Below are 54494 nucleotides of genomic sequence, written 5' to 3'. Positions count from 1 at the left end.
ACCGCGATGGAGAGCGCCGAAGCAGCCTTGCAGCGGCTGTGCGATCCGCAGGCCGAGGTTTCGGCGCATTACCTGATTTGCGAAACCGGGCAAGTGGTCGCATTGGTACCCGAAGCGCAGCGTGCGTGGCACGCCGGGGCAGGGGCATGGGGGGACGTCAGCGATGTGAATTCGCGCTCTATCGGGATCGAATTGGCCAATACTAGCTGCCATCCGTTTCCCGAGCCGCAAATTGTGGCTTTGGCGGATTTGATGCGCGGTATCGTGCAACGTTGGACCATCCGGCCAGAGCGGGTCATTGGCCATTCGGACATGGCCCCCTTGCGCAAAACCGATCCCGGTCGCAGGTTTGACTGGCGGCGCTTGGCCTTGGAGGGGCTGAGTATTTGGCCCGAGGCGGGCCGCGCGCCGGGCGTTTTTCTGCATGATGCGCAGGCTTTCGGGTATGTGTCTTCGAATGATGTCGATGAGGCCGCGATACTGGAGGCTTTTCGACAGCGGTTTCGCCCATGGGCCAAGGGGCCCCTTTCGGAAGAAGACTGCGCCCTCATGGCCGACTTGGCCGCGCGCTTCCCCGTTGACCGCCACCTTCAGACTGCCTAAGTGCAACTTGCGCGGAGGGCCGGATGACCGCGGGGCCTTCGGGCCGCGAGGAAAGTCCGGACTCCACAAGGCAACGGTGCCGGGTAACGCCCGGCGGGGGAAACCCCAGGGAAAGCGCCACAGAGAATAGTCTGCTCCGGCCTGCCGGAGTGAGGGTGAAACGGTGGGGTAAGAGCTCACCGCGGGACTGGCAACAGGACCGGCACGGCAAGCCCCACCGGGAGCAATGCCGAATAGGGATCGCGCGCGGGGGCCGGTCCGGGAGGGAACTCCGGGATACCGCCCGCAGGCCGCCTTGGCCCTGCGATCCGGGTTGGCAGCTAGACGCGTGTTGGCGACAACACGCCTAGAGGAATGGTCATCCAGCCCCGCAAGGGGTGGACAGAATCCGGCTTACAGGCCCTCCGCGCGTATTTGATCGTCCTTGATCCGCCAGCGTCGCATTCACGCAGCGCTTTATGGAATAAGGCCCTTTTCAGCCCTCAAGAGCGCGCTAAACTAACCGTATGCCCTATGAATGGAGCCAAGACAGCCGCGGACAGCGGACCCGCCTGAAATTGTGGCCTCACAGGTCATTGCCGCGCCGTGGTTTCGCGGCGTTCATAATGGGTACATTCACCCTTATTACCTTCCCGCTTTACCCTTTGCTCGGGACCTTCGTGCTTTGGGGGCTCTTGCCGTTCCTGCTTTTGTCTGTCGGGGGCATCTGGTGGGCCTTGGAACGCTCTTACCGCGATGCCGATATGACCGAGGAATTGGTGATCGGCCCTGAAGAAGTGCATCTTACGCGCATCAACCCAGGCGGCAAAACGCAGGAGTGGGACTGCAACAGCTATTGGGCCAAGGTCGATATGCACCCCACGGGCGGGCCGGTGGCGCATTACCTGACCATGCACGGCAAAGGACGCATGGTCGAGATTGGTTCTTTCTTGTCCGAGGATGAGCGCAAGGTACTCTATGGTGAACTGGTCGACGCCTTGCGTGCCGCGATCACGCCGGAACCGGCAGAGTGAGCAGCGCCTTTACCCCAGCTTTGCCTTGACCCGCGGACCGACTTTTCCGAAATCCATTTGACCGGTGTATTTCTGTTTGAGTTCACCCATGATCTTGCCCATGTCACGGATGGAAGACGCGCCAACATCCGCGATTGCCTTGTCGATGGCCGCTTCGACCTCCTCGTCGGACAATTGCTGCGGCAGGAACTCTTCGATGACCGCAACCTCATGCCGTTCACGCTCGGCAAGGTCGAGCCGACCACCTTCCTCGTAGGCGCGCACGCTTTCCTGACGCTGCTTGGTCATTTTGCCGAGGATGGCAAGAATATCGGCATCGCTGACGCCTGAATCATCTTCGGTGCCTCGGTTGGCGATATCCTGATCCTTTATCGCCGCGCTGATCAACCGCAACGTTCCCAAGCGCGCGCTGTCCTTTTCTTTCATGGCCGTTTTAAGGGCCGTATTGATCCGCTCTCGCAAACCCATGACTATGCATCCCCTACTATGCGTGCAAGTTTGCGACCCTAGCCAAATCAGGCCACTGAGGCAAGCTCTTGAAAGTATGTGGAACCCCAGGTTTTTCAGGCGCTCGGGCATAAAGCTGAAGACGCATCTTGTGGCTTGACCCTGATAGTCCTGCCACATAGGTATACGCCAATTTGCCCAGACCGGAGACTCACGTCATGGCCCCAGCGACCCAGGACCACCCAACCGCATGTCTTGCCCTTGCCGATGGGACGGTATTCTACGGAAACGGTTTTGGCGCGACCGGCGACACGGTGGCCGAGCTTTGTTTCAATACGGCGATGACCGGCTATCAGGAAATCATGACCGACCCCAGTTATGCGGGACAGGTCGTGACATTCACCTTCCCTCATATCGGCAACGTCGGGGTCAATCCCGAAGATGACGAAACCGCCGATCCGGTGGCCGAAGGGATGGTCGTCAAATGGGACCCGACCGAGCCCAGCAACTGGCGTGCGACGGAAACCCTTTCCGACTGGCTGGCCAAACGCGGGCGCATCGCAATCGGTGGGGTGGATACGCGGCGTCTTACACGCGCGATCCGCCATCAAGGTGCACCGCATGTGGCGCTTGCGCATGATCCTGAAGGCAAGTTCGACACGGGCGCCCTTGTCGAAAAAGCGCGCGGTTTTGCCGGACTGGAAGGGATGGACTTGGCCAGACAGGTAACCTGTGCCCAATCCTACCGCTGGAACGAAATGCGTTGGGCTTGGCCCGATGGTTATGCCGCGCAAACTGAAGCCAAGCACCGGGTCGTGGCGGTGGATTATGGAGCAAAACGCAATATCCTGCGTTGCCTCGCCAGTGCCGGATGCGAGGTAACCGTATTGCCGGCAACAGCCACGGCCGAGGAGGTTCTGGCACATGAGCCAGACGGCGTGTTTTTGTCCAACGGTCCGGGTGATCCGGCCGCCACTGGCGAATACGCGGTTCCCATGATCAAGGGCGTTCTGGACAAGGGCTTGCCGATGTTCGGAATTTGCCTTGGGCACCAGATGCTCGCCCTGGCCCTCGGAGCGAAAACCGTCAAGATGAACCATGGCCACCATGGCGCGAACCACCCGGTCAAGGATATGGAAACGGGTAAGGTCGAGATTACCTCCATGAATCACGGGTTCGCGGTGGATAGCCAGACCTTGCCCAAGGGTGTGATGGAAACGCATGTATCGCTCTTTGATGGATCGAACTGCGGTATCCGCATGACCGATGCGCCGGTCTTCTCGGTACAGCACCACCCCGAGGCCAGTCCCGGGCCGCAGGACAGTTTTTATCTGTTCGAGCGGTTCGCGGCATCCATGGTTGACTAGCCTTGGGGCGTTAATCCTTTATTAACTTGTTGTTTACGATGGATTAACCTTGCTTGCCCAAACTGATCCCGGGGTCAGCAAGGGTCAAGTCATGGGAATCTCGGAACTGCGTCAAGCCGCCATAGGGACTGATCAAAGCGACAACGCTTTTGATGCGCTTGGCGGGGAGTTGGTACGCCAAGGTGTCATTGGCCCACAAGACGCCGCCTTGGCCGGAGTTGTGCGAAAGCACTGCGATGCGACGCTCGACCGGGTGCTTATGGCCGAGGGACTGGTCAACCAAGATGATTTGCTCGAAGCGCATGCCCGCCGGTTGAACAGCCGGCGCCTGTCCCGGAAAGAGCTTGAAACCCTCGCCTCGCACGCGCCAACCCAGACCGATCCTCGCGACCTTATCAAGGATGGCGTTCTGCCGGTCGTCGACCGTGATGGGACGGAAGCCGTGGCGACAGGGCATCCTTACGTGGTAGAAGCCAAAGGTGGCATTACCCCGGACCAGCGAATCCTGCTCGCTGACCCCCTCGAGGTGCAGGATGAGATCGCTGCACGTCACCGGGGGCATTTGACCGAACTGGCACAGGCGCGCGTTCCGATCATCGAAAGCTGCCGTTCTTGGGGAAGCCAGCGGCAACAGCGCTTGGCCGTCAGCCTTGTTTTGCTCTTGCTGATCGGCGCTCTGACTTGGGGATTCCCACAAGTTGTGCTGGGTTTTTTCGTCGCTTGGGCGGCCTTTACCCTGATTGTATCGGCAGTCTTGAAAACGGCCGCTTTCACTGCGCGGATGGCAGCAGGCGATGCGGCGTTGCCAGATGCTCCACCCACGTCGAAAGCACCTTTGCCAAAGGTTTCGATCCTCGTACCACTGTTTCGGGAGACAGAGATCGCGCACCACCTGATTGCCCGTCTATCGCGACTGACATATCCAAAATGCTTGCTGGATGTGGTTCTTGTTCTTGAAGAAGAGGATGAAACAACCCGCGAAACGCTGGCGACGATTGATCTTCCCCCTTGGATGCGTGCGGTGATTGTTCCCGATGGACAGCCTCGTACGAAACCGCGGGCGATGAATTATGCACTCGATTTTTGCGAAGGCGACATCGTCGGTATTTTCGATGCCGAGGATGCGCCGGACCCGGATCAAATCACGGCTGTTGCCCGACGGTTTCAGGAATTGCCGGATGACGTGGTCTGTCTGCAGGGGGTCTTGGATTACTATAATGCGAGACAAAACTGGCTGGCGCGCTGTTTCACCATCGAATACGCCACATGGTTCCGAGTGATCCTTCCCGGAATGGAAAAGCTGGGATTTGCAATTCCGCTAGGCGGCACGACACTTTATTTTCGCCGCAGGGTGCTTGAAAAATTGGGCGGGTGGGATGCGCATAATGTGACCGAAGATGCCGACTTGGGGTTTCGGCTCGCGCGTCACGGCTACCGAACCGAGATGATCGGTACCGTGACGGGCGAAGAGGCCAATTGTCGTGTTTGGCCTTGGGTCAAACAGCGCTCCAGGTGGCTGAAAGGATATATGACCACCTATCTGGTGCACATGCGTCGGCCTTTCTTGCTTTACCGGCAACTCGGGGCTTGGAAATTCTGGGGCTTTCAAGCGCATTTCATCACGGCATTATCGCAGTTTCTTCTGGCGCCGGTCTTGTGGACGTTCTGGCTTGTCCTGTTCGGGTTGCCACATCCTCTTGATCCTGTTCTGCCGCGTTATGTTCTGGTGGCTTTCGGGACGCTTTTCTTAACAATAGAAGCGATCAACATCGCCATTCATATCGTCGCCGTTTCAGGCTCTCGGCACAGACATCTCATCCCATGGGTGCCGACGATGCACTTCTATGTCCCCTTGGGCTCTATTGCGGCCTACAAGGCACTTTACGAGTTGATCGCCAAGCCGTTCTTCTGGGAAAAGACAACCCATGGCCTTTCGTTGAACGCAGCCAGCCTGCGATCGTCAGACCATGCTGTCGACCTCGCCGGAATCAAGTTTAAGACGGGTCACGAAGGCTTTTGAAATATGTGCCTTGAGAGCGGCCCCGGCTGTCTCGGAATCGCGTGCCTCGATGGCGCTGACGATACTGTCGTGCTCTTTGAGGGCATCCTCGGGCCGACCGGCAGCCGCCAATGATGTCGTGGCCATCAGAGCCATGGACCGGTGTACAAGATCAAGCTGTTGCACCAAAAAGCGATTGTGCGATGCGAGGTGGATTTGCTTGTGAAAGCGCCGATTGGCGCGGGCCATCGCTTGCGGGTCATCCATCAGCTTGCGGTCATCCTCGACCATGTCGCGCAAAACGCGGACTTCCTCATCGGTGGCATGCCGGGCCGCGAGGTTTGCCGCGAGTGCTTCCAACTGCGCGCGCACGACATATAGCTCGGCCAGTTGGTTGTGATCCAGCGACGCCACGATCAGGCTTCGACCGTCGCGCGTCAGCAAGGATTGCGTCTCAAGCCGCTGTAGTGCTTCGCGGATCGGCGTGCGCGACATGCCAAATTGCTCGGCCAGATCACTTTCGACAAGGCGGTCACCCGGCTTGTAAATGCCCATGTCGATCGCTTCTAGGATCAGTGTGTAGGCATCTTTCTGAGGTGTTTTCATTATAAGGTCCGTCCCTGCGGTTTTATTTTCGGCAAACCGTAAGGCCGGGGCCTTCTGCGATCAAGCCTTCGCGCGTTGCGCCCATTGTCGCGGCATACTACCGTGCAGACATGCCAAAACAGCATTTCGCACATATTGAGACCTGGGTCTTCGATCTCGACAACACGCTCTATTGTCCAAGCGTGCGGCTTTTCGATCAGATCGAGGTGAAGATGACCGAATACGTCATGCAGACCCTCAAGGTGGGTCGCGACGAGGCCGACCGCTTGCGGGATCATTACTGGCGTGATCACGGAACCACGCTGGCGGGGCTGATGCGTGAACATGACATGGAACCGCATGACTATCTTGTTGCGGTGCATGACATTTCTTTCGATGCCTTGACGCCCGATCCGGATTTGCGGGCCCGCATCTTGGCGCTTCCGGGGCGGCGGATCGTCTACACGAACGGAAGTGCGCCCTACGCCGAGAGGGTGATCGAGAAACGTGGCCTATCCGGTGTTTTCGATGCCGTCTACGGCGTCGAGCATGCGCAATTCCGGCCAAAGCCCGAACGCGCGGCGTTCGACGCGGTGTTCGCCTGTGACGGGGTGACGCCGTCGCGCGCCGCGATGTTCGAAGATGATGCCCGCAATCTGGCCGCACCACATGCCATGGGCATGCGCACAGTTCATGTTGCCCCTAACCCGGTTGACGCGGGTCACATTCATCATCACACCGATGACCTGAGCGGGTTTCTTGCCAAGATAATCTGAAACGTCACCTGCGTCGAAACGCGCCTTTCGCCCACGGGTGGGGTGCCTATGTAGAGGGTCAATCCAACCTGAACAGAGGCAAGCATGACCGCGACCGATACCCAAACAATGAGCACACCGACAGTCCATTCGGAATCCGACGCGAACGAAGGGCGACTTGCCGCCAAGATCTTGGTCACGGTGCTTTTTGCCGTGATCGGCTGGGGTCTGAGCATCGCAACATGGGGGATCCCCGGGCTTTACATTCCCGCCTTGGCTATGGTGCCTGTCATGATGGTGATCTTGTTGCTCATATCACGCGGATGAGGCATTTCTTCTAAATAGCGGAGGGGCAGCATATGACCACAAAAGATGTCGACATCGTCGTATCCGGAGGGGGTGTTGCTGGCCTGTCAGCGGCGGCGATTTTCGGGGCGGCGGGGTTTTCCGTTGTCTGTGTTGATCCCGCACCACCGGTTATGGAGCGCGATGCGCAAGGCTCTGACCTGCGCACGACGGCCTTTCTGCAACCTTCGCAGAGCCTGCTGGATCAGGCCGGTGTCTGGGCGCGTTTGGCGCCCCATGCGGCGGATTTGCAGATCATGCGGATCGTCGATGCAGGTGGTGACGCGGCAGAGCCGCGCATCGTCAAGGAGTTCGACGCCTCTGACATCTCGGAAAACCCCTTCGGCTGGAACCTGCCCAATTGGCTTTTGCGGCGCGAATTGGTGGCTCATCTGGAAAGCCTTGAAACGGTCGAGTTCCGCCCGGGTGCCGGGTTCAAATCGCTCTTCACCCGTGAAAGCGAGGCGCGTGTCGAACTGACGGATGGAACACGCCTGCGCACCAAGCTCCTCATCGCTGCGGATGGACGCAATTCGCCGGTGCGGCAGGCTGCGGGTATTGACGTCAAGACCACGCGATATGGGCAAAAAGCGCTTGCTTTCGCGGTGACGCATCCGATCCCCCATGCCAATGTCTCAACGGAAATTCACCGGTGGGGCGGGCCGTTCACACTTGTCCCCTTGCCGGATCACGAAGGGCGACCGTCCTCTGCGATCGTTTGGATGGAAGAGGGACCCGAAGTCAAACGGCTTGCCAGCCTTCCAAAGCAAGACTTCGAACAGGAAATGAACGAGCGGTCTTGCCTGCTTTTCGGCCCTCTGGAGTTGGCCTCGAACCGCACTGTCTGGCCGATCATCAGCCAGTTGGCTGATAGCATGTATTCCGAGCGCGTGGCGCTTGTGGCCGAGGCGGCACATGTGGTGCCCCCCATCGGCGCACAGGGGCTGAACATGAGCCTTGCGGATATGCGCGTTCTCCTTGAGTTGGCGCAAGCCGCGCCCGAGCGTTTGGGCGATGCCAAGATGCTGGCCGACTATCACCGCCGCCGCCACCTTGAGGTCAAAGCGCGGGTGACTGGTATCGATGTATTGAACCGCGCTTCGATGATGCGCGCCAAGCCTTTGCGCGATGCGCGTGCCATGGGACTGAACGCAATTTATTCAATGGCACCGGTGCGCAAGACCCTGATGCAACTGGGCCTTGGCGCACGCGGCTAAGGGCCTAGAGAACCTTGTCGAGCACAGCTTTCAAGCGGTTCAAACTGCCGTCGACATCATAGAGTTTATCCAGCCCGAAAAGACCAAGCCGAAAGGTGCGGAAACCCTCGGGTTCGTTGCATTGCAGGGGGACGCCCGCAGCGATCTGCACCCCTTCCGCGGCAAACTTGCTGCCGTTCTGGATATCGGGGTCATCGGTATAGCTGACCACCACGCCCGGTGCGCCAAACCCTTCGGCTGCGACCGAGGTGATACCCTTTTCGGACAACATCGCGCGCACGCCGTTGCCCAAGGCCCATTGCGCCTCGGACAGCTTTTCAAAGCCGTAGTCCTTGGTTTCCAGCATGGTGTCGCGGAAGGCGCGCAAGGCATCGGTGGGCATGGTGGCGTGATAGGCATGACCGCCGTTTTCATAGGCTTGCATGATCTGGTGCCATTTCTTGAGGTCGATGGCAAAACTGTTCGAGGTGGTGTTTTCCAACCGCTGAAGCGCGCGGTCCGACATCATCACAAGCCCCGCCGAAGGCGAGGCCGACCAGCCCTTTTGCGGGGCGGAAATCAGGACATCCACGCCGGTTGCTTGCATGTCGATCCAAGCGCAGCCCGAGGCGATACAATCCAGCACCATGAGCGCACCGACCTCATGTGCCGCCTTGGCCAGTTCGGTGATATAGTCATCCGGCAGGATCAGACCGGCCGAGGTTTCGACATGCGGAGCGAAGACAACATCGGGCTTGGCTTCGCGGATTTGCATACAGACCTCGTCAATCGGGGCGGGGGCAAAGGGGGCCTTGGGGCCATTGCCGGTTTGACGTGCCATGCAAACGGTTGTGTCCGATGTGAATTGGCCCGCGTCGAAAATCTGGGTCCAGCGGTAGGAGAACCAGCCGTTGCGTACGATAAGGGCATGGGCCTCGTTGCCAAACTGCCGCGCGACCGCCTCCATCGCATATGTCCCACCGCCGGGGACCACCGCCACGGCATCGGCCTTGTAAACCTCCTTCAGCATGCCGGAGATATCCGTCATGACCCTTTGGAAGGTTTTGCTCATGTGATTAAGTGAGCGATCAGTAAAGACAACGGAAAACTCCAGAAGCCCGTCAGGGTCGATGTGGTCAAGTAGGGCGGTCATTCTTGTCTCCTGTGGGTCTGCATCTACCAGACAGATGATCCTAACACGCGGCGTGAGTCCATGCGTAGATGCGACACGTCGCGTGCGGATGTCGTCAGACTCGTTAGCCGATAGGCCCCGGGAGGCGCTCCTCGCTGAGCAGGACATTGGCCTCGATGTCGCCGACACCGGGCAGCATCATCAACCTGCGCCGGAGCACCCGTTCAAAATCCGAGATGTCGCGCGCCACGACGCGCAGTCGATAATCGTAAAGACCAAGTATATGTTCCACGGTCTGGACCTCGGGGATGGCCGAAACCGCGCGCTCGAAATCCTCAAGGCTGACGCGCCCCTTGGTCGCCAGCTTGACGCCTAGAAAAACCGTAACGCCGAAGCCGAGTTTTTCCGCATCCAGATCAAGGCGTTGCCCCCGGATCACACCGCTGTCGCGAAGCCGCTTGATGCGTCGCCAGGTTGCGGGTTGCGACAGACCCAGTTTGCGGCCAAGGGCACTGGCGCTCTGCGTGGCATCATGTATGAGTTCGCGTAGCAATTGGCGGTCGATCGTATCCAATTCTATCATAAGGGCAGCACCTCGTCTGACTTCAGGCGCGCCACATGCATGAGGGCTTCGATATCCGCGATATGCGGTAGGGTCAGGATCGCGGTGCGGTAGATGTGCTGGTAATGCTGCATATCTCGCGCGATGATCGAAAGGCGCAGATCGACCCGGCCCAGAAAAGACTGAATTTCAACGACTTCTGGAATTTGTCTGGCCTGTTCTGTGAAGTCTTCGAAGGCGCGGGGCTGTGTTTTGTCCAAAGTGACGCGTAGGGACACCTCGACTTCATAGCCAAGCGCGTGCCAATCAATGACCGCATGGTTGCCGCGGATGACGCCGTCGGCCTGCAACTTGTCCAAGCGACGCGCGCAGGTGGCAGTTGTCACATTGGCACGTTCGGCCAATTCCGCAGGGGAAAGGGCCGGATCGTGTTGGTAATGGCGCAGGATGCGCCGATCTGTGTCGTCAAGCATGAAATTTTCAAAAAAACAGGTTATGACGAATGATTATCACATGAAAAGGTCTAATCAAGCTGATTTTGTCCGGCTTGCTTTGGTAAAATGGCTAGGATGGCGACATCCAAGCAGAAAAGGAGAGCGCCATGCGCGTTTATTATGATCGCGATTGCGATATCAACCTGATCAAAGACAAGAAAGTCGCCATTCTGGGTTACGGCAGTCAAGGCCACGCCCACGCCCTGAACCTGCGCGACAGCGGTGCCAAGAACCTTTGCGTGGCCCTGCGCGAGGGCTCGCCCTCGGCCAAGAAGGCCGAAGCTGAGGGCCTTGAAGTCAAAGAGATTTCCGAAGCGGCAGCCTGGTGTGACGTGATGATGTTCACCATGCCCGACGAGCTTCAGGCAGAGACTTACAAAAAATACGTGCATGACCACATCAAACCCGGCGCGGCAATTGCCTTTGCCCACGGTCTGAACGTGCACTTCGGCCTGATCGAGCCGAAAGAAGGCGTTGACGTGATCATGATGGCTCCGAAAGGCCCCGGTCACACCGTGCGTGGTGAATACGTCAAAGGCGGCGGTGTGCCTTGCCTTGTGGCCGTGGACACCGATGCCTCGGGCAAAGCCTTGGAAATCGGCCTCAGCTACTGCTCGGCCATCGGTGGCGGCCGGTCGGGCATCATCGAGACCAACTTCAAGGAAGAGTGCGAAACCGACCTCTTTGGTGAGCAGGCGGTGCTGTGCGGCGGTGTTGTCGAACTGATCCGCATGGGCTTTGAAACCCTTGTTGAAGCGGGCTATGCCCCTGAAATGGCTTACTTTGAGTGCTTGCACGAAGTGAAGCTGATCGTTGACCTGATCTATGAAGGCGGCATCGCCAACATGAACTACTCGATTTCGAACACGGCCGAGTATGGTGAATATGTCAGCGGTCCGCGCGTTCTGCCATACGAGCGCACCAAGAAAGAGATGAAGGCGATCCTGCACGACATCCAGTCGGGCAAGTTCGTGCGTGACTTCATGCAGGAAAACGCCGTGGGTCAGCCCTTCTTCAAAGGAACCCGTCGCATGAACGACGCCCACCAGATCGAAGAAGTCGGTGAAAAGCTGCGCGCGATGATGCCGTGGATTTCGGCCGGCAAGATGGTCGACAAAGAAAAGAACTAAGATTCAATATCTTGGAAGATAAACTTGATCCGGCCCGTCATGGGCCGGATCAGCAAGAAAATCCTTCAGATACACCTATTTGAAGCTGTGCTTGGCTTCGTTGCGATCCTCGTCCTCGGGGTGGTCACGCATGACGCGCAGACCTACGAGGGCCATGATGGTCAGGGTCACGATGGGTATCACAAAGGTATTCATGGTATGCTCCTTTCGTTGCTTACCTACCCATTCACCTGGGGCAGGCAGACGTCAGGAAAACCGAGACGTCCTGTCACGGGGGTGCAAGGCATTGACTAAAAACGAAAATCCGCCGGAGATCACCGCGCAAAGCTGGGTGATGGTCGGGGCCTTGGGCCTGATCTGGGGCGCGACCTTTATGGTGATCGAGCTGGCCTTGGAGGGGATCACCCCCTTCTGGTTGGCGGCCGCGAGGATCGGATTTGCGACCCTGTTGATGATCGCTTTCTGGGGCTTTCGCGGGTTTAAACTGTTCGCGGAACCTATTGGAAAACAAGTTTTTTCCAGGCTCATCATCATTGGAGCCTTATCATCGGCCATTCCGTTCATGCTGCTGAGTTGGGGACAGCAATTCGTGACCTCGGGCTTTGCGGGCGTTTCGATGGCCGGGGTCGCCTTGATGGTTTTGCCCTTGGCGCATTTCTTGGTGCCGGGGGAGCGGCTAACGCTGCGAAAGACCTTTGGATTCGTCATAGGCTTTGTTGGGGTCGTGGTCTTGATTGGTGGTCAAGCCTTTGAAACAACAGGAGAGTTCTGGGAGCCCTTTGGCCGTTTGGCCTGTCTGTCGGCCGCGGCTTGCTATGCGCTGAGCTCGGTTCAGATGCGGCTTTTGCCGGAAGTGGACTCTATCGGTTTGAACGCGGTGACCCTTTTGATCGGGGCGGTCATCGTAATTGCGGCGGCTTGGGCTGTTGAAGGGCCGCCACCAAGTGTGAGCCGTAACACATTGTTCGTATTGCTTTTTCTTGGTCTCGTGCCAACCGCCGGGGCCAGCCTGTTGCGGGTTTTGGTGATCCGCACGGCGGGGCCGGTGTTTATGAGCCTCGTCAATTATCAAGTGCCGGTCTGGTCGGTGGTCTTGGGCGCATTGATCCTGTCGGAACCCTTGCCGCCCAGTCTTTTGACGGCTTTGGCGCTTATCCTGTGCGGCGTCGGATTGAGCCAATACGGGGCGTTGAGCCGATTGTTCAGACGGCTTTGACTATCGTACGAGGCGTACGCTTACCCCCGGAGTTTCGTACGAAAATCACCGGCCCTTCGCAGGGTGTCGTACGAGTCGTACGAAACAAACCGATCATCCCTTGACCTGATACCGCTGGGTCAGCTTGCCTGACCCAATGTTGCCGCCTGCCAGAGGCGCAGCGCCTCGGCGGTTTCGCGTACATCGTGGATGCGCAGAAGCTGCACCCCTTGGGCGACCCCGGCCAGTGCCACGGCGATAGAGCCGGGGGCGCGATGCCGGGCCTCTTCGGTGCCGCCGAGGGTGCCGATGAACCGTTTGCGCGAGGCCCCCAGAAGGATGGGACAGCCCAGCGAATGGAAGAGCGCGAGGTTTTGCAGAAGCGTCAGGTTATGGTCCAGCGTCTTGCCGAAACCGATGCCGGGGTCGGTGATGATTTGGGCGCGGGGGATGCCAGCGGCTTCGAGCGCTTTGATGCGATCCTCAAGGTAGTCGTAGATGTCCAGCGCCACGTTATCGTAGCGCGGATCGACCTGCATGATGTCGGGCGTGCCTTGGGCGTGCATGACACAGACCGGCAGGCCGGCTTCGGCGGCGAAGGGGGCGAGGGCGGGATCGAAGGTGAAGCCCGCCACATCGTTGATGAGGTTTGCCCCGGCCTCATGCGCGGCGCGGGCCACAGGAGCCTTGCGGGTGTCGATTGAAATGGGCACGGCGGAGGCTTCGCGGATGGCCTTGATCACGGGCGCGGTGCGGCGGATTTCCTCGTCAATCGCCACTTCCTTGGCGCCGGGGCGGGTGGATTCGCCACCGACGTCGATGATGCTGGCCCCTTGGGCTTGCATGGTGGCGGCATGGGTGATGGCGAATTGGCGGTCGTAATTCTCGCCACCGTCCGAGAAACTGTCGGGCGTGACGTTGAGGATGCCCATGAGGTGCGGGGCCTCAAACCCCAGTCCGGCGATAGGCGCACGGGGGGCAGTGAGGCGCTCCCGCGCATCGGGGGGCAGGTCGGCGGCGGGCATAAGGCGCGCGGGCGCATCGCGGTAGAGCACCTCCACCGTGTCGAACCACGTCCAGCCGCCAGCGAGCGTCAACGCGGCCTCGGGGCGGGCGTGGTCGGTGCGGGGGATAGGGCGATAATAGGCGGTCATGGGCGGTGTCCTGTGAGGGTTTGCCCCTTTATCGGCGCGTGGTGCTTTTGGTCAAGCCAAGCGCGCGCTCATCAGCCCTGACGGGCTTCTTCGCGAGGAGCGATAGCGATGAGCGCGCCCGGTTGGGTGGATCACAGGCCGGATTGCGCGATGTCTTGCACGAGCACCGGGACAGGGGCCTTGCCCTCGGGCGGGGTGGCCCCGATGAGCAGCAGATCGGAGGCTTCCATATGGCCCGCAAACCATGCGGCGAGGGCCACGGGGTCGTCAGGGCCGGTCTCGGGGCCATCGACGGCGTCGAGCACGATTTTGGACGGCGCCCAGACACTGATCTGGCCGTTTTTCATGGCCCAGTCGAGTTCTGTTCGGGTGCCCACCACGACGCAGCGGTCATCGCGGCCTGCCAGAACCCAAGCGTTCTGTTCCAGCGCCAGAAGGTCGACGCGGCGTTGGGTCATGTTATGGCCGGTTTTCGGCGAGGCCAGATCGGCATGGCCGACGCAGAGGATCACCGGCTCGGCCCGCGCTTCAAGCTGATCGAGCCAGCGCCCAAGGTTGGGCGACAGGATGGCCGGGTTGGTGAGATACACAACATGCGGGTGCGGGGTGGTATCGGCGTGAGGCGTCACCGGCTTGGTGGCGAGGTCTTCGACCGAGCGGACGATTTCGACGCCCAAGGCGCCGGGGCCACGATCCAGCTTTTCGATACGGACGAAGGTGCGCACTGCTTGCGGTTCCCACAGGATGCGTTCGGCGATGCGGTCGGCGAGGGTTTCCAGGAGGTTGAGCCGCTCTTCGGCGAGGGCCGCCTCGATCGCTTCGGTCACCTTGTCGTAGCTGAGGATGCGGTCGACATCATCATCGAGCGGGTCGGTGATGGGGCGGACTTCGACCACCACGTTGAAGCAGACGCGTTGAGTGACGCCACGTTCGGCCTGAAAGGCGCCGATCTCGACCTCGACGATATGGTCGCGGACCGAGATGCGATCCAGCGGGCCATCGGGAGCGGTGGCATCGGCGCGGGCGGCGGGGTGTTCGAAGGCGAGGCGGATTTCGTTGGACATGTGTTCTTCCTGCGTCTGGTGCGGGCGGGGTAGCACGAGGGTGCACGGGCGGGGAAGGGGGAATGCGACAGGTGGAGGGGCGAGGGCGGCAGCCCATACCCAATTCGAGGCTGAATGCGCTTGTGTTGCGGTTTTTGCGCGGTCTGCATCCTGTCGGTATCGCGTCGGTGTTGGGTGTTTGGCGCCTTTGCGTAAACAGGGCGTACGGTCAAGCCGACCAAAAGCCTGCCTCGTAACGCAACAGGCCCCGGAGTTCATTCCGGGGCCTGTCTATCTTGTCATATTCGCCGTGGCTTAGTGTGCCGGTTGCTTGTCCCATTCTTCCTGTTTGGGAAGCGTTTCGAACGTATGCTCCGGCGGCGGGCTGGGCAGGGTCCATTCCAGCGTGTCGGCGTATTCGTTCCAGGGGTTCTTCTCGGTGGTGCGGGCACCACGGGTCAGCGCATAGATGACCACGCCGAAGAAGAACACGAAGCTGGCGAAGCTGATGAAGGCCCCGATCGACGACCAGTAGTTCCAGACCGCGAAGGCCTCGGGGTAGTCGATGTAACGGCGCGGCATGCCCTGACGGCCCAGGAAGTGCTGGGGGAAGAAGGTCAGGTTGGCGCCGATGAACATGGCCCAGAAGTGCAGCTTGCCCATCCATTCGGGGATCGTGCGCCCGGTCATCTTGGGGAAGTAGAAGTAGATCCCCGCGAAGATGCCGAAGACGGCGCCAAGGCTCATCACGTAGTGGAAGTGCGCCACGACATAGTAGGTGTCGTGATAGGCGCGGTCGACGCCGGCCTGTGACAGCACGATGCCGGTCACGCCGCCCACGGTGAAGAGGAACAGGAACCCGAAGGCCCAGAGCATCGGCGTTTTGAACTCGATCGAGCCGCCCCACATGGTGGCGATCCAGCTAAAGACCTTCACGCCGGTGGGCACCGCGATGACCATGGTGGCCAGCATGAAGTAGCTTTGCTGGGTCAGGGACATGCCCACGGTGTACATGTGGTGCGCCCAGACGACGAAGCCCAGGAAGCCGATGGCGATCATCGCCCAGACCATCGGCAGGTAGCCGAAGATCGGTTTGCGGCTGAAGGTGGCGATCACGTGAGAGATGATGCCGAAGGCCGGCAGGATGATGATGTAGACCTCGGGGTGACCGAAGAACCACAGGATGTGCTGGTAGAGAACCGGGTCACCACCGCCTGCGGGGTCAAAGAAGGTCGTGCCGAAGTTACGGTCCATCAGCAGCATGGTGATGGCACCGGCCAGCACCGGCAGGGCCAGAAGGATCAGCCATGCGGTCACGAAGATCGACCACGCGAAGAGCGGCACCTTGAAGAGGGTCATGCCCGGGGCGCGCATGTTCAGGAAGGTGGTGATCATGTTGATGGCACCGAGGATCGAGCTTGCGCCCGAAACGTGCACCGCAAAGATCGCCAGATCCATCGAGAAACCGGCCTCGGTGGTGGAAAGCGGCGGGTAGAGCACCCAGCCCACGCCTGAGCCCAACTGACCGTTGCCGCCCGGTGTAAGCAGCGAGGCCACGCCCAGCGAGGTCCCGGCCACGAAAAGCCAGAAGCTGAGGTTGTTCATCCGCGGGAAGGCCATGTCGGGCGCGCCGATTTGCAGCGGCATGAAGTAGTTGCCGAAGCCACCGAAGAGCGCCGGGATCACCACGAAGAACATCATCAGGACACCGTGATAGGTGATCATGACGTTCCAAAGGTGGCCATTGGGGGTACATTCACCCGCCGCGGCCGCGGTGAAACGAGCGCCTTCAAGGCACATGTATTGCACGCCGGGCTCCATGAGCTCCATGCGCATGTAAACGGTGAAGATAACCGAAATCAGGCCGACGATTGCCGAAGTGACCAGGTAAAGAAGGCCGATGTCCTTGTGGTTTGTGGACATGAACCAACGGGTGAAGAACCCGCGCTGATCTTCGTGCTCGTGGCCGTGAATGGCTGCGTCTGCCATTGTGTGCCTCCTGCTGATGGTCTTTGAGCACACGAATCCCGTCATCGCGTGCCCGCTATCTATTCAGGTTTTAGAATGGCAGGCGGGGTAGGGCAATGCGCGAGTTTGACCCAGATCAAATAAATTTGTCGCACCCCGGGCTTGCAAGGGCGGCGCACAAGAAAAGGGGTCCGGCGCAGGCCGGACCCCTTCAAGCATTTGTTCGGGAATGGTTATTCCGAGAAGGTCGCCAGATAAGCGGCGATGTTCTCGCCGCCTTTGCGCAGTTTGAAGGTCATTTTCGAGCGGCCGCCGATGAATTCCGAGGGGTCGGTGATGTATTCGACGATGTTTTCTTCGTTCCAAACCACGCCCTTGTCAGCCAGGGCAGCGTGATCCTTGGAATAGCGGTAATCCTCGACCGTGCCGGCGGTACGGCCGATGACGCCGTAGAGGTTGGGGCCAACAGGCCCGCCCCGGACGATCATTTCGCCATCAGGGGCCTGGATCATGTGACAGGCCTTGCATTGGCGGAAGTCTTTTTCACCCTTGGCGGCGTCGCCTTCGGCAAGGGCGGGGGCGGCGAGGGCCAGCATGGCGGCTGTAGCGGTCAGAAGCGTTTTCATTGTGAACCTCTTGGTTTTCTGGGTTGAACCGGGTGGTCCTGCAGGTACTGCGCGTTTGGCGCGACTGAAACGTAAGCTAGCGCGGGGCGCAAGCGCGACTTTCGGGTGAATTGTCGCATCCGGGACTCAGGATTTGGCGGGTTGCCAAAAGGCGCGGCTTGCGCCGCACAGGTTTAAGCGCGCTTATGCGCGCCGACAAAGGGGCGCTGCCCCTTGGTTGAAAATGGGATTTTCAACCTAACCCCGGGATATTTCAGGCCAGAAGAAAGCGATCAGGGATTTGGAAAGCTGTCGGGGAAGGTGCGTTTCAGGGCAACGTCGAGGTCATCCATGGTGACCGGCAGGCCGAGGTCGACAAGGCTGGTCACGCCGTGTTGGGTGATGCCGCAGGGCACGATGCCTGTGAAATGCTCGAGATCGGGTTCGACGTTGATGGAGATGCCGTGAAAGGAGACCCATTTGCGCAGGCGGATGCCGATGGCGGCGATCTTGTCCTCGGGTTTTTCGCCCGCAGCGGTCAGCGGTTTGTCGTCGCGCTGCACCCAGACGCCGACGCGGCCGTCGCGAATCTCGCCGGTGACGTTGAACTGGTCCAGCGTGGCGATGACCCAATGTTCCAGGCTTTTGACGAAGGCGCGGATATCGCGGCCGCGTTTGTTGAGATCGAGCATGATGTAGATCACACGTTGGCCCGGGCCGTGGTAGGTATATTGCCCGCCGCGTTTGGAGGGGTAGACGGGGAAGCGGTCGGGATCGGTGAGATCGGCCGGGTTGGCGGAGGTGCCGGCGGTGTAGAGGGGCGGGTGTTCGAGCAGCCAGATGCATTCATCGGCCTCGCCGCGGGCGATGGCCTCGGCGCGGGCTTCCATTTTCTGCACGGCGTCTTCGTAGTCTGTGAGGCCGGGGGAGGTGATCCATTCTACCATTGCTTATCGGGGCAAGAGCCCAGCCTTTTTGATTTTGGGGAGATGAGCGCGGCTTACCGGGATGTCGGGGCCGTGGGTCATGCTCAGGATCGCGCGATCGCCTTCGCGGCGGGCGCTTTGGACCTGCTCGAAGCTGACCCAATGCGAGCGGTGAACCTGTGTGCCGGTGGCGGTGGATGTTTCGCGGATGGCATCGGCCAGACGCATCAGGACAAGGGCCTCGCCCTTGGTGGTGCGGATGCGTACGTAGTGATCTTCGACCGAGAGCGACACCAGAGGTCCGCGTTTGTCGAGCGGCAGGCGGTCAAGCAGGGCGGGCGGGGCATCTGGGGCTGCCGCCGTGTCTGGGATCATGGCTTGGGGCGCGCTGGCGGGGGCGGCGGAGGCTGAAGAGGCAAGGGCCAATTGGATGATCGTTGACACGATGGCCGCGATCACCAGCACATTGGCGGCGAGGGTGATCAATTTTGTGCCCGTGGCCCAATAGCCAAGCGCCAAGCCATTGAGCAGATAGACGATTGCGAAGACCGCGAGCCCGGTCAGGGGCGCCGCAATGGCGATGCGTTTGGGCAGGCTCAGGGGGGCTATGCGCGCGGCCAGCAGGCTGACGGTATAGCCTGCACAATAGGATGAAAGAACCAGCGTGAGCCAATAGGCCAACCGGGGCAGGGGACGCATTGCCGTGTCTGTCTCGAAGGGCGCGACGAGCGTGAGGATCACGGCACTGCCCAAGAGCGCGCTGATCCGGGCGGGTTGGCTCATATGCGCCCGCCATTCACGAAGCGCGGAGTGCGGGGCGTTGGTATTCACGAAGCTGTCTCGTCATCTGGGCAATAGGACTGGCCCGGGCGGGCAGGTCCGGCCAAACCATAGGCAATCGTCACTACAGAGACAATTCGAAAGGCCTTGGCGCATGACACTCGATCCGATTTTCACCGCAGATATTGCCGTTCAACTTCATATTGCCTTTGCTTTGCCAGCGGTCGGTTTGGGGCCGGTGGTCTTGTTCTGGTCGAGGCCGGGGATCTGGCACAAGCGGCTTGGTTATGCATGGGTCATCGCCATGGCCGGGCTGGCGCTGAGCGGGTTTTTCATACCCAGTGCGATGGGCTGGCTGGGGTGGTTCGGGCCGTTGCATTTGTTCTCGGGTCTGACCTTGTGGAGCCTGTGGTATGGCATTGCCTTGGCGCGCGCCGGGAATTACCGCGGGCACCGGGCGACCCTCGAGGGGCTTTGGTTTGGCGGTAACGGGGTCGCGGGGCTTTTGACCTTTATCCCGGGCCGGACCATGAATCGCGCGGTTCTGGGGCCGTTTGCGGACTATGGGTGGTGGGTGATTGTCCTTGGGGCGGCGCTGCTTTTCGCGATCTGGGCCAAACGCAATCTGACCCCAGTCAAACTGGCATGATTTTCTGCTTGAGGTGAGGCGGGCTTTTGTCTAAAGACCCGCTCACCAAGTCAAGACAGTGCGGTCGTGGCGGAATTGGTAGACGCGCAGCGTTGAGGTCGCTGTGGGGTAACACCCGTGGAAGTTCGAGTCTTCTCGACCGCACCATATTTTCCCGGATCATTTGTGATTTGCCGATCTGTGCGGCCCCTTCGCGGGCCGCTTTGCCCGTATTTTGCGGTGTCGGGGGAACGAATGTGTAGATGGGGCGTTGGGCCGGGAGAGTTTCTTTTTCCAAGGAGAGTGCTTTGCGCGCTTCGGCTTATCCGCAAACGGCGAGTGATGTGCTGCGAGAGGCACATGACGCGGTTGATGGTGAAACCTCCACTGTGGGGGAGCTTATCGATGCGCTCGGTGTCGCGAGTTACACGCCGCTGGTGATGTTGCCGTCGCTGGCCTTGGTGTCACCGTTGAGCGGGATTCCGGGGTTCACGGCGCTCTTCGGGGTGCTGATCGCGGCGGTTTGCGCGCAGCAGATCATGGAACGGCCCAGCCTTTGGCTGCCGGGATGGATCAAGCGGGCCGAAATGAGCTCGGACAAGGCGCGCCGCGCCCTGTCTTGGCTTGTTCGTCCGGTCGGGTGGCTGGACAGGGTGACGCGGCGGCGATTGCATGGGCTGGTGACGCCCCCCTTGGTGCGATTTCCGCAGGGCGTTTGCTTGGTTCTCGGCCTGATCATGCCGCTGTTGGAACTCATCCCCTTTACATCGTCGATCGCGGCGGCGGTCATTGCGGTCGTGACGACAGGCATCTTCATGGGCGACGGTTTGCTGGTGCTGATTGGCTTGATCTGCGCCGGTGCCATTGCCGGGGGCTTTGCTGTGTTGGTTTAGTCGTCGGCCCGGTCCGGTATGTCCTCGTGCGAGGTGGAGGCAAAATCCTCGAGTTCTTCTTCGGTCATGGTCTCGTACATCTCCTTGGCCGCCCCCCGCAACTCCGAGACCTTGGTGTCTCCACGTTTGGCGGCGAGGGCGGCGCCAGCGGCTTTTTGCTGGGCTTCTGATCGAGCGGGCATGGGGGTTTCCTCTTGGCTTGTGGCAAGAAAAAAGCGCTGTCCGTGGGTAGGCCGGACAGCGCGTCTTGTTAGCTATCTGCCTCTTGTGCGGTTTCGGAAATCGACTCGCCCGTGTTTTCGATGTCTTCACCGGCGCCTTCGATGGTTTCGCAAGCGGTGACGAAGGCCAAGGCAAGAAGCGAGAGTAGCGAAATGCGTGTGCGTAGCATGGGAACCTCCACTGTAGTTGCTGCCAAGTGAACGTCCGGGAGCCGTGAAAGTTCCATGAATTCCGGCCTCTAGTCGGATTCGGATATCTCGTCTTTCTCCTCCTCCTCGCCTGCGTGCCAGGCAAGCGGGAAGACGACGTGCAATTCGAAGCGATTTGGCAGATCCTGGATGTCGATCGTGCCGTTGAGTTGCGCCGCGAAGGATTCGATCAGGCGGGATCCAAGGCCCGAGCCATCGGTTTCTTCGTTGGTTTCATCGCTGTCGGTCCCGGCGCGGGAATTCACGATGCTGAGGCAGAGGTTGCCATCGTCCTGAGACTTGAGGGCAATGTTGATCCAGGCCTCGCCTTCATCGGTGACGCCGCAGTATTTGACCGCGTTCATTGCCGCCTCGGTCGCCAGCAGCGAGAGGGGGACGGATTGATCGGGGTTGATCTCGACCGGGTCCAGTTCGGTCGACACGGTGATGCGCTGACCGGATTCCTCCAATGTGCCGACGATAACCAGTTGCTGGATGATGTCTTCGAGCAGCTGGTCGGCCCGCAGCGTGGACAGTTTACGGGCCAGATAGAGGTAACGGTGTATCGCGGATAGCGCCATGACCCGGTCTTGCACGCGGCGCAGGAGGCGCTGGGCCTCGTGGCTGTGCGTGGCGCGGATCTGCATGTTCATCATGCTGGAGATCAGTTGCAGGTTGTTCTTCACGCGGTGGTGGACCTCGCGCAGGAGAACGGTTTTTTCCCGCAGGTCTTCCTCGCGGCGGCGCTCCTGTTCCGAAAGGCGGCGGATCATGGTACGGAAGCTGTCGGCCAGCACTTCGAGTTCCTCTGGCGCGCCATTGAGGCGGACCTGGTCGAAGTCGGTGGTGCGGCCGCTTGCATAATCGCGCATCCAGCCGCGCAGGCGGCGGATGTTGCGCAGAACAAGGCGGTGCACGCCGATGTAGGCGACCGCTATGGCGGTGATCCAAATGATGATCGGGAAATAGAGCGCCATGACGTGATGGTAGGCTGGAACGTCGAAACCGCGATCTTGGGGCATCCAGCTTCCGAGGACGAAAACGCGGTCTTCGACGATGGAAGAGACCGCGAAATCGCGCAATTCGCCTTCCCGGCTCAGGGTGCGGAAGGTTTGCTGTCCGGAGGCGGCGAGGTCCTGAAGGTTCTGGTTGTCTGGCAGAACGGCGCGGCGGAAATCGGTCAACCCCTCGGTCGCGATGAGATCACCGTCATTCCGGAAGAGGACGAGATTGACGTCTTCGCGGGTGAACGACAGGGCCGTGTTAAGAGCGCTGATGGGGACCGTGATCCAGATCGTGCCGATTTGGCGCGGTCCGTCGACCACCGGCGCCGTGACATTGAGGGTTGCGACGCCGCCCAGAAATTCCAGCGGTTGCATCAGCACCTCGGCCTTGGTGGTGTCCAGTGCAGGCAGGGCGTTGAGCTTGTCGTTATCATCGTCGCCAAGCGGCTTGGAGGTGCAGATCAGGCCGCGTTGTTTATCGCGATATCCGGCGAAGGTGAAGGTGCTGGACCGTTCGACAACCTTGGACATGACCGTGTCGCAGGTGGCTTCGTCGGTGCGCAGGGCAGGCACTTGGACGGCAAGGGTTTGCGCCGCGCCGATGGCCGAGCGGATCACCTCGCGGCTTTCCGAGACAGCCCTTTGAGTGCGCGCGAGAAGGGCGGCTTCGGACAAGGATTGCCGTTCTTGGAGAACGTTGTTGGTTTGGTATACCGAGATCAGCCCCAGCGGCAGGATTGCGATGCTGAGCACCAAAACAAGTTGTGCAGCAAGGCCCGGGCGCAGGGCGCGCCGCGGCGGCGCGGATTTGTTGCTCATGAAGCGTTGGTACCCTGAACAACGGCCATCGTGGCGGCGTCGGTCATTTCAAGTTCGTCGTCGTCGTCAATTTGCATCAGCTCGGCCAAGCGCTTCCGGGCCCGGTTGGTGCGGCTCTTGATCGTGCCGACCGCGCAGCCGCACATTTCGGCGGCATCCTCGTAGGAAAATCCCTCGGCCCCAACCAGCACCAGCACCTCGCGCTGCTCGTCGGTGAGTTGCGCGAAGGCGTCGCGAAAGTCGGTCATGGCCAGGTGGCCGTCATGTTCGGGCTTTTCCGACAGCTGGCCGGCCATTGTTCCATCGGGGTCTGCGACCTCGCGGCGGCGCTTGCGGTAAAGCGAGTAATAGGTGTTTCGCAGGATGGTGAAAAGCCACGCCCGCAGGTTCGTGCCGGGTGTGAACTTGTCAAAATTGCTCCAAGCCTTGACGACGGCATCCTGCACAAGGTCATCGGCCGTCGCGGAATTGTGCGTCAAGCTCATGGCAAAGGCGCGCATGGCCGGCAAATGCTCGACCAATTCATCTTTGGGATCGGTGTGTGAAGTCACGAGTCATCCTCTGGCGAGGTGTCGGATTTGTCGCGCTCTTTCTGGCGCAACTGGTCTAGCAACTTGGTGAAACGGTCGGGCAACGGCTCGTTCGCGGTGTCCGAATAGACGCGCCGAAGGTTTTCATCGATTTGCTGCTCCAAGCTGGAAGTCCTGCGTTTGTTTGCCATTGTGCCGGTTTTTCTGCCATCATCGCGCAGGCGCTTTTTTGCGCCGCGTCGGGAACATAACACGCTTGGCGGCGTTCGGTTCCATACAGAGCAGCATTTTTTTTTGAGGACTCTCTATGACAGATACCAACCCCGAGCCCGATCTTGCCCAGACCATTGGTGAGGAACTGCCATACCTTCGGCGTTACGCGCGGGCCTTGACCGGCAGTCAGCAGACCGGTGACCATTATGCCGCCGCAACGCTTGAGGCGCTTTTGGCCGATCAGGACGTGTTCGACCAGGACCTTTCGCCGCGTGTGGCCTTATTCAAAGCCTTTCACGGTATCTGGATGTCGTCCGGTGCCCCGGTCGAAGAGCAGACCGAGGGCGAAACGGCCGAGGCGCGCGCCCAGTGGCGCTTGACGGATTTGACGCCCAACACGCGCGAAACCCTGTTGCTGCACAGTATCGAAGGCTTCCAGACCAGCGAGATTGCAGTGATCCTTGGTGTATCACCCGATGAGGCAAGCGAGCTTCTGTCGATCGCGCGGCGTGAGATGACCGGGGATATCAAGGGCCGCGTCATGGTTATCGAGGACGAGGCGATCATTGCCATGGATATCATGGCCATCGTCGAAAGCCTTGGCCATAGGGTGACCGGGAACGCGCGTACCCGTGACGAGGCTGTGGAACTGGCGCGGCGCGACCCGCCAGAGATGATCCTGGCCGACATTCAATTGGCCGACAAATCCTCTGGCATTGATGCGGTCAACGATATCCTGAAGGAGCTGGGCGATGTGCCTGTGGTTTTCATCACCGCCTTCCCCGAGCGCTTGCTGACCGGGGAACGGCCCGAACCGGCCTTCCTGATTTCCAAGCCATATTCGGAAGAACAGGTGCTTTCGGCCGTCAGCCAAGCGATGTTCTTCGCCAGCACCGAGACATTGCGCGGATAACAAAAAGCCCCGCGCACCGGATGCGCGGGGCCTTTTTGCATGTGGGCGGATGGTTTGACTTCGACGGCCATTGCTCCAAGCGCGCGGCTTGAAGGGCTATCCGCGCACAGCCCGCATCACGAGGGCCGCCACGAAGAGCACGAGGAAGATCACGAAAAGGATTTGCGCGATCCCGGCCGATGCGGATGCAATGCCGCCGAAACCGAATACGCCGGCGACCAGAGCGACGATGAAGAATAGAAGTGCCCAGTAAAGCATTTGTGCCTCCATTGGTTGATTGCGCTTGCGGGTAGAACCCTTTGCCGACCCGAAATGTTCCAAAAAAAACGCCAGTCACGGTGCCCGGCCACTATTTCGCGGCGTGGCGGGAACAAGCCGATGCGCGGGCGCGTTGGCCTGTTGAACACTCATTTGATTGGAGGTTTTTAGATGGCACAGGCCAAGTCGAACAAAGCATCGCCGCAACAGGACATTGAGCAACTCAACGAGCAAATCGTGAGCCTCAAGCAGGACATCTCGGAGATTTCGCAAACCCTTTCGGAGCTTGGAAAGTCGTCACGCGCCGCTGCGGGTGAGCAGGTGCGTGAAACGGCGGCGCATGTTCGCGATGCGGGTCAGGAACACCTGCACGCGGCGCAGTATCGGGCCGAAGAAATGGGCCAACAGGCCGCCGATACGGTGCGCAATCAGCCGGCGGCTTCGGTCGGGCTGGCGGTTGGCCTTGGCTTCCTGCTGGGCTTCATGACCGGGCGGAAATAAGCGATGATTGGCATGTTTTCCGCAATGGGGGATCGCTTGCGCCGGGCGGCGCGGGCGACAGCCTTCAGCGTTATGGGCGTGGTTTTCGGGCTTGTCGGGCTTGGGTTCCTGACGGTTGCCCTGTGGATCGTCCTGGCCGCCCAGGAAAGCGCGCTTGTGGCCTATGCGGCCATAGGGGCGCTTTATGTCGTCTTGGGGTTTTGCCTGATGGCCTTGGGCGCACAGAAGGGGCAAAGCCCCGACAATACCGCGCCGGAGGCGCCCGAGCGCACCCGGCAGGACCCGACAAAAGACCCGATCGTGCAGGTGGCCGAAGGCTTTGCCGTAGGGATGCAAGCCGGCAAGGCGATGCGCGAAAACCGCGATTAATCCTTGTCCGGCGGGCCGAGCAGCGCCTCGCGGATCATTTCGTCGGTGAACGGGCGCACCAGCATCGACCACCCTCGCGCAACGGCGTTTTGCGCATCGTCCTCACCAATGGTCAGGACGATTCGCGCGCCATGTTCGGCCAAGCGGCGATCAAGGCCCATTTCGAGCACCTGCGCATAACGCATTTCCAAGAAGGCCGCCGAGACGCGGATGTCGGTATTGAGGTGGCGGGCGAGGTCTTCTGCATCATTGACGTGAATCGTCTCGCAGGGGCCCAGGACCTTGAGGGATCCCGCGATATCCTCGGCAATCAGGGAATCGCGTTCCAGAACAAGGAAGACAGGGGGCCTTTGCTCGTTTGTTGAGCAAGAGGTTGTCACGTCGCCACTCATTGATTCTTTCTCCAGCAAAAGCCGATTTGTGAAGCATAATTGGTTCAGGGGCATTAAACTATGACATAACCAAAGGAGAAAAATTGATGGTGGTTTCTTGCCATAGCTGTCCGCTGCGCCGCAAATCGGTCTTTACGCAGATGACCGACAGTGAGGTCGCCTTCATGCAAAAATTCAAGACTGGCGAACTTGAGGTCGAGGCGGGTTCGACCCTGATGATGGAAGGGTCGAAGAGTCCGCAGCTTTACACCGTGCTGGAGGGTATGGGCCTGCGTTACAAATCCATGGCGGCGGGCGACAGGCAGGTCATCAACATCGTCTTGCCCGGCGATTTCGTGGGGCTGCAAGCGGGGATCATGGACGAAATGCAGCATTCGGTGGAGGCAACGACCGCCATGACGTTGTGTGTCTTTGACCGCAAGAACCTGTGGAGCTTGTTCCGGGATCAACCCGAGCGCGCCTATGACCTGACGTGGCTTGCGGCCGTGGAAGAGCACCTGTTGGGCGAGGCCTTGGCGATGCTGGGCCATATGGACGGGCTGCAACGCATCGCGCGTGCCTTCGTGCGGATCTACATTCGTGGAAAAGCGCTGGGCCTCGTACAGCAGGGCGCAATGCCCTTGCCCTACAAGCAACAGGATCTGGCCGATGCCTTGGGGCTTTCGCTGGTACATACCAACAAGACGCTCAAGAAATTGCGCGAAGACGGCGTGGCGGTCTGGCGCAACGGTGTGCTTGACATCAAATCTTATGAAAAGTTGTGCGAGATCGCGCAGATCGAAACCGATGGCAAGGCGGTCGCGCGGCCATTGATCTGAGGCATCAGCCCGAGACCGCGGCGGCGCGGCTTTCGTCTGAGCCGGTGATCCGTTCGCGTGGCCACCAGTCGGGGTGGTTTTCGCGGATGTAGGACAAGAGCCCTTCGCGCAGGCGCATTTCGGCTTTCCAGCCGGTCGAGGGGTCTGGCGCCATGGCATAGCAGGTGACCTCTTGGCCGCGGTCGCTATGCGAGGTGACGTAGCAGGACAGGTTTTCGTGGTCGATAACGCCATCGTCGGCCTTGGCCAATTCAATGAACTTGTCGCGCAGGATATCGGTATCGGCACGGTGATCCAGCACAAGGGGGATGGCGCGCAAGATGCGGGCATCCGTGACCGACCAGTTCTCAAAGGGTTTCGAGACGAAGTGGCGCACCGGAACGATGATCCGGCGCTCGTCCCATGTGCGCAGGCGCATGAAGGTGTAGAAGATGCTTTCGACATAGGCCCAATCGCCTTCGAACAGCACGCTGTCGCCGATGCGCACCGGCTTTGCGAGGGCGATTTGCAGCGAGGCCATGATATTGCCGAGGACAGCCTGGCCGGCGATGCCCAGAAGCACGGTCAGAACACCGGCGGAGGCCAAGAGCGTCATGCCGATGGAATCAAACAGGTTGAGCCGGGCAAGGACATAAAGCGCGGCGAACCCCACCATGAGAAGCACGATGATCCGGCGTAGCGCGTAGATCGAGGTGTAAAGCTCGCGTTTGTCGAGACTGCGGGTATCGTCGATATCACCAACATAGCGCTGGGTGATCCGATCCAACAGCGCATCGACGATGCGCAGCGCCGCGACGCCCACGCCCGAGGCCATGACAATCACCAGCATGGGTTGCACGATGCTGGTGACCGGGCCGGAGAAGGACACCGCGAGGCTCAGCACCAGTTGCGCGACCACGGCCACGGCGAAAAGCGCCAAGGGAAAGCCCGCGCGCGAGAAAGCATGTTGCAGGAAGGCGTAGGGGGCCTTGCGCGACAGGGCGGTGACGACCGTATTGACCAACCAGCCGATGGCGATCAGCAGACCGAACATGACCGGCAGCGCCACCCATTCCCAGATGCGTAGCCCGCCGAGCTGTTTTTTCATTTCACGGGGGATGACTCTTTCAAAGGCGCGGGGGCCATAGGCGTCATGCAGGGCAGGGACGTCAGCGACGGTTTGCGGGGTGAAAAGCCAAACGGCTTCCTGGTTTTCGCCCGCCTTGTAGCGCGCGATGCGGATTTCATAGGCGCGGCCATCGAATTCGAAAAGTTTGATGCCCAGATCACGGCGCACCTCGCCGGGCGTGTTTGAGTTACCGGCGGTTTGTTCCACCTTGGCATCGGGCCGCGAGGGGAGGTCGGACCAATCGACCCAAACCCGGCGGTCGAGCACCTGGTAGAGTTGCTGGGCAATCTGTTCGGCCCTCTTGGCCTGTTGGCTGTCCTCGATCTGATTGAGATTGAGGACATGCGCAGCGGCACCGAAACGGTCCTGTCTGCCGTTCTCGACGAAGGCGCGCATGGCCGCGCGTGGTGTTGTCAGGTTGATGCTCTCGGGACGCGGACCCAGTCCTTCGTTCAATGACTCGGCGTCATACCAAGCGCCTTGATCGTCTTGCGCAATGACGCTTGTGCAAAACAGCGCCATGGCGAGAACGATCAACTTTTTGCATAGTCGTCCCATGCAGCCCAAACGCCCAAGCGGGCGTTTGGTTCCGAGCGATACATGGGGACCGGTCAGGACAGGCTTACCATCTCGTGGCTACCCAGATCGGGTTGCGGTTTGTCACCGAAGGCCGAGCGGGCAATTTCGGCGGCGAAATGTGTTTTGCCGACGTCTACCGTCCAGATTTCTGCGTCCTCCGGGGTCAACTCCAGCAGGATCGCGTCTGATTCCTCCGGGCCACCTTCGAAAAAGGCCGAGGCGAATACGCTCCAGAGAGTGTCGAGCTTGTCCTTGTCATGGCTGACCCTCAGCGTGCCGCGGATGCAGGCGTAAAAGCGTTCATCAGCGCTTTGAATCGTGAAATGCGCCTTTCCGGACCCGCCTTCCATCTGCGCCAGTTGATTGTCAGAGGCGCAGAGAAACCAGATCGTGTTGCGTGCCTCGTCGATATGGGGCGTCATCGGCCGCATGTGCATGGTGGTGCCTTCGAGGCCCAGCATGCCAGCCGATTGATCATCAATACGTTGCCAAAGCTCGTGTTTCAGGTTGGTCTTGTCAGCCATCACGACACCTTCTGCACCCAGCGGTCGATCTCTTGCTCGGCTTCCTCCTTGGTGCGGCCGTATTTCTCTTGGAGGAGACCGACAAGTTTCTCGTGTTGGCCCTGAACCGCATCAAGCTCTTGATCGGTAAACTTGGCCCATTCGGCGCGGGCGCTGCCCTTGAGCTGGTTCCATTTTCCGGTGATTTCATCCCAGTTCATGAGTTTGTCCTTTCTGCTTTGCTTTTCGAACACTCAACGTTCGGGCGGGCGCATTGTTCCTGTGCGGGCCAAGGGAACTTCCGCGCGTCGGGTGCGTTCAACCCTCATGCTCAATCAACGCTCCTCGGGCGATCCGGTATTGCGGGTGGCCGTTATCGTGATCGCCGTGACCCTCGGGTTCGGGGCTCTCAAATTGGCTGCGGATATTTTTGCGCCGATGGTCCTTGGCATTGTGGCGGCGGTGATCCTGTCGCCGGTCACGGAAGTCTTTGAGCGTTGGGGCCTGCCCACGGGGTTGGCCTCGGCCATCGTACTGGTGCTCGGGATTTCCGGTCTTGCCATTCTCATCGTGCTGATCGAGCCCGTCGTGTGGCGGGTGATCGAGGAATTGCCCAGCATCAAGTGGGAGTTGCGCGCCATAATCGAGGAGTTCCGCACGCTGGTGCGGGGGCTTGACGCGGTCAACCGTGAGGTCGAGGAGGCGCTTGGCACGGAGGCAGAGAGCGGCGGCGAGGGCGAAGGCGGACCAAACCCGATGCCGACGGTCAGCGGGACATTGTATCTTGCACCCGTTGTGGTCGCGCAGGTGTTGATCTTTGGCGGGACGCTGTTCTTTTTCCTGCTGACACGTAAAGGCATTTATCAATGGTCGGCCCGCTGGATCGGGGATTCGAGCGACACCGCGATCATCCTGAACCGCTTTACCACCGCCGAACGCCTCGTCGCGCGGTATTTCCTGACGATCAGTATCGTGAACGCCGTTCTGGGCACGGTACTTGGGACGGCATTGGCCCTTATCGGGCTGCCGGGGCCTATCATCTGGGGGGTCAGCGCGGCCTTGCTCAATTTCATTCTTTATGCCGGGCCGATGGTTGTCGTGGCCGGTTTGTTGCTGGCTGGGGTGATTGCCTTCGAGGGTTTGATGATACTTGCCCCGGCGGCGATTTTCCTGACGATCAACATGATCGAAGCGCAATTCGTGACGCCCGCGATGGTGGGCAAGCATGTTGCGGTGAACCCCTTGTTGGTATTCGTATCATTGGTGATCGGTCTATGGATCTGGGGGCCGATTGGCGGGGTCGTGGCAATCCCCGTGCTGGTCATCGTGCTTGTCATGCTGGATATTTTCGACGTCGACAACGATGTCGATGAAAAGACCGTCGAGACACTCTCTTGAACCATTTCCCCGGGCATGCCCGGGAACGGCGTTGCGATACCGCGCACGAGGCTGGAGTCCCAGCCCATCAGAAAACCGTGCCGTTTGCCGGGGGAAGGGCGCTCTTGGTTTCAACAAGTTGCCGCCAATGCTCGTAGGCGTTTTTTGAGTGCGGCCGCCTGTCAGTGCAAGCCGTGCTGGAGCCTTGGGCGTTCGCTTTAGCCGAACTGGTGATCCGGGACTGAAAGAATTTGGTCAGAGAGCGCGACGATATCGTCCAAAAGGCCGAAAAGGACATGTCTTGGCAGGACGCCAAGCTGTGGGTTCTGGTCGATGAATTCATCGAGGTCGGCCGCGACCTTGCCAAGCTTTGCGAACCCCAGTGTCTCGGCCGTTCCGGCGATCTTGTGGGCGATCCGCGCGATCGCCTCGACCTTGTCCTCGACCAAGGGTGCGTCCGTGATTTCATCGCGCAAGCGAACCAACTCGTGACGCCGCGGTTCAAGTTCCTCGATGAAACGGCACCGGACCCTCGCCAAGCCCTCGGCCATACTGAAATCTGTCATGGTGCCCAATTGGAGAACTCATTTTCTTGGAGCGTTTCGCGGAAACCCTGAATAACAGATTTTCGCGAAACACTGTAGTTATAAACCCAGAAGCGCTGATTTTCCCCATGTATCGGTATTTGAACCGCGCCCGGTGCGTGCCGTGGATTCAGCGTTTGACAGTGCCTGAACCAGCGCGTTCGGCAGGCTTTTTGCCGATCTGATCTTCAGGGAAACCGGATCGCCCACCGCAGTTTGCAGGCTCATGGCGCGCCCGTCGCAGAAATGAAGGTCCATTTCTTGCAGGGTTTCATTCAAGGCGCGCTCGAAGGCTTCGGCCTCAAACCCGCTGCCATTGTCGATAACGCAGACGAATTCGCCTTCCCCGGCGTGGGCCCCGAAAAACTGTTGCGGCTTGAGGGTTTCAGAGATGGCTTCGGCCACATCCGCCACGGCGGATTCATACTCGTAGACGCTGCTGGCTGCAAAAATCCGATGCATGTCGCGCACGACGATGCCCACGGTGCACATGCTTAACAGCGACATGCGGGGGACTTGCAGCAGGTAGTTTTCCAAGGCCAGGTAATCAATGAAACCGTCGATGTCGTGCAAGCGAAGCCGTCTTTGGAAATCCGCATCGGCAACCATCGCCAGTGGCTCTTGCTGCGGGGTCACGGGATTGCGGTCTTCTTTCCACTTGCGTTCCTTCACGAGGGCTTCGAATACGCGCAAGCGGGCATGCACTTCGCTGATCTCGAAGGGCTTCGTGATATAGTCGCTTGCCCCGGCTTCGAATGCCTTGTCGATATAGCTCCGGTCCGACATGGCAGTGATCATCAGGATTGGGGTGTCGGCATAGGTGGGCATGGCGCGGATCGCCGAGGTCAGTTGTATGCCGTCGACATCTGGCATCTGAATGTCGAGCAAAAAGCAGTCGAAAGGAACGGTCGTGTTCTCAAGCGTTGCGATTGCCTCGTTTGCAGAACCGCATACGGTCACGTTTTCGAAGTCTGCGGCACGCAAGACCTCTGTAAGCAATTCAAGGATGATCGGATCATCATCGACGGCCAGAATTTTCATAGTTGTCCCCCTTGCATGGACGAAGCCCAACAGTTGGTGAGAAACACACGCCACACGAGAATTAAACTGGCCGGAGAAGAGGGCGAAAGTTTGACGATTCCTAATTTAGAAAATGACAAGCAGAGTTTTGCTTATCGGCGGTCAAACCCCCGGACAGCAACGTCACGGGCCGTCACGCGATGTTGCGCAGGTCTTCTTCGGGCTGGTTTGCGGAAAACGCTTCCGAGGCATGCAGGCGCTTGAGCTCCAGGAAGAATGTCGTGCCTGCGCCGTCGTTCTTGAAGTAATCCAGAACGCCATCATGCGCGTCCATGATGCGTTTGGATATGTTCATCCCCAGACCTGTTCCACCGACCTTGCGGCGGTCGGATGAGTCCAGTTGGCGGAATTCTTCGAATACGGCTTGCCTTGCATCCTCGGAAAGGCCAAGGCCCCGGTCAATCACCGATATGCGGATGGTGTCTTCGTCAGCCTCTGCCGTGACGGTGACCGTGTCACCCGCCTCCGAAAACTTCGCGGCGTTGGACAGGACATTCGACAAGACCTGTTCCAATCGGGCTTCATCGGCGTAGACGTAAAGCCCTTTTTCCATGTCGCTCAATTCAAGGCTGACATCCAGACTGCCCGCGTAGGGTTCATTGGCTTCCACGACTTGCGCGAGGAAGGAGTTGACATCAACGGTGCCGAACTCGAAGGACATCTGCCCGGCGTCCATTTTTTGCAGGTCCAGAAGATCGGTGATGATCGCGCTCAATCGCGTCGCGTTGCGCTGGGCAATCGAGATGACGTTTTTCATGCGGTCCGGAACCTCGCCCATCGCGCCAAACCCGATCAGATCAAGCGAGCCCTTGATCGAGGTAAGCGGCGTACGCAACTCGTGGCTGACGGTCGAAAGGAACTCGGACTTCGCGACATAGGCCGCCTTGGTTTTTTCATGCTCAATGCTCAGATCTTCGATCTGTTGCAGGTTTTTCATGTAAAGGCCGCGGTACACCCTGGAACTGTCCACGATGAAGAACATCACGAAGAGACTGGTGAAGAACTGGACCCAAAGCTCCGACAGGATATGCGCGTTGACGCTTATGATGTCGTAGAGCGGGATGAACAGAAAGGCCGCGAAATAGATGCTCAGCCGCAACATGAGAACGGACTTGATGTGGTGATTGTGCATCGCGGCGAAAATCGCCGCCGCGAACAGGAAAAACAACGGCATGAAGTGGGTCGTGTGCCCCTGAAGGATCGCGATCGTCACCGCGAAACCGGCGATGTTCAGCGAACTCAGGAGGGTTCCTGCATAAAGCAGGCGCAGGCACTTTCGCGCCTCTCTCACGCTGCGCTTCTTCATGCTCAGGATTCGGCGAAACACATATCCGTCAAAGGCTTCCGCGGCCGTCACGACGGCGAGGGTGATCAGGGCCACACCCATGCTGTAGTAAAACGCCTCAAGAAGAAGCGCGGAGGCATAGATCGCTTGCCGCTGCCAGAAAAGGTTTTGGCCCACACGTGCATAATCCGTCATCTGCGATGTCAGCAGGAACAGATTGCGCGGGTTGCGGAGTTTTACCCTATAGAAAGACGAAGGGTTCATGTGTCACCAGTCGAAGTTTGCTCGGATTATGTCGCAAACGCCTGCGAATTGCCTGCCAGTCGTAAGCGCGCTGCCTCAGTCAAGCCCAGTTTTCCTTTTGTTTCGAGCCATTTAAAAATAATCATCATAAAAAAGTGGCGGAACTATGGCCAGAAAATACAACCTCTGGTATGTAATATAAAAAAAGAGCCTTGCTTGGCAAAAATCGAGGATTTTCCATGGGTTCTGAGCAGAGAAGCCTGTATCGTGCAGCGGATGTGTTTCCCGAATTAGTTCCCCAACCTCCCACGACGGCGATGCCCGTGCGTGACATCGAAACGATGGAGAACCAATTCACGCGGAGCCTTCCAGAGCTTACGGGTGAGATTCAGGCGACGACCTTGTCGTTTGAAAACATGCACGCTTACGGGCGGCTGTTCCCGAATTATCTGAAGGCCCGTCGCGAGGTGTTCATCGACGCCAAGGGCTGGGACCTACCGCAGACGAGCGGCATGGAGTTTGACCAATACGACACGCCGCAAAGCAAATGGGTCATTATCCACGAATATGGGCGGGTCGTGGCGGGGATGCGCTTGACGCCGACCACCGCCAGCTGTGGCCAGTACTCCTACATGTTGCGGGATGCGCAGCGCGGGTTGCTGGACCATATCCCGCAAAACGTGCTGTATTTCGAGGCTCCGGTGCGTCCGGCCATATGGGAGGCGACGCGCCTTTTCGTGGCAAGTTCGGTCTCGTCCAAGCGGCGCCTCTTGATCCAGACAATTCTCTTGGAGCACATGTCGGCCTCTGCCCGCGAGTTGGGCGCGCGGGCGATCATCGGCATTGTCCCGGGGGTGTTCAGCCGCTGGATGAAGCGGATCGGAATGGAAGCCACGCCCGTCGGCCCGCCACTGGAAATCGACGGGGACCGCACGCAGGCGGCGCTGATGAACGTGGTCAACCCGCGCACCGTGTAGACGCCAGACCATGGTCAGCGATCGCGCGATTGCTTCATTTCTTCCTTCTCGACCTGCGAGAAAATCTCTTTCTCGATGATGTCGATTTCGGGAAGCGTGCCCTTTTTCGAACGGCGAGAAGACGCCATTTCTTTCGTCAGAATTTCAAGCGCGGTCTGCGAAGATTGAATCCTGTGTGACGTCAGCGCCGTGAGCTCCAATTCCATCTCGTTCGCTTTGCCGTCGGGTAATTCGCTGATGGCCTGGCGCACCCGGTCCGACAGGCGGGTTTGCATCAGTTGCGGAACGATATCGGTATGTTCCATCACGCAGATGACGAACTTGCCATTGCCGATGTAGGACATCAGGAAACGGCGGGAGTTGACCGTTTCGGAAATGACATGGCTGATGGCCTGCAAGTGTTGCAGCACATTGCTGCGTTCGCTGCGCGAGAACAATGCCACGAAATCGCGGATTTCGACGCGGAAGAGGCTGAGCGGGTAAAGGCCCTTTTCCATCCTCAGCAGCCGGTTTTCGATCTGGTAGTAATCGACCATACCGTTCACGTCGGGAAAGCTCACTCGCTCGCCAAGGTCGATCAGGTCGAAATCGGAGGCGAAGGAAATCAGGGCGCGCAGGGCAGCGCGGCTGTGTCTTTCGACTTTCGTTGTCTTGACCAGCAACATGGCGCTGTTGATCCGGCCCGCCAATTCCACGGGGTCAAGCGGCTTGCGCATGAAGTCCGTGGCACCCGCTTTGAAGGCACGCTCCATGTACTGGGCGGCTTCGCCCGCGGTGACCATGATCATCGGTGTGGACCGGCATTCTTCCCGTTCGCGAAGAACGGCGCAAAGTTCGATGCCGTCCATCTGCTCCATCTCGATGTCGATGAGGAAGCAGTCATAGGGGACGCGTTGGGTCTCGACCAATTCGATTGCGGCCGCGGCCGACTCGGCATGGGTGATATCGTCGAACCCCCACTCGCGCAGGTTCGCGCAAATCAGTTCGGTGAAAACGGGGTCGTCATCGACCAGAAGGATACGCACGTGTCTTTGCTCCCATTTCTCAGGGCTTCAGGATTCTCTTGCTGATTGAATATTGGTCGAAGGTGGCGATTTTGGGACCTGTCAAACCGGAATGCAGCGGTGTGGCGTTTCGGCTTAAGGCTCTGAAATTAATGAAACTTTTGGGGAATTATGAAGTCAATTCGACGCAAATGCGCCAAGAATCTAACTTTTGCGGCCCTCCCGCAGGGCATTAATCCCGTCCAAACCTGCGATTCGCGGCAGGAATGAGCGGCTTTTGGCCGAGATTTCAGAGAGATTTCAGATGTCCATATTTTGGACATTTTTGCCTCTTAGCTACCGTGTCATGTGCCGAGAAAAAACCAGGCAAAGACATCAAACGTGGCAAAGATAAGCCATCGAAGTACCGTCCGAGAACTTAAAGCGCAGGAGGCGTGTCCCATGAAGATCATAGCAGTAGACGACGACAAGGTTTCACTCGAGTTGCTCGGCGAGTGTCTCGTTCAGGGTGGATATGAAAACGTCGACTTGGAAACGTCGCCCCGGACTGCTTTGAACAAGATCAGTGATACGGATCAGCCCTACGACTGTATATTGCTGGATGTCGACATGCCGGAAATGGACGGCATCGAACTGTGCTCGGAGATTCGCAAGCTCGACCACCACAAGAACACCCCGGTGCTCATGATCACGCGCTACAAGCACCGCAGTGCAGTTCAGACAGCTTTCGTCAAAGGCGCGACCGATTACATCACCAAACCCTTCGAGTTCCTCGAAGTCTTGACCCGGATCAAGGTGGCCGAACGGCTCGTGCAGGAACGCAAGGCCGCGCTTGACAGCTACATGGCGGTCCACAATATCGAAGAAGGTCGGCAAAAGACGGCGCCGATCCTCGAAGTGCGCCGTCCCGAGCGTATCGAACCCCTGTTCGATATCAACGAAATCCAATCCGCGGATGACTCGGTCCTGTCGCCTGCGGTATTCCAGAACTACCTTGAACAGATGTCCAAAGCGAGTTCTTGCGACCTCAATCTTGTTGCCGTGCAGATCCGGCGGATTGACCGGATTTTCCGGCAGACAAGCGCGGCGGACTTCACCAGCTTCCTGCAATCGGCGGCCCATGCGATCGTTCACCATTTCAGACCGAACGAAGTTTTCGTAAGCCAGGCCGGGAATGGAACCTTCCTTGCGGCTCTGGACGCGTCGATTTCATTCATGCCCGATCATGTCGAGTCCGGTATCGTGGGCAGGCTTTCCCCGGCGAGCATTCCGAAAGCCTTCGGCAACGACCCCGGGTTGGAGGTTGTCGTCGGGACGCCCTTGCTCCTGCCGACGTCGCCAAAGCTGAATTTCCGCCGGGCGGTAAAAGCCGCCACCGCGCGCATGAAACAACGTGCCCAGGACCTGAACGAGAATCAGCTGACAGCCTTGACAAGCTGATGAGGGGCAGGGGCGGACGTTGGATGGCAAGGGTGGCAAAAGCCCCCTTGCGCCAACCCGCCCTCGGAGACCTCGAATAGCGAAACGGCCCATTAGTGGCAGAGGTTGCCCGGGGCTGTGGCTGTGGCGGTGCTGTCGGGCGGGGACGCGCTACAATCAGCGCAGAACCACGACACTGCATTTGGCATGACGGACGACCCTTGCCGCGGTCGAACCGAGCAACAGGCCCGACAGGCCCGCCCGGTGCGACGCGACAACGATACAATCCACACGGTTCTTGCTGGCCCAGTTGAGGACCGTGTTCGTCGGGTGCCCGGACACGACATGCGTTTCGATTTTGTCCGAGGGCATCGCCTTCTTGAGCGCCTTGTCAAACCTGTCGATGCTCTCGCGGACCTGCTCCTTGGGGAAATACGACCCGACGTAGGAGGGCAGTTCTTCGACCACAGACAGTACCGAAATGCTCCCGTCATCTGCCAGAAGGCGCTGGGCGGCATCCAGTTGGGCTTCGCAATCGTCTATGTGGTCGGGCGCGACCGGAACAAGGATATTTCTGTACATCTCATTCTCCGATTTACTTGAAGATGCCGGGCAGCCAAGTGGCGATTTGCGGGAACATGAAGATCAGGGTCAGGCCAACGAACTGAAGCACCACGAAGGGGCCGACAGAATTGTAGACATCGCCCATGCTCACATCCCGCGGCAACACCCCCTTGATCCAGAAAAGGACAAAGCCGAAGGGCGGGGTAAGATAGGCGATCTGGATATTGACGATGAACAGGGCGCCGAACCAAAGTTTGTCGATCCCCAGTTCATCCACGATCGGGATGAACAGCGGGGTACAGAGCATGATGATGGCCCAGTCGTCCATGACCATCCCCAGCACGAGGATAATCAGCATCATCATCAACAGGATCCCCGTGCTGCCGCCCGGCATGGAAAGCACCAGATCGGTCAACAGATCCTGACTGCCCAGCGTGTTGAAGACGTTGAGGTAAACCGTCGCGCCGATCAGGATCCACAGGCCCATGCCGCTCAGCTTCAGCGTGGACATAAGCGAATCCAGCAGGACGCGCCGGGTCAGCTTGCCGTAGATCAGGTTGATGATGAAGGCGCCCGCCGCCCCGAAAGCCGCAGCTTCCGCCGGTGTGGCGATACCGCCCCATATAATGCCCAAGACGATGACGATCAGCAGGGCAAAGGGCCAGATGCTCAGCACAGCGGTCGCTTTTTCCCTCGCCGTGAACTTTTTCTCTGACGGCAATGCAGGCCCCAACTCGGGTTGTATGCGGCAGCGAACGCCGATGTAGATCGTGTAGAATGCCGCCAGCATGAGCCCGGGCATCAGGCCTGCCATGAACAGGTCACCGATCGACACCTTGGCCAGCAGACCGTAGAAGATGAACGGAACGCTGGGCGGGATCAACGCGCCAAGGGCGCCGCCCGCCGCGATCGAGCCGATGGCGATCCGGCGGTCGTAATTGTAACGCACCATCGAGGGGTAGGCGATTTGACCCATGGTGGTGGTCGCCGGTGGCGTGATGCCGGTAATGGCCGCGAAGACGGTGCACACCTGAACGGTCCCCATGGCAAGCCCGCCATGGATATGGCCGATCAGCTTGTAGACCGCATCATAAGCGGCCTCGGCTATCCCGGAAAACCGGATCAGTGACCCCATGAACAGGAACAACGGTACCGTGACCAGGACCGAATTCCATGGTGTCGAATAGAAGGCACTGGGAACGGCAAGCAAGGCGCGCGGCTCGATGAAAATGGCAAATAGGACAGCTGTCCCCCCCAGGCCGAACGCAACCGGCAGCCCCATGAACAGAATGCTGAACAAGACCAGAAAATACAGCGCTGTGATTAATTCGAGACTCATGATCTTCGGTTTCCTTACCTGAAGCATTTCGCGGAAACCTGACTCACAGGTTTTCCCGTAATGCGGTGCAACACCCAATCCTGGTGCGCGCTTCACCTTTCTCCGATGGCTCGGTTCGACGGCGGTAGGTGCGCAACGGTCTGGCATTACGCTGGCCTGCCCGGCAGGCCAGCGTGGTCTTTTTAGGCTTGCCTGTGACGGGGAACGTCACAGGGGCCTTATTCCGAAGCGGCCTTGTCTGCGAGGAATTGCTTGTAGATCTCGACACCTTTTGCGTTGCCCTCAGAGGCTTCGGCCACTTGCGGCCATACCTTCTGAATCGACAGCTCACGCATCCGCTGAACTTCCTCATCACTCATCTCGATCACGGTGCCACCGGCATCGCGCAGCGCCTGCAAGGCCCCTTCGACACCTTCCGCATGAATGCGGCTGGTCTCAAAGTAGGTTTCCTTGAAGACACCCTCGATCTGTTCGCGCTGCCAATCCGTAAGGGCGTTCCAGCTATCGAGGTTGATGAAGATCTCCTGATGCTGTGCCGGGTTCCAGCCGGGCATGATCGCATAGTCGACCACTTCGTGGAACGACATGTCATCAATGCCGCCCGTGTCCCAGTAGGTGCCGTCGATCGTCCCGAGCTTGATGGCGGTATAGATTTCACCGGCATTCATCGACACCGGCGAGCCGCCCACGGTGGAGTGGAAAATCGCCTGTGGACCACCGGCACGCATCTTGCGGCCTTCGAGGTCTTCGATCTTCTCGACCGGGAACTTGGTGAACATCGCGTTCGGGCCTTGGTTGGTCCAGCCGGCCCAGTGCAGGTTGCGCGCATTGGCCGCCTCCTGAACGATGTCGCCGACGCGGTAATCAGGGTTGCCCCACATAACCTCCCAGGCTTCTTCGGAGTTCTCGGCCCCCATGGCCAGACCAAAGGCGAGCATCCCTTCCGGCATGTCCCCGCCATAGACCGAGCCCCAACCGGCGTAGCCGTCGGTGATACCGGCAGCCGCAGCGCCGAAGGCTTCGGAGCCGCTCACCAATGCGCCAGCCGGCTCGACCCGGATCTTGACGGTTCCCTCGGTGGCCTCTTCGACGGCTTCCACCCATGGAATCAGACCACCGGCCCAGCCAGCATCGCTTTGGTCGAAAGCGGGCTGAAAGGTCCATTCGGTCACCTCATCCGGGGGGCCGTCCTGTGCCACGGCAACGCTCGCGGTGACCGCAAAAGCGCCTGCCCACATGGTCGCGTGAATAAATCTGTTGATCGTCATTTTTTCCTCCTTGTTTATGGTTCAGTTCTTTTTATTGGCCTTGGAAAGCGACAGGCCGCCTTCGAAGGCAGGTCTTTCAATCGCGGCCGAAAATGATCTTCAGGTCGCGAATGAAATGTTTCAGCACGATCAAAAGCACCAAGCATCCGCTCAGTGGGATCGCGAATTTAATCGGGTAGATGGGAATCGGAATGGCCGTCGGGGTTTGCTGGTTGAGCATCAGCGAAAGCGATGCCGCCTCATAGCCCTTTACGATCAGCGCCCCCAGAAACAGCACGGCAAATGGCATTGTCAGCACGTCCAGAATGGCCTTGTTCCGGCTGCTGGCATTCGCGTAAAACAAGTCGAGTTTGACGAAACTTTCATGCTGAAGCGAATAGATGCCGCCCGCACAGGCCAAGAGAACCATGGCCGCCTGCAATGACGTTCCTATCCATTGCGACGGCGCGTTGAGCACGTAGCGCATGAAAACGTCCGAGACGCCAAAAGCCATGCAGTAAAGGATCAGGAACCAGCCTATGTAGCCTGCGGCTCCGGAGACTGCGCCGGTCAGGCGCTCAAGCCCGCGCATCAACATCCTACACCCCGTCGAGTTTTCATGGGTCGGTCTCCTTCTCCCTTGTTATGCCGCCTTGGGGCTGCGGTTGCCGTTCGCTCAGGCGCCTCTGCCTTGCAGACGACACCCTGCGCTTGGCCCCGGGTTTCGCGGCCAACCGCGAAACAGGTGGCCATTCTCGCGCAAATGCTTCGCCGGCTTGCAGATAAACGGCGCCATGGACGCAGCCTCCCCACCTATCACAATAGTAAAGATCGACGCGCCGGTCTCGGCTCCGCGATCACCTCCTCACGTGGCTTCAGCAAACGACATGATCCGGGGGCAGGAAAGATACAGATGCCGCTAAACAAGGGTACAGATTGTCGAGGCGGGGCGTGTTCGGACGCTAACGCTTAGCCGCCGCGTTCAAAATCCAGGGCGCTGTCAGTTGTCCCGGGCTGCATGGTGGCTTGCTGGCGGGGCCTTGCATGCCCGCCACAGTCCGCCCGTGCGGCCAGTGCTGCAAAAACACATCAATAGCAACAGGATAGAAGGTTTCAAGCCGAGGACTCACGGCTGGATTTCCTGCCGGTCGCACCACGATCCGCACGCCCGGCACCCTTTCCGCACAGCCGTTCTAGGCCAGACGGGACATGCCCGGCCCGGCAAATCCGCATCGCCCAACTGTTCCCTTTGACGTTCTCAACTGTACCTGTCGCGTTTCTCCGTATCGGCTTACCAAGGTCAGCACAAAAGCGACAATCAACATGTTTCGCTTGCCCAAGGCGTCGACCCGGGACTGCGAAACACCAAGATAGGGAGAACACCAAATGGGCCAGATCGATCACTTCATGTCGAATAAACCCTGGGTTGGAACCTCTGACCGAACCGCAGAAATCCGCAATCCCGCCACCGGGGGCGTAACCGGGCAGGTCGCGCTTGCCAGCAAATCGGACGTCGATACCGTGGTGGACACCGCCGCCGATGCCCTTGCGGATTGGGCCGCGACCCCGCCGGCCAAGCGCGCGGCGGTGATGTTCGAATTCCGCGACCTGCTGAAAAAACACACCGATGAACTGGCCAATCTGCTTTCGGCCGAACATGGCAAGACCCTTCCAGACGCAAAAGGCGAGATCGCGCGCGGTATCGAAGTCGTCGAATTCGCCTGCGGTATCCCGCAGCTTCTCAAGGGGGAATATTCCGAAGCGGTCGCCCAGAACGTCGACAGTTTCAGCGTGCGTCAACCGGTTGGCGTGGTTGCGGGGATCACCCCGTTCAACTTCCCGGCCATGGTGCCGCTCTGGATGTACCCGGTCGCCATCGCCTGCGGCAATACCTTCGTGCTGAAGCCCTCGGAAAAGGACCCCAGCGTCGTCATGCGCATTGCCGAATTGCTGGCGCAGGCCGGGCTGCCCGAGGGCGTTTTCAACGTGGTCAACGGCGACAAGGAGGCGGTGGACGCCCTGCTCGACAATCCCAAGGTCGAGGCGGTCAGTTTCGTGGGCTCGACACCGATCGGTCATTACATCTATTCGCGCGGCACCGACAACGGCAAACGCGTGCAGGCCCTGTGTGGCGCGAAAAACCACATGGTCATCATGCCCGACGCGGATATGGAACAGGTGACCGACGCCCTGATCGGATCGGCCTATGGCTCCGCCGGGGAACGCTGCATGGCGATTTCGGTGGCCGTTCCGGTGGGCGAGGAAACCGCTGACCGGCTTGTTGCGGCCTTGGAGCCGCGCATTCGGGCGCTGAAAATCGCACCTTATACCGATCCCGACTCCGAGCTGGGGCCGGTCATTTCGAAACAGAGCTACGACAAGATTCACAACCTGATTGCCGATGGCCTTGATCAGGGTGCCAACCTGGTCGTCGATGGTCGCGACACCAAGCTACAGGGGTACGAAGAGGGGTATTTCATCGGCGGCTGCCTGTTTGACAACGTGACCACCGACATGTCGATCTACAAGGAAGAGATCTTTGGCCCGGTTCTGTCGGTCGTGCGGGCCGCCGACTACGACACCGCCGTGCAGATGATCAACGATCACGAATACGGCAACGGCACGGCGATCTTCACCCGCGACGGCGACGCGGCGCGCAATTTCTGGGGGCGGGCGCGTATCGGCATGGTCGGGGTGAATGTCCCCATTCCGGTGCCGGTGGCCTATCATTCCTTTGGCGGCTGGAAGCGGTCGCTGTTTGGCGATCATCACATCCATGGCATGGAAGGCGTCAGGTTCTACACCCGCCTTAAGACCATGACCATGCGCTGGCCCTCGGGCATCCGCACCGGTGCGGAGTTCAATTTCACAAGTGGTAAGGACGCCTGACCTGCCAGCCAGCGAAGCGGCGCCGCTTACCTCCCTCGGCGCCGCTTCCCAATTCAACCGGAGCAAACCGCGCCGCACGGCTTGCTTTGCATCCAAGCCCATGCTTGGCTCAATTGACATACTGACATATTGCACGGGCCCGTTCATACTGTTCAGGCCCCGAACCCCACGAGCTTTCGAATGATGCAGCGGCTCACCATCGACAAGACACTGTCCATCGGGTTGCGCGACCAGATTGTTTCGCAGATTTCGCGCCTGATTTTCCAAGGCCTCATGCCCAACGGGATGAGACTTGCATCATGCCGGGAACTGGCCCGGGAACTTGATGTGTCGATCAACACGGTGGTCTCGGCCTATCGCAAGCTGGAAGAGGAACAATTGATCAAGGCCCGCCCCCGGTCGGGCTATTACGTGTCGTCCGACCACGGTATGCGCCTCGACAATGCCAGACAGGAGCGCAAGAAGGCCAGCCGGCGCGCGCCCATCGGCGACAAGATCAACAAGCTGCGGCGCGCCGATGACATCGAGACCATCACGCGCCCGCACAACTGGCACGCCTATGATTACCCCTTCGTCTGCAACCAGATCAACGAAGACAGCTTCCCGGTCACCGAATGGCGTGAATGCACCCGGCTGGCCATGAGCCGCAAAGACCTCAAAATCTGGTCGGCCGACGGCTTTTATGCTGATAGCGAAGAACTGATCGAACAGGTCAGCCAACGTATTCTTCCGCGCCGGGGCATCTTCGAACCCGGCAGTTCCATTCTGATCACGCTGGGAACCCAGAACGGGTTGTTCATCACGAGCCTGTTGTTCGGGGGGCGTGACCGCGTCGCCGCGATGGAAGACCCCGGCTACCCGGATGCGCGCAAGATCTTGCGGTCGAATTTCGGCGCCTTGCGATTTCAGCCGGTGGATGACGAGGGCATCATCGTCGACGAACGCCTGCGCGACGTCGACTTGGTATTCGTGACACCCAACCGTCAGGTGCCGACAACCGTCACGATGTCCGAACGCCGCCGGCAAATGCTTCTGCAAGCCGCCGAGGCCTATGATTTCTACATCGTCGAAGACGATTACGAATGCGACGTGGATTACCGGCACTCCACCCCCTTGCCGCTGCACAGCCTGGACAACACCGGGCGCCTGATTTACCTGGGCAGCCTGTCCAAGGGGCTCTCGCCGGGGCTGCGGCTGGGCTATTTGACCGCCCCCGAAGAATACATCGCGGCAGCGCGGGACTGCCGGGGCATGATGTTGCGCCATCCGCCGATGATCCTCCAACAAACCGCGGCCGCCTTCATCCGGCAGGGATGCTATGACGGATTGCTGCGCAGGCTTCGGCAGAATTATGAGCAACGCTGGCGTCTGGCCGACACGATACTTCGCGACCGGCTGCCCGATTTCCTGCAATCAGGGGAATACGGCGGAACGAATTTCGTTCTGGCCAGCGACGACCCAAGGCTGAACGCCAAGGCCATTGCCGGGGCCGCGCTTGAAAAGGGGGTCATCGTGGAACCATTGTCGCCGTGCTTTTCCGACACTGCGACCGGCGAGAAGTTCTTTCGGCTTGGCGTGTCGTCGATCAACCTCGATCTTATCGAAAGCGGCATTGAACTCTTGTGCAACGTGATCGACGACTTGCGCCAATAAAGCGTTTCGCGGACATCCCGAACCACGGACTTGCGCGACATGCAGTGCACAACCCAATCCTGGCGCAGGTGCTTTCATGCGAATTCGCGCCTCTCTCGGCCAGAGACACCGAGCAGCAAATTCCATTTTCAAACGCTCCAGTTTTCAGTGCGCAAAGCACATGCGGGTCGGCCTGCTTTTTGCCTCTGATATCTCCATGTTGCCGCAATCAAAAACTGGGATGGCAAAAGTGAGTATGGCGGAGGCAGTGACCGCCCGCCGTACTCACTGTTGCTCGGTCAAAGACATTGTTCGAAAAGTGCTTTCGTGTTCTCAGCGGTCATTTCGATGGGGTTGCCGCCGGTTGACGGGTCTCGGAGGGCGTTTTCGACCAACGTGTCGATATCAGGGCTTGTAACGCCCATCTCAGTCAGGGTTTTGGGAATGCCAAGGCTGTCATTCAGCTCGTCCACGAAACTGCAGAAGCCGTCGAACCCGCCTTCGAGCCCAAGATATGCCGCTGCGGGGCCAAATCGGTCTCGGATGGCCGGCGCATTAAACTTCAGCACGGCAGGCATGCAGACGGCATTGGTCGTACCGTGGTGCGTATGGTAATGCGCGCCGATTGGGTGAGACAGAGCATGAATTGCGCCAAGGCCTTTTTGAAAGGCGGTCGCGCCCATAGCCGCGGCGCTCATCATGTTGGCTCGGGCTTCAATGTCGGTGCCGTCGGCATATGCGCGTGGCAGGTAATCCTTGACCAGGCGCATTCCCTCCAAGGCGATCCCCTGACTCATCGGGTGATAGTGCGGGCTGGAAAAGGCCTCGACGCAATGGGCAAAGGCATCCAGCCCGGTGCCCGCCGTGATGGGCTTGGGCATGCCAACTGTCAGTTCCGGATCACAGATCACGACAGAGGGCAACATCTTGGGGTGAAAGATGATCTTTTTCTCGTGAGTTTGGGAATTGGTGATGACCGAGGCGCGCCCTACCTCCGAGCCCGTGCCGGCGGTCGTGGGCACGGCGACGATGGGATGAATTCCGTCGGGGTCCGCGCGGGTCCACCAATCGCCGATATCCTCGAAATCCCAGACCGGGCGCGACTGCCCGGCCATGAAGGCGAGGGTTTTCGCCAGATCGAGCCCCGATCCGCCGCCGAAAGCGATGACCCCGTCATAGCCGCCGTCGCGATAGACTTTAAGCCCCGCGTCGACATTCACCTCGGAGGGGTTCGGATCGACCTCGGCGAAAAGCGCGCGGCCAAGGCCCGCCTGTTCCATCAGGTCGAGCGTCCTGTTGGTGATATCCATGGACTTCAGGCCACGGTCGGTCACCAAGAGGGGTTTGGAGATGCCGCTGGTGCGGCAAGCCTCGCCGATTTCAGAGATGCGCCCTGCGCCGAAGCGGATGTTGGCGGGATAGGACCAGTTACCTGTAAGAGCCATGTCAGATCTTCCTCAGATGGTAGGATTTGGGCCGCGTGAGGGCCTGATATGCGAGTTTCGACAATCCCACGCCGCGACCGGTATCCTTGCAGCCGGTCCAGCAAAGCGCCGGGTCAAGGTAATCGCAGCGGTTCATGAAGACCGTGCCGGTTTCGATTTGATCGCCAAGGCGTTCCGCCGCCACGATATCGTTCGTCCAGATCGAGGCGGTTAGGCCAAAGCGGCTGTCATTCATCAGGCGAAGTGCCGCGTCGTCATCGGCCACGGGCATGATACCGACCACGGGTCCAAAGGACTCATCTCGCATGACGCGCATCTCATGGGTCACATTGGTCAAGACCTGCGGCGTTACATAGGTGTTTTCGCCGTTGTCGGCCGCCATGCGGTCGATATGCGCGGTCGCCCCATCGTTCAGGGCTTCGGCGACCTGGGCACGCACCTCGCGCGCAAAGCGTATGTTCGCCATCGGTCCAAGCGTCGTTTCCGGGTCCAGCGGGTTGCCGAGTTTCTGCGCCTTGACCCAGGCCACCGCTTTCTCGACGAAGGCATCGAAAAGACTTTCGGCGACGTAAATCCGCTCAATCCCGCAACAACACTGGCCCGCATTGAACATCGCCCCGTCCATCAAACCTTCAACGGCGGCGTCCAGATCCGCATCGAAGCGCACATAGCCCGGGTCCTTTCCGCCGAGTTCCGTCGAAACAGGTGTGAATGTCCCGGCGGCCGCACGTTCCATCGCCTGCCCACCGCCGACGGAGCCTGTGAAGTTCACGAAATCCACGTGCCGCTCGGAAATGAGAGCGTCGGTCGTATCATGATCGATTACGACATTCTGGAACACGCCTTCCGGGACGCCCGCGGCGTGAAAGGCCTCGGCCAGCCGTTCGCCCACCAAAAGCGTCTGGCTGGCGTGTTTGAGAATGACGCTATTCCCAGCGATCAGCGCCGGGGCAACCGTGTTGATCGCCGTCATGTAAGGATAATTCCAAGGCGCGACGACGAGAACGACGCCCCACGGCATACGCTTGATCATCCGTTGGAAGGCATCGCTTTCCTCGATCACAACAGGGGCAAGACCGTCGGCGGCAACTTCGGCCATATGTGTCAGGCGTTCGCTGAAACCGCCGTATTCGCCACCATAGCGAACCGGGCGGCCCATCTGATGCGCCAGTTCAGTCGCCATCTGGTCGGTGGTCTGGCCAACGATTTCATTAGCCTTGCGCACAATGGCCACCCTGTCTTCAAGGGGCAAAGCGGCCCAGTCGGCTTGAGCGCGGCGAGCCTTGGCCGCAGCATTGAATGCCGCGTCTCGCGACAGCAGTTCGCGCGTCAGATAGACCGATCCGTCGATCGGTGAAATAAGGTCGATGGTTTTGTTCATTTTCAGGCCCTTTCAAACCCTCTTGCGATTTCCCAGTCGGTCACGACACCATCGAAGGCCTCTTGCTCGACCTCGCCCGCGCGTATGTAGTGATCGACGACTTCGTCGCCCATCGTCTTTCGCAGCATGTCGGAATTTCGCAAAGCCTCTGTCGCCGCCCGCAGGGTGTGGGGCAGCATTGGTATCTCGTCCATCTTATAGACGTCACCGGCAACCGGGGGCGCAAGATCAAGACCTTCCTCTATGCCGCAAAGGCCTGCGGCCAATTGCGCGGCGCAGGCGAGATATGGGTTGATGTCGGAGCCCGGTGTCCGGCATTCGATCCTGACGCCCTTCGTCCCATCGCCGACAAGGCGATAACACGCGGTGCGGTTGTCGATGCTCCAGGCGATCTTGGTGGGCGCGAAGGTGCCCGGCATCAGGCGCTTGTAGCTGTTGATGTAGGGCGCCAGAAAATAGGTGATGTCGGTTGAGTATTTCAAAAGGCCCGCAACATAGCTTTTCATGGTGTCCGACATGGTCAGCTCTGCGTCGGGATCGAAAAACGCGGGCGCATCACCCTTCATGAGCGATTGATGAATATGCGCGGCGGAGCCGACCTTGGCATGATGCCACTTGGGCAAGAAGCTTGCGGCATGCCCTTGTTGGTTGGCGATGTCCTTGACCGCCTGTTTGGCGATCGTGTGATGATCGGAGCATAGCATCGCTTCGGCATAGCGAATGTTCAGCTCTTCCTGACCGGTTTCTGCCTCGCCCTTGGAATTCTCGACGGGCACACCCGCCTCGACCAGCAGATTGCGGATCGGGCGCATTACGTGTTCTTCCTTCGTCGTCTGAAGGATGTGGTAATCTTCGTTGTAGCCGCTGATCGGCTCGAGGTTCCTGAACCCGTCACGACGGATTTCATCGAATGACTTCTCAAAAAGAAAGAATTCCAGTTCCGTCGCCATCATCGGGGTGAGGCCCATGGCCTGAGCCCGAGCGATTTGCGTTTTCAGGATTTGCCGTGGTGAGTGCGGCACCGGTTCATGCGTGTGATGGTCGATCACATCACACAGAACCATCGCGGTCCCCTCAAGCCACGGCAGGCGGCGCAGCGTGGAAAGGTCCGGCTTCATAACATAATCGCCATATCCATTTTCCCACGAGGTTGCGGCAAAGCCATCGGGCGTGTCCATTTCAAGATCGGTCGCAAGCAGATAGTTGCAGCAATGGGTTTCCTCGTGCCCGGAGTCGAGAAAGTTCGAGACATGGAATCTCTTGCCCATGAGCCTGCCCTGCATGTCGACAAGGCAGACAAGAACCGTGTCGATCTCGCCACGAGCAGCAAGGTCTTTCAGGGCATCGAAACTCAGATTGGCGGTCATGTGTATTCTCCGTGGAATTGAATGGAGCGCCCTTGCAAAAAGGGCGCTCCGCTTTTTTGGGCAGGCTTACTCGAAGTTGTACGGCACGCCGGCCTGATTGATGACGGAGTTGTACTCGCGGAAGATTCCGACGATTTTTTCATGTACCTCGCCTTCCTCGGCGATCTCGTTCCAGAACTCCTTGGCGGCATTCTCCACCTCGGCCCATTCGGACGCGGGCACCGACCGTAGTTCCAGTTTGTCACCATTGGCGCGTAGCGCGGCTTCACCGCCCCAATACCATTGGTTCCGGTATGTATGGCCGGCCTCTATTCCGGCCATCACGACGGATTTCAAATGCTCGGGAAGTTCGGCCCAGCGCTCCTGGTTGGCGAACCACGACCCGATCCATGCGCCCGAGATGTTGTTGGTCAAGAAGTAGTCAGTGACGTCTGCCCAACCCACGGTGTAATCTTCGGTGATGCCCGACCATGCCATGCCATCCAGTTCGCCCGTCTGCACGGCAACTTCGGCATCCTCATAGGGAATATTCACGGGGACGACGCCGAACTTGGCAAGGAAACGGCCCGCTGTCGGGAAGGTGTAAAGTTTGAGGCCGTCTAGGTCTGCAACCGATGTGATTTCCTTTTTGGTGTTGAAGTTGCAGGGGTCCTGCCCGGCGGCAGAGAGCCATTGCACGCCGACCTTGCCGTATTCCTCGCGCCAAATATCGGCGAGGCCATATTGGTTGAACAGCACCGGCACATCGAGGATGTGCTTCGTGGCGAAGGGGAAGTAGCCGCCAAACACCCGCAGCGGCGTGGGCGAGGCCATCGAGTCGTCGTCGGAATGTACGCCGTCGATGGTGCCGCGCTGAAGTGCTTGGAACAACTCACCCGTGGGAACAATCTGATCGGCATAAAACAGCTCGATTTCAAGCTCACCGTTTGCATTGGCATTGATATAGTCAATGGCCGGTTTCGTGACCTGTTCGCCGAGGGCACTGCCCGCGTAGGTCTGGAAGCGCCACTTGATCGCGCTTTGCGCTTTTACAACGGCCGGGCTAGCCAGAGTTGCGGCCCCGGCGATACCGGCAGATTTCAGAAACTTGCGTCTTGTCGTCATTTTATTACCCTCTCTGTTAGGTTGAGTTGCTCGGAGCCTTGTGACCAAGGTCTTGTTTTAATTTCCATAAACATATCCCGGCAGCCAAAGTGCGATTTCCGGAAACACCATTATCATCGTAAGCGCGAGAGACATAACCAGCACAAAAGGCAGGATAGACGTGTAGATGTCTCTCAGCGAAATCTCGGGCGGCGCCATGGCACGCATCAGGAACAGATTGTAACCGAAGGGCGGCGTCATGTAGGCGATCTGTGTGGTGATCGTGTAAAGGACACCATACCATATCAGGTCGAAGCCCAGCGCCCCGACCAAAGGTACGTACAGCGGGGCCACGATGACCAGCATGGCGGTATCGTCCAGAAAGGTTCCCATGACAATGAAAGAAAGCTGCATCAGGACGAGAATGACCCAGGGGCTCAGGCCCAATCGTTCGGTGAACAGGCTTTCGATGGCCTTGACCGCCCCCAGTCCGTCAAAGACCGCACCAAAGGCAAGAGCGGCCAGAATGATCCACATAAACATGCATGAGATGCCAAGCGTCTTGCGCACCGATGTTTCAAACACCTGGCGCGTCATGCGTCCTTTGATCACCGCAGCCGCAAAGGCGGCAATCGCGCCAATGGCAGAGGATTCAACCAGTGAGGTCCAGCCGTTCACGAAGGGGACCATCATCGTGAAGAAAATGACCAACGGCAATAGCCCGGCGCGCAGGAGGCGGAGCTTCTCGGACATCGGTATATCCCGCTCTTCTTTCGGCAGGATCGGACCAAGTGACGGATTCAGTCGACAGCGGATCACGATGTAAAGAATGAACATGGCGGCCATCATGAGACCCGGCAAAACCCCGGCCAGCCAGAGTTGGCCCACCGGTTGGCGGGCGATCATGGCATAAAGCACCAGCACGACCGATGGAGGAACCAGGATACCAAGAGATGACCCGGCCTGTATCACGCCGGTGACCATGCGCTTGTCATACCCCCTTTTCAGAAGTTCGGGCAGCGCGATGGTTGCGCCGATGGCCATGCCCGCAACCGACAGCCCGTTCATGGCGGAAATCAGCACCATTAGTCCGATCGTCCCGACAGCGAGGCCCCCGGACAGCCCTCCCATCCAGACGTGGAACATCCGGTAAAGGTCGTCGGCGATGCGACTTTCGGACAGGATGTACCCCATGAAGATGAACATCGGCAGGGTCAGAAGCGGATACCATTTCATCAACTTGATCGCCGCCGCAAAGCCAAGGTCATACCCCCCGCGATCCCCCCACAGGAAGAAAGCGGCAACGACGGCGACAAATCCGATGGCGCCGAAAACCCTTTGCCCGGTCAAAAGCATGAGCATCATGGATGCGAACATCAGCGCGGCGATGGCTTCATAAGGCATCAGGCGTTGTTTCCTGTGGTCTTGATTTCGCCGTGGTCCACATCTTTGCGCCCCATGTCATGCCCCTTGAGCCTGAGAATGTCTTTGAAGAATTCGCTGATCGCCTGAAGCAGCATCAGGAAAATGCCGAAGACCATGATTGATTTGATCGGCCACAGATAAGGACGCCAAACGCTCGAACTGCGTTCGCCACCGTATTTGAGAGAATACATTAGGCTGTCCCATCCACCCCAAAGCAGGAAGACGAGGTAGACGATCAGGAAAAGGACGGTGAAGGCATCCACCTGTGCCTTGCGCCGCTCGTCCCACTCTCCGTAAAGCAGGTCCATTCGCACGTTCGATCCCATCTGGATCGAATAGGGGCCGCCGAGAATGAAATAGGCGACCATAGCGAATTGCGCCATTTCCAGCGTCCAGAGCGAGGGATTGATACCCATGCCAAGGTCACTGCCGACCTTGGTGAAGGACGACCACAGCAGGATCGCCATCATCACGAAGATTCCGTACATGACGATCCGCCCAATCCAGCGGTTCATGCGATCGATCACTGCGACGTATTTCAGCATCAATGTGGTCATACGAAGCTGGTTTCCATATCAAGGGATGCCGCGAGAAGCCCGGCGAGGTGAGATGATATCCGCGATACATCGGCCCGCGAACCAAGCAGATCATTACGCACCTCGACCATCACATTTTCCAAACCGCGAGGAATGGCGTGCCGTTCAAGTGTGTGTGTGACGCCATCTTTCGCCGAATAAGGTTCGTTCAACTGTGTAACGAGAGAGCGGCCCGTTTGCTTCAGCATCGCTTTGGCAAGCCGGGCATCGGAATCGTGCAACAGGCCAAGTTGCGTTTCGCGGGCCGCCCCCTTCCAGACCGGCGTAAAACTGTGGATCGTAACAAATGCGGGTGGCGCGCTGAAACCATCAAGCACATCCGAGACTGTCGCATGGAAGGGCTCGTAAATCTCAGCTGTGCGAGCAGCCCTTTCAGATTCGGACAGCCCCCTGTTGCCCGGAACGGGAATATCTTCGGTTTGGGAAGGCATCGCACCCTGCGCATCCGGCGGGCGGTTGAGGTCATAGACCAGCCGCGAAACCCGCGCGACGACCAAGGGCGCATCAAGTCTTTCTGAAAGGTCGCGCGCCAGCGTCTCGGCGCCGATGTCCCATACCGCATGGGAAAACCGATGCTCCGGCAACAAGCCGAGCGTGCCTAGAGATGGTGGAATGACTGCACTGGCATGCTCGCAGATGAGGCAAATCGGTGCTCTCCCGCCGGGATTAATAACCTCGGCAGGATGCCCGTCGTCAGGCGTCAGAATCCGGTATGCGTGCGATGCGCTCATAGCGCAACATTAGGGGGAGGTACCCGAGGGCTGTCAAGAAATTTTGTAGACGTTGTTACTGCGCGGGGCTATGCTGGAACAAACTCTTCAAGGTGGGAATTCGCGTGAAGCGGACCGTGATCGTCAAGGACAAAATCAAGGATCAGGCTGGTGCGCTGACGCCGGCCGAGCGGCTTTTGTCGGATGTTCTTTTGCGAGACTACCCGATGTCCGGCTTGCAATCGATCACGAAGCTGGCGGGCGCGGCAGGGGTGTCTACCCCCACTGTCATTCGGCTGGCGCGCAAGCTGGGCTATGACGGTTTCCCCGAATTGCAGGCCGCGCTTCACGAAGAAGCCTCTGCCCAGATCAAAAGGCCCATTCTCAAGCGAGAAGGCTGGCCACAAGGCCGCGAGGATTCACCCGCGTTCCGCAGCTTTGCCGAGGCCGTCTTCGATAACCTGAACCTGACAATCGAGCGCCTTGACCCGGCAACATTCGATGCCTTGGCCAAGATACTGGCCGATACACGGCGGGACATCTTCCTTCTGGGCGGACGGATTACGCGTTCCAATGCGGATTATTTTTTCAACCATCTTCAGATCATACGACCAGGCGTGACGCTTTTGTCGCAATCACCGAATGTCTGGCCGCAATACCTGATCGACATGGGGCCACAGTCGGTTCTCGTGCTCTTCGACATTCGCCGCTACGAGGCGGATCTGGCGCGACTCGCAAGTCTGGCAAAGGAGCGTGGCGTCGTAGTCCTGCTATTTACCGATCAATGGGGGTCACCAATCTCAAAAACAGCCGATCATGTCGTCAATGCACTGATCGAAGTCCCATCCAGTTGGGATTCGACTTTGGCGATCAACCTGATTGTCGAAGCCTTGATCGCCGCGATCCAGACGGAACGCCAGCAAGGCGCACGGGATCGTATCGAAGAGCTGGAGGACATGTTCCGTTCCACCCGGATATTCCGCAAGTAAACAATGACATTGGGCTAAACCCGTTGACCTGCTCCCCTTTGGGTCCGCGTTTATGAGTTAGCTCTTTTCAGGGTTTGGTCCTCTTCGCGCATCTGCGCGTTGAAGCTCTCCACCAGGCCATTTTGCATGGGTTTGCCTGGCGCGATGTAGTGCCAACCGACCTGACGATCCTCCCGCCATTTGAGCATCGCCTTCGAGGTCCGCTCGGCGCCATTGTCCGAGATCATCAGGCAAGGATACTCACGCAACTCAGCGATGCGATCCAGTTCACAGGCGATACGTACACCGCCGATGGAGGTGTACGGTCGAGCGGCGACTTTGTGAAGAAGTCCAGCTGAACCTGGCGTATCGCTGGTTTTGCCGTCTTGATCTGAACGATCGTGTCCTAGATCACTCGACATTTTCCAAGAACCGATATCGGCGCTTCCGCGAGAGCGAACGTCTGCGACACCTGTTCGAGACGACCGTTGCGCGCTGCATCGCTGGGTGCAATGAGTCGATTCGCATATCTCGTAACTAACTGTCTTTATAAATAAAATATGGTTGGCGGAGGAGGTGGGATTCGAACCCACGGTACGCTTTCACGCACGCCGGTTTTCAAGACCGGTGCATTCGACCACT

57 protein-coding genes, 1 tRNA gene, 1 other RNA gene and 2 pseudogenes (1 of these 61 running past the window's edge) are annotated in these 54494 nt (G+C 59.1%); 24 read left to right on the top strand and 37 right to left on the bottom strand.

Going from position 1 to position 54494, the window contains the following annotated elements; genetic code table 11:
• The 3 genes from QZ498_RS06370 to QZ498_RS06360 all read left to right on the top strand — a co-directional run.
• A protein-coding gene (locus QZ498_RS06370; RefSeq protein WP_294620900.1) for an N-acetylmuramoyl-L-alanine amidase crosses the window boundary here: on the top strand, window positions 1–603 show its 3' portion. 18 nt of this gene lie to the left of the window's left edge; the window shows 603 of its 621 coding nt (coding positions 19–621); its start codon lies off the left edge, out of view; the stop codon is at window positions 601–603.
• An 11-nt stretch (window positions 604–614) separates the two neighbouring features.
• An RNA gene (rnpB, locus tag QZ498_RS06365) (RNase P RNA component class A) lies at window positions 615–1015 on the top strand.
• Between the two features lie 94 nt (window positions 1016–1109).
• Entirely contained in the window at window positions 1110–1616 is a 507-nt protein-coding gene (locus QZ498_RS06360; protein ID WP_294620899.1) for a DUF2244 domain-containing protein, read from the top strand.
• 9 nt (window positions 1617–1625) lie between these two features.
• Here QZ498_RS06360 and QZ498_RS06355 read toward each other — a convergent pair whose 3' ends face one another.
• A complete protein-coding gene (locus tag QZ498_RS06355; RefSeq protein ID WP_294620898.1) occupies window positions 1626–2084 on the bottom strand; it encodes a GatB/YqeY domain-containing protein in 459 nt (152 codons plus the stop codon).
• Between the two features lie 197 nt (window positions 2085–2281).
• Between QZ498_RS06355 and carA the strand changes: the two genes are divergently transcribed.
• Both carA and QZ498_RS06345 read left to right on the top strand, forming a co-directional pair.
• Complete coding sequence (carA, locus tag QZ498_RS06350) at window positions 2282–3430, top strand: glutamine-hydrolyzing carbamoyl-phosphate synthase small subunit (RefSeq protein WP_294620897.1); 1149 nt, start codon at window positions 2282–2284, stop codon at window positions 3428–3430.
• A gap of 91 nt (window positions 3431–3521) precedes the next feature.
• The gene (locus tag QZ498_RS06345) at window positions 3522–5450 is read left to right on the top strand and encodes a glycosyltransferase (RefSeq protein WP_294620896.1); all 1929 of its coding nucleotides are present in this window, start codon (window positions 3522–3524) and stop codon (window positions 5448–5450) included.
• Here the strand turns inward: QZ498_RS06345 and QZ498_RS06340 are convergent.
• Window positions 5391–6035, bottom strand: a complete 645-nt coding sequence (locus QZ498_RS06340) for a GntR family transcriptional regulator (protein ID WP_294620895.1) — start codon at window positions 6033–6035, stop codon at window positions 5391–5393. The genes QZ498_RS06345 and QZ498_RS06340 overlap by 60 nt on opposite strands.
• A 110-nt stretch (window positions 6036–6145) precedes the next feature.
• On the opposite strand from QZ498_RS06340, the gene QZ498_RS06335 reads away from it, so the two are divergent.
• The 3 genes from QZ498_RS06335 (at window position 6146) to QZ498_RS06325 (ending at window position 8331) form a co-directional block, all read left to right on the top strand.
• Window positions 6146–6790 carry a pyrimidine 5'-nucleotidase gene (locus QZ498_RS06335; RefSeq protein ID WP_294620894.1) on the top strand — a complete coding sequence of 215 codons (645 nt, stop codon included), beginning with the start codon at window positions 6146–6148 and terminating at the stop codon, window positions 6788–6790.
• An 84-nt stretch (window positions 6791–6874) separates the two neighbouring features.
• Window positions 6875–7096 (top strand): hypothetical protein, encoded by a 222-nt coding sequence (locus QZ498_RS06330; RefSeq protein ID WP_294620893.1) that lies wholly within the window; start codon window positions 6875–6877, stop codon window positions 7094–7096.
• 32 nt (window positions 7097–7128) lie between these two features.
• Complete coding sequence (locus QZ498_RS06325) at window positions 7129–8331, top strand: UbiH/UbiF family hydroxylase (protein ID WP_294620892.1); 1203 nt, start codon at window positions 7129–7131, stop codon at window positions 8329–8331.
• A gap of 4 nt (window positions 8332–8335) precedes the next feature.
• On the opposite strand, the gene QZ498_RS06320 is transcribed toward QZ498_RS06325, so the two are convergent.
• The 3 genes from QZ498_RS06320 to QZ498_RS06310 all read right to left on the bottom strand — a co-directional run bounded on the left by QZ498_RS06320 (window position 8336) and on the right by QZ498_RS06310 (window position 10477).
• On the bottom strand, window positions 8336–9463 hold the full coding sequence (locus QZ498_RS06320) for an aminotransferase class V-fold PLP-dependent enzyme (protein ID WP_294620891.1): 1128 nt from the start codon (window positions 9461–9463) through the stop codon (window positions 8336–8338).
• 103 nt (window positions 9464–9566) lie between these two features.
• The gene (locus tag QZ498_RS06315) at window positions 9567–10025 is read right to left on the bottom strand and encodes an Lrp/AsnC family transcriptional regulator (RefSeq protein ID WP_294620890.1); all 459 of its coding nucleotides are present in this window, start codon (window positions 10023–10025) and stop codon (window positions 9567–9569) included.
• Window positions 10022–10477 carry an Lrp/AsnC family transcriptional regulator gene (locus QZ498_RS06310; protein WP_294620889.1) on the bottom strand — a complete coding sequence of 152 codons (456 nt, stop codon included), beginning with the start codon at window positions 10475–10477 and terminating at the stop codon, window positions 10022–10024. Before QZ498_RS06310 ends, QZ498_RS06315 begins: the two co-directional genes overlap by 4 nt.
• A gap of 128 nt (window positions 10478–10605) precedes the next feature.
• Between QZ498_RS06310 and ilvC the strand changes: the two genes are divergently transcribed.
• Complete coding sequence (gene ilvC / locus QZ498_RS06305) at window positions 10606–11628, top strand: ketol-acid reductoisomerase (RefSeq protein ID WP_294620888.1); 1023 nt, start codon at window positions 10606–10608, stop codon at window positions 11626–11628.
• Between the two features lie 334 nt (window positions 11629–11962).
• Complete coding sequence (locus tag QZ498_RS06300) at window positions 11963–12844, top strand: DMT family transporter (protein ID WP_294620973.1); 882 nt, start codon at window positions 11963–11965, stop codon at window positions 12842–12844.
• Between the two features lie 119 nt (window positions 12845–12963).
• Here QZ498_RS06300 and folP read toward each other — a convergent pair whose 3' ends face one another.
• The 6 genes from folP to QZ498_RS06270 all read right to left on the bottom strand — a co-directional run bounded on the left by folP (window position 12964) and on the right by QZ498_RS06270 (window position 19302).
• Entirely contained in the window at window positions 12964–13977 is a 1014-nt protein-coding gene (gene folP, locus QZ498_RS06295) for a dihydropteroate synthase (RefSeq protein WP_294620887.1), read from the bottom strand.
• Window positions 13978–14108: 131 nt separating this feature from the next.
• Window positions 14109–15041 (bottom strand): dihydroneopterin aldolase, encoded by a 933-nt coding sequence (locus QZ498_RS06290; RefSeq protein WP_294620886.1) that lies wholly within the window; start codon window positions 15039–15041, stop codon window positions 14109–14111.
• 294 nt (window positions 15042–15335) lie between these two features.
• Window positions 15336–17009 (bottom strand): cytochrome c oxidase subunit I, encoded by a 1674-nt coding sequence (gene ctaD, locus QZ498_RS06285; RefSeq protein ID WP_294620885.1) that lies wholly within the window; start codon window positions 17007–17009, stop codon window positions 15336–15338.
• 212 nt (window positions 17010–17221) lie between these two features.
• Window positions 17222–17614 (bottom strand): cytochrome C, encoded by a 393-nt coding sequence (locus tag QZ498_RS06280; RefSeq protein ID WP_294620884.1) that lies wholly within the window; start codon window positions 17612–17614, stop codon window positions 17222–17224.
• Between the two features lie 272 nt (window positions 17615–17886).
• Window positions 17887–18540 carry a lipoyl(octanoyl) transferase LipB gene (gene lipB / locus QZ498_RS06275; protein WP_294620883.1) on the bottom strand — a complete coding sequence of 218 codons (654 nt, stop codon included), beginning with the start codon at window positions 18538–18540 and terminating at the stop codon, window positions 17887–17889.
• Window positions 18541–18543: 3 nt separating this feature from the next.
• Window positions 18544–19302 carry a LytTR family DNA-binding domain-containing protein gene (locus QZ498_RS06270; protein WP_294620882.1) on the bottom strand — a complete coding sequence of 253 codons (759 nt, stop codon included), beginning with the start codon at window positions 19300–19302 and terminating at the stop codon, window positions 18544–18546.
• 151 nt (window positions 19303–19453) lie between these two features.
• Here QZ498_RS06270 and QZ498_RS06265 point away from each other — a divergent pair, with 151 nt between their 5' ends.
• The 3 genes from QZ498_RS06265 to QZ498_RS06255 all read left to right on the top strand — a co-directional run bounded on the left by QZ498_RS06265 (window position 19454) and on the right by QZ498_RS06255 (window position 20820).
• Entirely contained in the window at window positions 19454–19948 is a 495-nt protein-coding gene (locus QZ498_RS06265) for a DUF2306 domain-containing protein (RefSeq protein ID WP_294620881.1), read from the top strand.
• Between the two features lie 60 nt (window positions 19949–20008).
• Window positions 20009–20095 (top strand) — tRNA-Leu (locus QZ498_RS06260).
• Window positions 20096–20235: 140 nt separating this feature from the next.
• Entirely contained in the window at window positions 20236–20820 is a 585-nt protein-coding gene (locus tag QZ498_RS06255; RefSeq protein ID WP_294620880.1) for an exopolysaccharide biosynthesis protein, read from the top strand.
• Here the strand turns inward: QZ498_RS06255 and QZ498_RS06250 are convergent.
• From QZ498_RS06250 to QZ498_RS06230, 5 genes are all read right to left on the bottom strand, one after another.
• A complete protein-coding gene (locus tag QZ498_RS06250; protein ID WP_294620879.1) occupies window positions 20817–21002 on the bottom strand; it encodes a DUF3008 family protein in 186 nt (61 codons plus the stop codon). The genes QZ498_RS06255 and QZ498_RS06250 overlap by 4 nt on opposite strands.
• A 68-nt stretch (window positions 21003–21070) precedes the next feature.
• Window positions 21071–21211: an entericidin A/B family lipoprotein gene (locus tag QZ498_RS06245; protein WP_294620878.1), complete on the bottom strand. Its 141-nt coding sequence runs from the start codon at window positions 21209–21211 to the stop codon at window positions 21071–21073.
• Between the two features lie 69 nt (window positions 21212–21280).
• Window positions 21281–23053, bottom strand: coding sequence for a sensor histidine kinase (locus tag QZ498_RS06240; protein WP_294620877.1), 1773 nt, complete (start codon window positions 23051–23053; stop codon window positions 21281–21283).
• A complete protein-coding gene (locus QZ498_RS06235) occupies window positions 23050–23604 on the bottom strand; it encodes an RNA polymerase sigma factor (protein ID WP_294620876.1) in 555 nt (184 codons plus the stop codon). The genes QZ498_RS06240 and QZ498_RS06235 overlap by 4 nt, the downstream gene beginning before the upstream one ends.
• Window positions 23601–23747, bottom strand: a complete 147-nt coding sequence (locus QZ498_RS06230) for a NepR family anti-sigma factor (RefSeq protein WP_367117633.1) — start codon at window positions 23745–23747, stop codon at window positions 23601–23603. Before QZ498_RS06230 ends, QZ498_RS06235 begins: the two co-directional genes overlap by 4 nt.
• A 143-nt stretch (window positions 23748–23890) precedes the next feature.
• Between QZ498_RS06230 and QZ498_RS06225 the strand changes: the two genes are divergently transcribed.
• Window positions 23891–24709, top strand: a complete 819-nt coding sequence (locus QZ498_RS06225) for a response regulator (protein WP_294620874.1) — start codon at window positions 23891–23893, stop codon at window positions 24707–24709.
• A gap of 96 nt (window positions 24710–24805) precedes the next feature.
• Here QZ498_RS06225 and QZ498_RS06220 read toward each other — a convergent pair whose 3' ends face one another.
• Window positions 24806–24967: a DUF1328 domain-containing protein gene (locus QZ498_RS06220; RefSeq protein WP_294620873.1), complete on the bottom strand. Its 162-nt coding sequence runs from the start codon at window positions 24965–24967 to the stop codon at window positions 24806–24808.
• Window positions 24968–25138: 171 nt separating this feature from the next.
• On the opposite strand from QZ498_RS06220, the gene QZ498_RS06215 reads away from it, so the two are divergent.
• A complete protein-coding gene (locus tag QZ498_RS06215) occupies window positions 25139–25468 on the top strand; it encodes a hypothetical protein (RefSeq protein ID WP_294620872.1) in 330 nt (109 codons plus the stop codon).
• A 3-nt stretch (window positions 25469–25471) separates the two neighbouring features.
• Window positions 25472–25837: a phage holin family protein gene (locus tag QZ498_RS06210; RefSeq protein ID WP_294620871.1), complete on the top strand. Its 366-nt coding sequence runs from the start codon at window positions 25472–25474 to the stop codon at window positions 25835–25837.
• Here QZ498_RS06210 and QZ498_RS06205 read toward each other — a convergent pair.
• Window positions 25834–26229 (bottom strand): hypothetical protein, encoded by a 396-nt coding sequence (locus tag QZ498_RS06205; protein ID WP_294620870.1) that lies wholly within the window; start codon window positions 26227–26229, stop codon window positions 25834–25836. The genes QZ498_RS06210 and QZ498_RS06205 overlap by 4 nt on opposite strands.
• A gap of 86 nt (window positions 26230–26315) precedes the next feature.
• Here QZ498_RS06205 and QZ498_RS06200 point away from each other — a divergent pair, with 86 nt between their 5' ends.
• Window positions 26316–27047 carry a Crp/Fnr family transcriptional regulator gene (locus tag QZ498_RS06200; RefSeq protein ID WP_294620869.1) on the top strand — a complete coding sequence of 244 codons (732 nt, stop codon included), beginning with the start codon at window positions 26316–26318 and terminating at the stop codon, window positions 27045–27047.
• 4 nt (window positions 27048–27051) lie between these two features.
• Here QZ498_RS06200 and QZ498_RS06195 read toward each other — a convergent pair whose 3' ends face one another.
• The 3 genes from QZ498_RS06195 to QZ498_RS06185 are packed head-to-tail and all read right to left on the bottom strand — an operon-like array spanning window position 27052 to window position 29458.
• Window positions 27052–28713 carry a mechanosensitive ion channel domain-containing protein gene (locus tag QZ498_RS06195; protein ID WP_294620868.1) on the bottom strand — a complete coding sequence of 554 codons (1662 nt, stop codon included), beginning with the start codon at window positions 28711–28713 and terminating at the stop codon, window positions 27052–27054.
• 53 nt (window positions 28714–28766) lie between these two features.
• On the bottom strand, window positions 28767–29258 hold the full coding sequence (locus QZ498_RS06190; protein ID WP_294620867.1) for a pyridoxamine 5'-phosphate oxidase family protein: 492 nt from the start codon (window positions 29256–29258) through the stop codon (window positions 28767–28769).
• On the bottom strand, window positions 29258–29458 hold the full coding sequence (locus QZ498_RS06185) for a CsbD family protein (protein WP_294620866.1): 201 nt from the start codon (window positions 29456–29458) through the stop codon (window positions 29258–29260). The genes QZ498_RS06190 and QZ498_RS06185 overlap by 1 nt, the downstream gene beginning before the upstream one ends.
• 106 nt (window positions 29459–29564) lie before the next feature.
• Here QZ498_RS06185 and QZ498_RS06180 point away from each other — a divergent pair, with 106 nt between their 5' ends.
• A complete protein-coding gene (locus QZ498_RS06180; RefSeq protein WP_294620865.1) occupies window positions 29565–30635 on the top strand; it encodes an AI-2E family transporter in 1071 nt (356 codons plus the stop codon).
• Window positions 30636–30832: 197 nt separating this feature from the next.
• Here QZ498_RS06180 and QZ498_RS06175 read toward each other — a convergent pair whose 3' ends face one another.
• From QZ498_RS06175 to QZ498_RS06165, 3 genes are all read right to left on the bottom strand, one after another.
• Window positions 30833–31180 (bottom strand): Hpt domain-containing protein, encoded by a 348-nt coding sequence (locus QZ498_RS06175; RefSeq protein ID WP_294620864.1) that lies wholly within the window; start codon window positions 31178–31180, stop codon window positions 30833–30835.
• Window positions 31181–31258: 78 nt separating this feature from the next.
• A complete protein-coding gene (locus QZ498_RS06170) occupies window positions 31259–32239 on the bottom strand; it encodes a response regulator (RefSeq protein ID WP_294620863.1) in 981 nt (326 codons plus the stop codon).
• A gap of 172 nt (window positions 32240–32411) precedes the next feature.
• Window positions 32412–33758, bottom strand: a complete 1347-nt coding sequence (locus QZ498_RS06165; protein WP_294620862.1) for a HAMP domain-containing sensor histidine kinase — start codon at window positions 33756–33758, stop codon at window positions 32412–32414.
• A 371-nt stretch (window positions 33759–34129) separates the two neighbouring features.
• Here QZ498_RS06165 and QZ498_RS06160 point away from each other — a divergent pair, with 371 nt between their 5' ends.
• Window positions 34130–34783 carry an acyl-homoserine-lactone synthase gene (locus QZ498_RS06160; protein WP_367117632.1) on the top strand — a complete coding sequence of 218 codons (654 nt, stop codon included), beginning with the start codon at window positions 34130–34132 and terminating at the stop codon, window positions 34781–34783.
• 14 nt (window positions 34784–34797) lie between these two features.
• Here QZ498_RS06160 and QZ498_RS06155 read toward each other — a convergent pair whose 3' ends face one another.
• On the bottom strand, window positions 34798–35808 hold the full coding sequence (locus QZ498_RS06155; RefSeq protein WP_294620861.1) for a response regulator: 1011 nt from the start codon (window positions 35806–35808) through the stop codon (window positions 34798–34800).
• Between the two features lie 420 nt (window positions 35809–36228).
• Here QZ498_RS06155 and QZ498_RS06150 point away from each other — a divergent pair, with 420 nt between their 5' ends.
• Complete coding sequence (locus QZ498_RS06150; RefSeq protein ID WP_294620860.1) at window positions 36229–37227, top strand: response regulator; 999 nt, start codon at window positions 36229–36231, stop codon at window positions 37225–37227.
• Between the two features lie 156 nt (window positions 37228–37383).
• Here the strand turns inward: QZ498_RS06150 and QZ498_RS06145 are convergent, their stop codons facing one another.
• From QZ498_RS06145 to QZ498_RS06130, 4 genes are all read right to left on the bottom strand, one after another.
• A complete protein-coding gene (locus QZ498_RS06145; RefSeq protein ID WP_294620859.1) occupies window positions 37384–37788 on the bottom strand; it encodes a universal stress protein in 405 nt (134 codons plus the stop codon).
• Between the two features lie 13 nt (window positions 37789–37801).
• Window positions 37802–39109 (bottom strand): TRAP transporter large permease subunit, encoded by a 1308-nt coding sequence (locus tag QZ498_RS06140; RefSeq protein WP_294620858.1) that lies wholly within the window; start codon window positions 39107–39109, stop codon window positions 37802–37804.
• Between the two features lie 218 nt (window positions 39110–39327).
• A complete protein-coding gene (locus tag QZ498_RS06135; RefSeq protein ID WP_294620857.1) occupies window positions 39328–40377 on the bottom strand; it encodes a TRAP transporter substrate-binding protein in 1050 nt (349 codons plus the stop codon).
• A gap of 76 nt (window positions 40378–40453) precedes the next feature.
• Entirely contained in the window at window positions 40454–40948 is a 495-nt protein-coding gene (locus QZ498_RS06130) for a TRAP transporter small permease subunit (RefSeq protein WP_294620856.1), read from the bottom strand.
• A 794-nt stretch (window positions 40949–41742) separates the two neighbouring features.
• Here QZ498_RS06130 and QZ498_RS06125 point away from each other — a divergent pair.
• Together QZ498_RS06125 and QZ498_RS06120 are read left to right on the top strand one after the other, a co-directional pair.
• Window positions 41743–43245 (top strand): CoA-acylating methylmalonate-semialdehyde dehydrogenase, encoded by a 1503-nt coding sequence (locus QZ498_RS06125; protein ID WP_294620855.1) that lies wholly within the window; start codon window positions 41743–41745, stop codon window positions 43243–43245.
• A 180-nt stretch (window positions 43246–43425) separates the two neighbouring features.
• Window positions 43426–44898, top strand: a complete 1473-nt coding sequence (locus QZ498_RS06120) for a PLP-dependent aminotransferase family protein (protein ID WP_294620854.1) — start codon at window positions 43426–43428, stop codon at window positions 44896–44898.
• Between the two features lie 278 nt (window positions 44899–45176).
• Here QZ498_RS06120 and QZ498_RS06115 read toward each other — a convergent pair whose 3' ends face one another.
• The 7 genes from QZ498_RS06115 to QZ498_RS06085 all read right to left on the bottom strand — a co-directional run bounded on the left by QZ498_RS06115 (window position 45177) and on the right by QZ498_RS06085 (window position 52905).
• Window positions 45177–46322, bottom strand: a complete 1146-nt coding sequence (locus QZ498_RS06115) for an iron-containing alcohol dehydrogenase (protein WP_294620853.1) — start codon at window positions 46320–46322, stop codon at window positions 45177–45179.
• A gap of 1 nt (window position 46323) precedes the next feature.
• Window positions 46324–47703, bottom strand: coding sequence for an aldehyde dehydrogenase family protein (locus tag QZ498_RS06110; protein ID WP_294620852.1), 1380 nt, complete (start codon window positions 47701–47703; stop codon window positions 46324–46326).
• A gap of 2 nt (window positions 47704–47705) precedes the next feature.
• On the bottom strand, window positions 47706–49070 hold the full coding sequence (locus QZ498_RS06105) for a glutamine synthetase family protein (RefSeq protein ID WP_294620851.1): 1365 nt from the start codon (window positions 49068–49070) through the stop codon (window positions 47706–47708).
• A 66-nt stretch (window positions 49071–49136) separates the two neighbouring features.
• Window positions 49137–50174: a TRAP transporter substrate-binding protein gene (locus QZ498_RS06100; RefSeq protein WP_294620850.1), complete on the bottom strand. Its 1038-nt coding sequence runs from the start codon at window positions 50172–50174 to the stop codon at window positions 49137–49139.
• Window positions 50175–50231: 57 nt separating this feature from the next.
• Entirely contained in the window at window positions 50232–51557 is a 1326-nt protein-coding gene (locus QZ498_RS06095; protein ID WP_294620849.1) for a TRAP transporter large permease subunit, read from the bottom strand.
• Window positions 51557–52135, bottom strand: coding sequence for a TRAP transporter small permease subunit (locus tag QZ498_RS06090; protein ID WP_294620848.1), 579 nt, complete (start codon window positions 52133–52135; stop codon window positions 51557–51559). Before QZ498_RS06090 ends, QZ498_RS06095 begins: the two co-directional genes overlap by 1 nt.
• On the bottom strand, window positions 52132–52905 hold the full coding sequence (locus tag QZ498_RS06085; protein WP_294620847.1) for an N-formylglutamate amidohydrolase: 774 nt from the start codon (window positions 52903–52905) through the stop codon (window positions 52132–52134). Before QZ498_RS06085 ends, QZ498_RS06090 begins: the two co-directional genes overlap by 4 nt.
• Window positions 52906–53009: 104 nt before the next feature.
• Here QZ498_RS06085 and QZ498_RS06080 point away from each other — a divergent pair, with 104 nt between their 5' ends.
• On the top strand, window positions 53010–53873 hold the full coding sequence (locus QZ498_RS06080) for a MurR/RpiR family transcriptional regulator (protein ID WP_294620846.1): 864 nt from the start codon (window positions 53010–53012) through the stop codon (window positions 53871–53873).
• 80 nt (window positions 53874–53953) lie between these two features.
• Here the strand turns inward: QZ498_RS06080 and QZ498_RS06075 are convergent.
• Window positions 53954–54190, bottom strand: a pseudogene (locus QZ498_RS06075) (integrase core domain-containing protein); the annotation flags it as partial.
• Here QZ498_RS06075 and QZ498_RS06070 point away from each other — a divergent pair.
• Window positions 54181–54357 (top strand): annotated as a pseudogene (locus QZ498_RS06070) (transposase); the annotation flags it as partial. The pseudogenes QZ498_RS06075 and QZ498_RS06070 overlap by 10 nt on opposite strands.
• Window positions 54358–54494: the final 137 nt, after the last annotated feature.

It is taken from the genome of uncultured Roseovarius sp., assembly GCF_913057115.1.
Classification (GTDB): Bacteria; Pseudomonadota; Alphaproteobacteria; order Rhodobacterales; family Rhodobacteraceae; genus Roseovarius.
This window is presented reverse-complemented; position numbering and strand designations above follow the sequence as displayed.

Excerpts from the sequence above, each read along its gene's own strand:
- QZ498_RS06190 (WP_294620867.1), bottom strand. The coding sequence starts at position 29,258 with ATGGCTGACAAGACCAACCTGAAACACGAGCTTTGGCAACGTATTGAT.
- QZ498_RS06145 (WP_294620859.1), bottom strand. The coding sequence starts at position 37,788 with ATGTACAGAAATATCCTTGTTCCGGTCGCGCCCGACCACATAGACGAT.
- QZ498_RS06200 (WP_294620869.1), top strand. The coding sequence starts at position 26,316 with ATGGTGGTTTCTTGCCATAGCTGTCCGCTGCGCCGCAAATCGGTCTTT.
- QZ498_RS06355 (WP_294620898.1), bottom strand. The coding sequence starts at position 2,084 with ATGGGTTTGCGAGAGCGGATCAATACGGCCCTTAAAACGGCCATGAAA.
- QZ498_RS06265 (WP_294620881.1), top strand. The coding sequence starts at position 19,454 with ATGACACTCGATCCGATTTTCACCGCAGATATTGCCGTTCAACTTCAT.
- QZ498_RS06115 (WP_294620853.1), bottom strand. The coding sequence starts at position 46,322 with ATGGCTCTTACAGGTAACTGGTCCTATCCCGCCAACATCCGCTTCGGC.
- lipB (WP_294620883.1), bottom strand. The coding sequence starts at position 18,540 with ATGGTAGAATGGATCACCTCCCCCGGCCTCACAGACTACGAAGACGCC.
- QZ498_RS06240 (WP_294620877.1), bottom strand. The coding sequence starts at position 23,053 with ATGAGCAACAAATCCGCGCCGCCGCGGCGCGCCCTGCGCCCGGGCCTT.
- QZ498_RS06125 (WP_294620855.1), top strand. The coding sequence starts at position 41,743 with ATGGGCCAGATCGATCACTTCATGTCGAATAAACCCTGGGTTGGAACC.
- ilvC (WP_294620888.1), top strand. The coding sequence starts at position 10,606 with ATGCGCGTTTATTATGATCGCGATTGCGATATCAACCTGATCAAAGAC.
- QZ498_RS06340 (WP_294620895.1), bottom strand. The coding sequence starts at position 6,035 with ATGAAAACACCTCAGAAAGATGCCTACACACTGATCCTAGAAGCGATC.
- QZ498_RS06270 (WP_294620882.1), bottom strand. The coding sequence starts at position 19,302 with ATGAGCCAACCCGCCCGGATCAGCGCGCTCTTGGGCAGTGCCGTGATC.
- QZ498_RS06345 (WP_294620896.1), top strand. The coding sequence starts at position 3,522 with ATGGGAATCTCGGAACTGCGTCAAGCCGCCATAGGGACTGATCAAAGC.
- QZ498_RS06220 (WP_294620873.1), bottom strand. The coding sequence starts at position 24,967 with ATGCTTTACTGGGCACTTCTATTCTTCATCGTCGCTCTGGTCGCCGGC.
- QZ498_RS06185 (WP_294620866.1), bottom strand. The coding sequence starts at position 29,458 with ATGAACTGGGATGAAATCACCGGAAAATGGAACCAGCTCAAGGGCAGC.
- QZ498_RS06330 (WP_294620893.1), top strand. The coding sequence starts at position 6,875 with ATGACCGCGACCGATACCCAAACAATGAGCACACCGACAGTCCATTCG.
- QZ498_RS06205 (WP_294620870.1), bottom strand. The coding sequence starts at position 26,229 with ATGAGTGGCGACGTGACAACCTCTTGCTCAACAAACGAGCAAAGGCCC.
- QZ498_RS06250 (WP_294620879.1), bottom strand. The coding sequence starts at position 21,002 with ATGCCCGCTCGATCAGAAGCCCAGCAAAAAGCCGCTGGCGCCGCCCTC.
- folP (WP_294620887.1), bottom strand. The coding sequence starts at position 13,977 with ATGACCGCCTATTATCGCCCTATCCCCCGCACCGACCACGCCCGCCCC.
- QZ498_RS06310 (WP_294620889.1), bottom strand. The coding sequence starts at position 10,477 with ATGCTTGACGACACAGATCGGCGCATCCTGCGCCATTACCAACACGAT.
- QZ498_RS06105 (WP_294620851.1), bottom strand. The coding sequence starts at position 49,070 with ATGACCGCCAATCTGAGTTTCGATGCCCTGAAAGACCTTGCTGCTCGT.
- QZ498_RS06135 (WP_294620857.1), bottom strand. The coding sequence starts at position 40,377 with ATGACGATCAACAGATTTATTCACGCGACCATGTGGGCAGGCGCTTTT.
- QZ498_RS06085 (WP_294620847.1), bottom strand. The coding sequence starts at position 52,905 with ATGAGCGCATCGCACGCATACCGGATTCTGACGCCTGACGACGGGCAT.
- carA (WP_294620897.1), top strand. The coding sequence starts at position 2,282 with ATGGCCCCAGCGACCCAGGACCACCCAACCGCATGTCTTGCCCTTGCC.
- QZ498_RS06315 (WP_294620890.1), bottom strand. The coding sequence starts at position 10,025 with ATGATAGAATTGGATACGATCGACCGCCAATTGCTACGCGAACTCATA.
- QZ498_RS06130 (WP_294620856.1), bottom strand. The coding sequence starts at position 40,948 with ATGCGCGGGCTTGAGCGCCTGACCGGCGCAGTCTCCGGAGCCGCAGGC.
- QZ498_RS06180 (WP_294620865.1), top strand. The coding sequence starts at position 29,565 with ATGCTCAATCAACGCTCCTCGGGCGATCCGGTATTGCGGGTGGCCGTT.
- QZ498_RS06195 (WP_294620868.1), bottom strand. The coding sequence starts at position 28,713 with ATGGGACGACTATGCAAAAAGTTGATCGTTCTCGCCATGGCGCTGTTT.
- QZ498_RS06300 (WP_294620973.1), top strand. The coding sequence starts at position 11,963 with ATGGTCGGGGCCTTGGGCCTGATCTGGGGCGCGACCTTTATGGTGATC.
- QZ498_RS06175 (WP_294620864.1), bottom strand. The coding sequence starts at position 31,180 with ATGACAGATTTCAGTATGGCCGAGGGCTTGGCGAGGGTCCGGTGCCGT.
- QZ498_RS06095 (WP_294620849.1), bottom strand. The coding sequence starts at position 51,557 with ATGCCTTATGAAGCCATCGCCGCGCTGATGTTCGCATCCATGATGCTC.
- QZ498_RS06090 (WP_294620848.1), bottom strand. The coding sequence starts at position 52,135 with ATGACCACATTGATGCTGAAATACGTCGCAGTGATCGATCGCATGAAC.
- QZ498_RS06290 (WP_294620886.1), bottom strand. The coding sequence starts at position 15,041 with ATGTCCAACGAAATCCGCCTCGCCTTCGAACACCCCGCCGCCCGCGCC.
- QZ498_RS06320 (WP_294620891.1), bottom strand. The coding sequence starts at position 9,463 with ATGACCGCCCTACTTGACCACATCGACCCTGACGGGCTTCTGGAGTTT.
- QZ498_RS06100 (WP_294620850.1), bottom strand. The coding sequence starts at position 50,174 with ATGACGACAAGACGCAAGTTTCTGAAATCTGCCGGTATCGCCGGGGCC.
- QZ498_RS06280 (WP_294620884.1), bottom strand. The coding sequence starts at position 17,614 with ATGAAAACGCTTCTGACCGCTACAGCCGCCATGCTGGCCCTCGCCGCC.
- QZ498_RS06150 (WP_294620860.1), top strand. The coding sequence starts at position 36,229 with ATGAAGATCATAGCAGTAGACGACGACAAGGTTTCACTCGAGTTGCTC.
- QZ498_RS06215 (WP_294620872.1), top strand. The coding sequence starts at position 25,139 with ATGGCACAGGCCAAGTCGAACAAAGCATCGCCGCAACAGGACATTGAG.
- QZ498_RS06335 (WP_294620894.1), top strand. The coding sequence starts at position 6,146 with ATGCCAAAACAGCATTTCGCACATATTGAGACCTGGGTCTTCGATCTC.
- QZ498_RS06210 (WP_294620871.1), top strand. The coding sequence starts at position 25,472 with ATGATTGGCATGTTTTCCGCAATGGGGGATCGCTTGCGCCGGGCGGCG.
- QZ498_RS06360 (WP_294620899.1), top strand. The coding sequence starts at position 1,110 with ATGCCCTATGAATGGAGCCAAGACAGCCGCGGACAGCGGACCCGCCTG.
- QZ498_RS06225 (WP_294620874.1), top strand. The coding sequence starts at position 23,891 with ATGACAGATACCAACCCCGAGCCCGATCTTGCCCAGACCATTGGTGAG.
- QZ498_RS06120 (WP_294620854.1), top strand. The coding sequence starts at position 43,426 with ATGATGCAGCGGCTCACCATCGACAAGACACTGTCCATCGGGTTGCGC.
- QZ498_RS06140 (WP_294620858.1), bottom strand. The coding sequence starts at position 39,109 with ATGAGTCTCGAATTAATCACAGCGCTGTATTTTCTGGTCTTGTTCAGC.
- QZ498_RS06325 (WP_294620892.1), top strand. The coding sequence starts at position 7,129 with ATGACCACAAAAGATGTCGACATCGTCGTATCCGGAGGGGGTGTTGCT.
- QZ498_RS06165 (WP_294620862.1), bottom strand. The coding sequence starts at position 33,758 with ATGACGGATTATGCACGTGTGGGCCAAAACCTTTTCTGGCAGCGGCAA.
- QZ498_RS06110 (WP_294620852.1), bottom strand. The coding sequence starts at position 47,703 with ATGAACAAAACCATCGACCTTATTTCACCGATCGACGGATCGGTCTAT.
- QZ498_RS06245 (WP_294620878.1), bottom strand. The coding sequence starts at position 21,211 with ATGCTACGCACACGCATTTCGCTACTCTCGCTTCTTGCCTTGGCCTTC.
- ctaD (WP_294620885.1), bottom strand. The coding sequence starts at position 17,009 with ATGGCAGACGCAGCCATTCACGGCCACGAGCACGAAGATCAGCGCGGG.
- QZ498_RS06170 (WP_294620863.1), bottom strand. The coding sequence starts at position 32,239 with ATGAAAATTCTGGCCGTCGATGATGATCCGATCATCCTTGAATTGCTT.